Genomic DNA, 54,921 nt, shown 5'->3' on the forward strand with positions numbered 1-54,921 from the left:
AGCCAGGCGGCGACCACCACCGCGACGGCCTGCACCCCGGCCCCGAGGGTCGAGTCGACCTTCAGCGTGCCCTCGCCGCGGATCCGGTCCCGGATGAACCGGCCGAGGTACACCCCCGTGGCCTCGCCGAGCGCGACCAGGAGCACCACCGCGCCGATGCCGAGCAGCACCTTGGCCTGCTGGGACTCCACCTGCGCCGCCAGCAGCGGCGCGAGCCGCAGGCCCAGCACCGCGCCGGTCAGCACCCCGAGGAACGAGAGCAGCGCGACCGCCACCCCGTGCCGCCATCCGGACGCCGCCGCCAGCAGCGCCAGCACGACGACCACCACGTCGACCCAGCTGATGCTCACCGGCCCACCTCGTCATCACGGTCGACGGGGTCGGTCACGCGCACTCCTCGCAGGTCGTCGGGGCGCCGGTCGTGGTGTCCCGCCCGGGCGACGGCCCAGGCGTCGTCGAGATCCTCGATCCGGGAGCGGTCCCAGGGATGCTCCCAGCCGGACCGTTGCAGCAGCGCCGAGAGCAGGCCCGCGGTGAACCCCCAGACCAGCAGCCCGGACGTCCGGAACGCGGGCCCGGTGTGCCCGCTCGGGCCGCGGACGGTGAACCGGTTGGCCGGATCGGTCAGCACCGGCACGGGGACCCGCGCCACGCTCGCCACCTCGGCCGGGTCGACCGCGCGCACCGGGACCGGGGCGGCCCAGTGCGCGAGCACCGGTGTCACCAGGAAGCCGGTCGGCGGGATGAACAGCTCCGGCAGCACCGCGAGCGGGACGACGCCTGCCGGGTCGAGCCCGGTCTCCTCCTCGGCCTCGCGCAGCGCGGCGTCCACCGGGCCGGTGTCGCCGGGGTCCAGGCGGCCGCCGGGGAAGGCGACCTGACCGGCGTGCGACCGCAGGGTCGCGGCCCGCTCGGTGAGCAGGACGTCGGGTCCCCCGTCGTCGCCCGTGCCGAACAGCATCAGGACGGCGGCGCGGCGGCCCTCGGCGCGCCCCGCCGGGTCGCGGCGCGGGCCGAACCAGCCCGGGTCGAGCCCCAGCGCGCCCTCGACCAGCGGCTTCAGCGCGTCCGGTGCGGCACCGGGATCGGGCTCCGGCACGACGACGGCGGTCACCGCAGCCGCTCCACGGCGGCGGCGACGTCGTCCGCGTCGCGGAACGGGACCGGCGGATCGACCATCGCCGGCGTGCCGTCGGCCCGGACGACGTAGGTGAACGGCAGCACCGGCGGCGTGCCGAGCGCGGCACGCAGCTCGCCGCGCGGATCGGTGACCGCCGGCAGCGTGATGCCGAGCCGGGCGGCCAGGTCCAGGGCGGCGACGGGATCGTCCTGCACGTCGACGGTCAGGACGGGGACCGATCCCGGGCGCCCGGCGTACTCCTGGAGCGCCGGCAGCTCGTCGCGGCACGGCACGCACCACGACGCCCAGAAGTTGACCAGCGCCGGGCTCCCGGTGAGGGCGGCGCCGACGTCGACGGTGCCGTCCGCGCCGAGGCACGGGACGGAGACGCCCGCCAGCGGCCCGGCGGCGGGTGCACCGGACGGGACCGGGCAGGGCCGCAGCGCCGCGGAGGCACGCGCCGCGGCCAGTGCCGCCGGGTCGGCGGCCGCCGGATCGGAGTCCGGCCGGCCCGCGGCGGCCGGCGGCACGGCGGGGTCCGGCGTGCCGCCCTGCGACGGCCAGAGCGCCCACACCGCGAGCGCGACCAGCAGGGCGACGACCACCGTCGAGACGATCTCGGACCGGGTCGCGCCGGCCCGGCTCACGGACCGGCCCCGGAGATCCCCGCCAGAGCCAGCAGGTGCTCCCGCTCCACGCCCTTGACCAGCGCGGCGGCCTCGCCGGGATCGGTGGGGCCCAGGCCGTAGGACGGGCAGTCCGGCGCCAGGGTGCAGGCTCCGCAGGCGGGCTTGCGCGAATGGCACACGCGGCGGCCGTGGAAGATCACGTGGTGCGAGACGATCGTCCAGTCGCGGCGCGGGACGAGCTCGCCGACCGCGTGCTCGACCTTGACCGGGTCCTCCTCGGTCGTCCAGCCCCAGCGGCGCACCAGCCGTCCGAAGTGGGTGTCGACGGTGATGCCGGGGACGTCGAACGCGTTGCCGAGGATCACGTTCGCGGTCTTGCGGCCGATCCCGGGCAGCGCCACCAGCTCGTCGAGGGTGGCGGGCAGCTCTCCGCCGTGCTTCTCGACCACCGCCGCACCCAGCCCGGTCAGCGAGTTCGCCTTGTTCCGGTAGAAGCCGGTCGGCCGGATCAGCTCCTCCAGCTCGGTCCGGTCGGCGCCGGCGTAGCCCGCTGCCGTGGGGTAGCGGGCGAACAGCGCCGGGGTCACCTGGTTGACGCGCTCGTCGGTGCACTGGGCCGACAGGATCGTGGCCACCGCGAGGTCCAGCGGCGTCGAGAAGTCGAGCTCGCAGTGCGCGTGCGGGTAGGCCTCGGCCAGTGCGCGCAGGATCCGGTTCACCCGTCGCGCTCGTCCGATCGGGTTCTCCCCGGCTGCGACCCGCGCGGCGAGACCGGCCGCGGCGCGCCGGGTGGGCCGCCGGACGGAGGTGCTCACGTCACCGAGCGTACGGGTGCCCTCCGACAGCCGTGGCACCGTGTCGCGCGGCCGGCCGCCGCCGTGCCCGGGCCCGACGGCGGCGTGTGCACGGCGCCGAGCGGCCCGTTCCGGCCGCCGAACGTCCGATCACCGGTCGCGGAGATCACGAACGCATCACGAAGCACGCGCACCGGCTACCCCCGGCGGGCTGCGGTGCGAAGCAGTGAGAGAGGATCGGAGGTGCCATGACTGCCTGGTTGAGCGTCCTCGTCCCGCTGCTCGTGATGTTCTTCGCGCTCGGTATGGAGCGCGTCGAGTCCCGCCTGCGGGAGTCCACGGTGCGGCAGGACGAGCTGGACGAGATGCTCGAGCAGCCCCGGCCCGACGAGGTGCGGGCCCTGTTCCGGTCCGGTACCAGCCGGGCGCTGGAGCTGTTCCGGCTCCGCAACCGCCGGCGCAGGACCGGTCGCCGTAGCCAGGTTCCGTCGGCCTGACGGGAACTGACAAGATCGAAATCGGGGCTGCGGGAGCGGCCGAGGCAGGAAGCGGGCCCGATCGGACGAGAGCCGATCGGGTCACTGGTGCGCACGTGTGTGGCGAAGGCCTCTACACTGGCGCGCCGACGACCCGCCGTGACGATCGCGGCCGGTGAACGAGGAGTTGCAGTGGACGAGGTTCTGATCCGGGCCGGGATCTTCCAGGGTGTGGAGCCCCAGGCCGCCGAGGCGCTGGCCGAGGCGCTGGAGACCGTCGAGTTCTCCCGTGGGCAGGTCATCTTCTCCGAGGGCGAGCCCGGTGACCGCCTCTACATCGTGGCCGGCGGGAAGGTGAAGCTCGGCCGCAAGTCCCCCGACGGCCGGGAGAACCTGCTGATGGTGGCCGGCCCGTCCGACATGTTCGGCGAGCTGTCCATCTTCGACCCGGGCCCGCGCACGTCCTCGGCGACCGCGGTGACCGAGGTGCGGACCTACACGATGGACCGCACCGCGCTGCGGGAGTGGATCGGCAAGCGCCCCGAGATCGCGGAGCAGCTGCTGCGCGTGCTGGCGCGCCGCCTGCGCCGCACCAACAACATGCTCGCGGACCTGATCTTCACCGACGTGCCCGGCCGCGTCGCGAAGTCGCTGCTGCAGCTCGCCCGTCAGTTCGGGTCGCAGGAGTCCGGTCTGCTGCGGGTCACGCACGACCTCACGCAGGAGGAGATCGCCCAGCTGGTCGGTGCCTCCCGGGAGACCGTCAACAAGGCGCTCGCCGACTTCGCGCACCGCGGCTGGCTGCGGCTCGAGGGCAAGAGCGTGCTGATCCTGGAGCCGGAGCGCCTGGCCCGCCGGGCCCGCTGAGCGGCGTCCCACCCCCCGGAATACCGCTGGTACGTCCGTACCAGACCATGTGATCCTGGGCTGCGTGGCCGCCTCCCTCTCCGACTACCGGGCCGCGCTCGGTGCGCCCGGGGCCGCCGCGCCGGTCTGCGCGTCCGTGATCGGGCGGTTCCCGATCGCGATGCACAGCCTCGCGACGCTGCTCTACGTCCGCGAGGTCCAGGGGTCCTACGCCGTCGCGGGTGCGATCTCGGCGGCGCTGCTGGTCGGGACGGCCGCCGGGACCGTCGTCCAGGGCCGGGTGCTCGACCGGCTCGGCCCGACCCGGCCGATGCTCGTCCTGGTCGCGGTCTACGCCGTCGCCGTCACCGGTCTGGTGGTCTGCATCGAGGCCGCGTCGCCGGTCGTGGTGACCGCCGCGGTCGCGGTGCTCGCGGGCCTCGCGACCCCCGCGATCGAGGGCTCCTCGCGCGCCCTGTGGACCGACCTGGTGCCGTCCGGGCCGCGCCGCGAGGCGGCCTACACCTACGAGGCGATCAGCCTCGAGACGTTCTTCGTCCTCGGGCCCGCGCTCGCCGCGGTGCTGGTGGTGGCCACCCCGTGGCCGGGGACGGCACTCGTCGTCGCCGCGTCGGCCGAGCTGGTCGGGACGACCTGGTTCGCACTCACCCGATCGGTGCGCCGTCGTTCGGAGCGGATCCGCGCCGAGCGCGCGACCGGGGCGCTCGCCCGCGAGACCGGGCTGCTCGGTGTCTTCCGCCGGCCGGGACTGCGGACCGTGGCGCTCGCGTCGCTCGGGTTCGGCCTGGTGGCGGGCACCGCCGAGGTCGGGGTGTTCGCCGCGGCCGAGTTCGCCGGCTCCCCCGCGGCCGGCGGGATCCTGCTGTCCGCGTGGTCGGTGGTGTCGGTGCTGGCGGGCGTCGCCTACGGGATGCGGCCGTGGCCGCGCCCGCTGCACCTGCGGCTGCCGGTGCTGCTGGCCGGGTTCGCCCTGCTGGTGACGGTGATGGGACTGGTCTCCCCGCTCGGCTCGCTGGTGCTGCTCGCCGTCCCGATGATGGCGGCCGGAGCCCTGATCACCCCGCAGGTCACCGGGCACTCGCTCGGGGTGGAGCTGACCGCACCGGCGGAGTCGGCCACCGAGGCGTTCAACTGGATGGTGATGGCGGCGGTGCTGGGCGTCTCCGCCGGGCAGGCGCTGGCCGGGACGATGATCGACCTGCTCGGCCCCGCCGGGTACGCCACCGGCGGGGCGCTCGGGATGCTGGTCGCGCTGCTGCTGTGGCTGCGCCGCGGCTCGGTCGCGGCCGCGGGTGACCGGCGCGAGCCGGCCGGGAGCCCCGCGTGAGGGGCGCTGCGGACCTGCGACGGCTGCGGGACGCCGTCGCCGCGGACATGGTGGGCGCCGACGTCGCCCACGACCTGGGGCACCTCGACCGGGTCGCCGGGCTGGCGGCGCGGCTCGCGGTGCGGGAGGGGCACGACGGGTTCGTCGCCGCCGTCGCCGCCTACGTGCACGACCACCACCGGGCCGCGGAGGCCCGGCTGGGCCGGGTCGTCGCCCCCGCCGAGTGCCGGGACGAGGCCCGGGACGCGTTGTGCCGCGGCGGGATCCCCTCGGAGCTGTGGGAGCCGGTGCTCGACGCCGTCGAGGCGACCGGCCGCTACTCCTTCTCGGCGGGCGACCGGGGCCCCGCACCACCGGCCGCGGCCGCCGCGATCGCGGCCTGCCTGCACGACGCCGACATGCTCGACGCCATGGGCGCCACCGGGATCGCGCGTGCCTTCGCCTACGGCGGGGCGATCGGTGAGCCGCTGTGGGACCCGGCGGCGCCGCCGTCGTCGGACGGGTACCGCTCCGGGCCCACCGGCTCGGTGATCGCGCACTTCCACGAGAAGCTGCTCCGGCTGCGCGGGGAGCTCCGCACCGCGGCCGGGCGGGAGATGGGCGAGCGCAGGCACGCGGCGCTGGAGCAGTTCCTGCACCGCTTCCGCGAGGAGTGGATCGACGCGCACGACGATGCGGGGACGGCGCCGCCCGCGCCGTGACCGCCGACGGGCCGGGTCAGCCGCGCAGGTGGTCCAGCTGGGCGCGCACCGAGAGCTCGGCGGCGTCCCACAGCGAGGTGTCGACGTCGGCGTAGACGACCTCGACGACGTCCCGCGCCGTCGACTCCGGCCCCAGCTCCTCCAGGGCCGCGCGCACCTGGTCCAGCCGCTGCTCGCGGTGCGCGAGGTAGGCGTTCGCGATCTCCGCGGCGTCCGGGAGCTCCGGCCCGTGCCCGGGGAACAGCGGGGTCCCCGCCGGCAGCTCGGCGATGCGGCGCAACGACTCCAGGTAGGGGCCCAGCGCGCCGTCCGGGTGCGCGATCACGGTCGTCCCCCGCCCCAGGACGGTGTCGCCGGCCAGCAGCGCCGGCCCGTCCGATCCGGGCCCCTCGAGCAGCAGCGACACCGAGTCGGACGTGTGTCCCGGCGTCGTCATGACGGTCAGCTCCACGCCCGCCCCGGCGATCACCGTGCCGTCGGTGAGGGGGTCGGTGCCGACCGCGAGGGACGGGTCCGCGGCGTAGACCGGGGCGCCGGTCAGCTCGACGAAGCGACCGACCCCGCCGGCGTGGTCGTGGTGCCGGTGGGTGAGGACGACGGCGGCGACCGGGGCACCGTCGGCGAGCGCCTCCAGGTGGGTGCCGTCGTCCTCCCCGGGGTCGACGACGATCCGCTGCCCGGAGTCGGGCACCGCGACCACCCAGGTGTTGGTGCCGTCCAGCGTCATCGGGCCGGGGTTGTCCTGCAGCAGCACCGACGCGAGCGGGTGCACCGCGCGCAGGCTGCCGTAGAGCGGGTGGCTCACGTGCGTGCCTCCTCGTATCGCCAGTCCGGGTCGCCGGGCAGCGTGATCGTCACGACCTTGCCCTCCCGGCGCACCTCGGGGGTGATCGGCTCGATCTCGCGGTGGACGGCGGCGTCGAGCACCGCGGCGGCCGATCCGTGCCGGCCCAGGTCCTGCAGCGTGTGCAGGGTCGGGGGCATGAGCGCGACGTCGCCGGCCTCGTACCCGGCGAGTGCCGCGGCGGGGGTCCACCAGCGCGCCTCGACGGCCTCGGTCGTGGCGTCGTCGGCGACCTGGCCCTCGGGCAGCCGGGCGACCAGGAACGCGGTGTCGTAGCGCTTCGGGTTCCGCGGCGGGGTGATCCAGCGGGCCCACGGCACCAGCAGGTCGGCGCGCAGCTCCAGGTCGTGCTCGGCGAGCAGGGCGGGCAGCGTCGCGTGCCGTCCGACGAGGTCGTCGCGACGGTGGGCCGCGAGCCCGTCGGGGCCGGGCTCGGCCCCGGGTCGGGACGCCAGCAGCACCCCGCACTCCTCGAAGGTCTCCCGCACGGCGGCGGTGACCAGCGCGGCGGCCTGCGGTTCGGGGAGCCCGAACGCGGTGCCGAACCGGGCGGGCTCCGGGCCGCGCCAGCGGGCGGGGTCCGGGACGTCGTCGGGCGAGACACCGCCGCCGGGGAACACGGTCATGCCGCCGGCGAAGGCCATCCCGGCCACCCTGCGCTGGAGGAACACCTCCAGTCCGCCGTCCGGCGCGTCGCGGACGAGCAGGACCGTCGCGGCGGGTTTCGGCTCGACCGGCTGCGCCGTCGTCGGAGCTGCGGTGCTCATGACCGCCGACCCTAGGTCACGATCACGCCGGTCCGATGGTGAGAATGCCCGCATGCGCATCGGACTCGTCGGGGCCGGGCCGTGGGCCCGCACCGTGCACGCACCCGCGATCGCCGGGCACCGGCGGTGGACACCCGCCGGGGTGTGGGCCCGGCGCCCGGAGGCCGCGGCGGAGGTCGCGGCGATCACCGGCGGGCCGGTGCACGCGACGTTCGACGACCTGGTCGACGCGTGCGACGCCGTCGCGTTCGCCGTCCCGCCGCAGGCCCAGGGCGAGCTGGTGCCCGTCGCCGCGGCCGCGGGACGGCATCTCGTGCTGGAGAAACCCCTCGCCGCGGACCTGGCGGCCGCCGAGCGGGCCGCCACCGCGATCGCCGACGCCGGTGTCTGTTCCGCGACCGTGCTGACGCTGCGGTTCGACCCGGCGATCCGCGCCTGGCTCGATGCGGTCCCCGAGGGCCCGCACGGTCCGGGGACGGTCGGGACGGCGCGCTGGCTGTCCGGGGCGCTGCTCGGCGGGCCGTTCGCGTCGTCGCAGTGGCGGGCCGAGCACGGCGCGCTGCTCGACGTCGGGCCGCACGTGATCGACCTGCTCGACGCGGCACTCGGCCCGGTCACCGGCGTCGAGCAGGCCCGGCGGGACGAGCCGGACCTGTGGCGGATCGGGCTGCAGCACTCCGGTGGCGCCCGCAGTTCGCTCGTCCTGTCGCTGCGCACGCCGGTCGAGCCGACCGACTTCGAGATCGCGATCACCGGAGGTCTCGGCCCGGACGGCCGGGGCCGGACAGCGCTCGACTCCCGCCCGGCCGACGCTGTCGCCTGCTACGCGAGCCTGCTCGACGACCTCGCCGACGCGGTCGAGGCCGGGGACCCGCGGCTGCCCGTCGACGCCGCCCGCGCCCTGCACCTGCAGCGGATCGTCGACGAGATCGTGCGGGCCGCCGGCTGATCAGTTCCGGTCGGTCCGGGCGGTCCCGTTCCGCGGGGTCGGCTCGCCACCGCTCTCCCGTGCGGCGAGCTCCTCGTGGAGGCGTTGCAGCAGGTCCTGCTCGGTCGGACTGAGCCGCTCCGCGAGCGCACCGGCCGCGGCGGGCTCCGGCGCGGGACGCGGCTGGGGGCTCGGTCGCGGATCGTCGTCGGCGGGCGCCCCGCCGGCCGGGGCGTCGGGGCCCTCGGTCAGGAGCAGGTGCCGGGGGCGGTGCGATCCGTCCGTACCGCCGGTCGACGGCGGCACGGCGGGCGCCTGCACGATCGGCGTCCCGGGCGGCGGGGTCGGGGCGTCGATCTCGGCGCCCTCCGCGGCCGGGGCCGGCCGCGGGTCGGTGCCCGTCTCGGCGGGGGCCGTCTCTCCGACCCAGGCGCCGGAGGCCCAGTCCCGCATCCAGGCGTCCTCGTCGGCCGCGGGGACGGGTGCCGGCCGGCCGTTCGACCGGGGCCGCAGCGGCGCGACGGCGCCGTTCGACGGTGCCGGGCCCGGGGCCGCCCGGCCGATCGGTGGGGCCGGGGCGGCGACCGGCTCCTGCGCGACCGGCTCCTGCGGAGCCGGCGGATGCGGCGCCGGGGCCTGCGGGACTCCCGTCCGGAGGGCCGGCTCCGGCTGAGCCGGTGGCGGCGGCGCTGCGGGCGACTGCGGAAGGGGTGCCGGGGGGACCGGCGGCACGGGTGCCGGAGCGGGTGCCGGCGCCGGCCGGGCGGTCGGGCCGGCATCCGCCGGGTCGTCCGGGGTGGCGCCGTCCGGCGCGACCGTCCCGCCGGACGGGCCGGCGTCGGACCGGTCGCCGGTGCCGCCCGGTCCGGTGCCGGCCGGGCGTGCCGGGAGCGCCACGGGCGCACCGTTCACCCGAGATCCGTCCCGGTGTCCCGACGACTCCGGCTGCGGGGGTACGTCGTCCCGGTCGTCCGTGGTGGTCGCGGCCGCGAATGCGGTCACGGGACCGGTGGCAGGGGACCCGGAGACCGGCGTGGGCGTCCCGTCGTCGGGGACGTCGTCCGGTGCCGCGCGGTGTGCGGGTGGGTCCGCGGTGGTGTCCCCGGGCCCCGTGCCGTGGTCCGCACCGGACGGGGCGGCGGGCTCCTGGTGGTCGTCGGCGTCGGCGTCGGCGTCGTCGAACCAGTCGCCGGACGTCGCCTCCCGCAGCGCGCGGATCGGCGGCGACGGCCGCGGTGCCGGGTGCAGCGGCTCGTCGGCCGCCGCGGGCTCGGGCGGCGGGGAGGTGACCGGGCGGTGCTCCTCCGGGGGTGGAGGGGTGTGGCCGGTGTCGAAGGTGCCCGCGCCGGGTGGGGTCCCGGTGCCGGACGGGAGGTCGCCGGTGGTGTCGATCCGGCCGGCCGGGCCGGTGCGTCCGCCCGGGGCGGCGTCGTCGACCGGGACGGCCGGGGTGTCGGCCCGGCCGCGGGGGAACCCGCCCGTGCCCCGGCGGGGACCGGGACCGCCGTACCCGGAGCTCGCGTCGTGATCGGCACCGGCGAGATCGTCGGTGAACTCGGCGGCATGCCTGCCGGCCAGGTCGTCGGCCAGATCGTCGGCGGGATGGTCGGCCACGTCGTCGTCCGACCTGTTGTCGGCCGGGACGGCGGCGGGCGTGGCGAAGGGACCGTCCTCGGCGTCCTCGACGGACCGGCCGGGTCGTCGACGGACGAGCCCGTCCGTCATGGACGGAACCGGCGGAAGGGACGGAGTGGACGGAGCGACCGGTCCGGGGCGATCGGCCACGTCCTCGGACGCGGACGCGATCGCCGGGCCGGCCACCGACTCGGCCTCCGACCCGGCCACCGGCTCGGCCACCGCCTCGGACGCCGGCTCGGCCGTCGCCACGGTGGCGGCGCCGGATCCACCGGCCACCACCGGAGCGGGCCCGTCCGGGACCGGACCCGGCCCGGCGTGCACCGGCACGGCCACCTCACGGGCGGCCCGGTGGTAGGGCGTGTCCGGGTCGCCGTCGCCGCGCACCTCGACCGAGGCCGCGATCCCGGCCCCGGCCAGCGCCGACTGTGCCCGGTAGGTCAGCACCTCGGCGGACCCGTCGCCGTGGGTGCGGCCCAGCAGCACGGGATGCGGGAGCGGCCCGGGCGCCGACCCGGCCGGGGTGACCCGCCACGCCAGCATCCAGCCGTCGTCGGGGGCGGTGACCCCCGCGAGGGCCCGGGCGATCTCGTCGGTGGGGCCGTCGCCGGTGAACCGGTGCGGGGTGTCCGCTCCCGGTCCGCCGCGGGGCAGGAACCGGTCGGCGTCCGGCTGGATGCGCCGGGTGCCGGCCTCGGCGACCAGCTCGCGGCGCACCGCGGACGGCAGCACCACCCGCCCGGCGACCAGCTCGGCCACCAGCAGTTCCAGCGCGTGGCCCTCCTCGCCGACGGTGACGAGCTCCCGCCCGGTGGCCAGCAGGTCGTCGTCCACCCGGCCGGCCAGCTCGAGCAGCAGCCGGTACGTGGGGTCGGACATGGGGCCTCCTTCGCGGGCGGGCCGTGAGCGCGGACGGACCGCGGGCGGTCGGCTCAGCCGGTGGGCACCGGCGGCCGGTTCCACAGCGACGTGGCGGCCGCACACGCCGCCTCGTGGTACGGGCTCGGGGGCCGGTCGCCGGCCCACACCTCGACCTTCGGGACGCGCTCGCCGTGCACCCGCAGCAGCCGCTGCAGACCGGCGGTCAGCAGGTGCGGCCGTTCCGCACCACGGACCAGGACGACCCGGGCGCCGTCGCCGCGGACGGCGAGCAGCAGCTCGCGGGCGTCGTCGCGGAGCACCGACAGGGCCGACCATGCGGCCAGGTCCGGCTCACCCGGACCGAACGACGGCGGCACCGGCTCCGCCCCGGCCAGCACCGCACCGACCAGCCGGTGCGACGCCGAGCCGGACGGGACGACCGCGGACAGCAGCTCGCGCTCGTCGTCGGTCAGGCCGATCCGGTGCCGCAGCAGGGTCCGCGGGAGGACGGCGCCGATCGCCTCGTCGTCGCCGGCGGCGACCCAGTCACGCAGCCGCCACAGCAGCTCGTCGGGCACCCGGCCGGCGAGCCGCAGGAGCAGCTCGTGCGCGGCCGGCGCGGCGGCGACGGTGGTCATGGCCTCAGCCGACCTCGACGAGCAGTTCCACCTCGACCGGCACGTCCAGCGGCAGGACCGCCACGCCGACCGCGGACCGGGCGTGCGCGCCGGACTCGCCGAACACCTCGCCGAGCAGGTCGGAGGCGCCGTTGACCACACCGGGCTGCCCGGTGAAGGACGGGTCCGATGCGACGAACCCGACCACCTTCACGACGCCGGTGACGGAGTCCAGCCCGACCAGGGCGTCGACGGCGGCGAGCGCGTTCAGCGTGCAGATCCGGGCCAGGTCGTAGGCCTGCTCGGCCGACACCTCGGCGCCGACCTTGCCGGTCGCCGCGACCACGCCGTCCACGAACGGCACCTGGCCCGCGGTGAACACGAGGTTCCCGCTGCGCCGGGCCGGGATGTAGGCACCGGCCGGCGCCGCGACCGGGGGCAGGGCGTGCCCCAGGTCCTTCAGGCGGGCGAGTGCACTCACTGCTGCACCGGCCGCTTGAAGAACGCGACGAGCTGCTCGGCGTTGGCGCCCGCCGTCACCGTGACCAGCTCCCAACCGTCCTGGCCGAAGTTGTCCAGGATCGCCTTGGTGTTGTGGATCAGCAGGGGGGCGGTCAGGTATTCCCACTTCACGACCGGGGAGCTCATGCGCGGACTCTAACCCGTCCGGACCGCGCCGGGCCGCCCCGGACGGCGGATGGCCGTCCCGCTGCGACGGACGTCCGTGTGGCGGCCCAACGGGGCGCGCGTGTGGGGCCCGCCTCGCCACCGGGCCGCTCGCGCGCCCACTCCGTACGCTTGATCGCGTGACGTCGACCGTCCACCCCGAATCCACGGCCCGCCCCGCGCCCTGGCCCGACGAGCTGGCGCACGCGCGGCTGCACGTCGTCTCCGGCAAGGGCGGCACCGGCAAGACCACGGTGGCGGCTGCCCTGGCGCTCGCACTGGCCACCGGCGGGAAGCGGGTGCTGCTGGTCGAGGTCGAGGGCCGGCAGGGCATCGCCCAGGTCTTCGACACCGCCCCGCTGCCCTACGAGGAACGCCGCATCGCGGTCGCCGCGGGCGGTGGCGAGGTGCGTGCGCTGGCCGTCGACACCGAGGCCGCGCTGCTCGAGTACTTCGAGATGTTCTACCGGCTCGGGATGGCAGGCCGGACGCTGCGCCGGATGGGCGCCATCGAGTTCGCGACGACGCTGGCCCCCGGCCTGCGGGACGTCCTGCTCACCGGCAAGGCGAAGGAGTGCGTCACCCGCACCGAGGCCGACGGGCGGCCCGCCTACGACGCCGTCGTCCTCGACGCGCCGCCGACCGGTCGCCTGGTGACGTTCCTCGACGTCACCAAGGCGATGGCCGACCTCGCCAAGGTCGGCCCGATCCACGGTCAGGCCAAGGGCGTCGACCAGCTGATCCACTCCCCGCTCACCGCGGTGCACCTGGTCACGCTGCTGTCCGACCTGCCCGTCACCGAGACCCTCGACACCGTCGCCGAGCTGGACCGGGCCGGTATCCCGCTCGGCTCCGTCGTGGTGAACCGGATGCGGGAGCAGTGGCTGCCGGACCGGTCGGTCACCGCCGCCGCCGGGGGCCGGGTCGACGCCGGCCGGATCCGCAACGGCCTGCAGAGCGCCGGGATCGAGCTGGCGCCCGACGAGATCGACGGGCTGGTCGCCGAGACCGTCGAGCACGCCGTCGCCGTCGCGGGGGAGACCGCGGCACTGCGCCGGCTGGACACCGAACCCGACCCGCCGCTGCCCCGGCTGACGCTGCCCGCCCTGCTCGGCGGCGTCGACCTGGGGTCGCTCTACGAGCTGGCGGAGTCGATGACCGCACAGGGCGTGCACCTGGAGGCCCGGCGATGAGCGAGCTGGAGATCGACGCGCTGATCGACGACCCGGACACCCGTGTCGTCGTGTGCTGCGGGTCGGGCGGCGTGGGCAAGACGACGACGTCGGCGGCACTGGCGCTCCGCGCGGCCGAGCGGGGCCGTCAGGTCGTGGTCCTCACCATCGACCCCGCCCGCCGGCTGGCGCAGGCGCTCGGGCTCGACGAGCTCTCCAACGACCCGGCGCCCGTCCCGGTGGCGACCGGCGAGCTCGCGGCGATGATGCTGGACATGCGCCGCACCTTCGACGAGATGGTGCAGGGGCACGCGCCGCCCGAGAAGGCGCAGAAGATCATCGAGAACCCCTTCTACCAGGTCGTCTCCTCGTCGTTCTCCGGCACGCAGGAGTACATGGCGATGGAGAAGCTGGGCCAGCTCGTCGCCGCCGGGACGTGGGACCTGGTCGTCGTCGACACGCCGCCGTCGCGCTCGGCGCTCGACTTCCTCGACGCGCCGCAGCGCATGTCCCGGTTCCTGGACGGCCGGATGATCAAGCTGCTCGCGGCACCGGCGAAGGCCGGCGGGCGGGGTCTGCGCCGGATCGTCGAGGCCGGGTTCGGGCTGTTCGCCAAGGCTGTCGGGACGATCATCGGCGGGCAGATGCTGCAGGACGCGTCGGCGTTCGTGCAGGCCTTCGACACCCTGTTCGGGGGGTTCGCCGAGCGTGCCGACAAGACCTACGCGCTGCTGCGCTCGCCGGGGACGGCGTTCCTCGTCGTCGCCGCGCCGGAGCCGGACGCGCTGCGGGAGGCCGCGTATTTCACCGACCGGCTGTCGTCGGAGGGCATGCCGCTCGCCGGTCTGGTGCTGAACCGGACCCACCCGGTGCTCGCGCCGGTGTCGGCGGCGCGCTCCCGGGCCGCCGCCGAGCAGGTCGGCGGGCCCGGCTCGCAGATCGCGGCGGCCGTGCTGCGGCTGCACGCCGACCGGGCGGACCTGCACGAGCGGGAGGAGCACCTGCTCACCCGGTTCTCGGCCGCGCACCCGTCGGTGCCGGTCGTGCGGGTGCCGTCGCTGGCCGGGGACATCGCCGACCTGGACGGGTTGCGGCGGGTCGGTGGCCTGCTGGCCGGGGAGGCCCCGGCGGGGACCGCCGCGACCGGGAGCTGACCCGGGTCAGGGCATCTCGAAGAAGATCATCGGGTTCCGGGTCGTCCCCCGGGCCCCGGTGATCCCCACCTCCGCGCGCACCGCGTCGAGCTCCCGCAGGTTCTCCCGCGCCGCGGCCCGCGCGGCGGTGAACCAGCCGGTGTCGCGCTCGCGCAGCCAGTGCAGGACCTCGGCGCCCTCGGTGAAGGGACGGGCCCACCGCAGGTGGAAGACGTCGTGCACGCTCGCCGGGGTGCCCGGCGCGATCCGCGGGAACAGGTTCTCCAGGTACCAGCGGCCGAACCGGCGCCCGTGGTCGGCGTCGACGAACAGGTAGCCGGTGTCGTCCGGCAGCTCGCCGACGGTGTCCCGCAGGTCTCCCTGGTGGAACGTCCAGCGGTCGCCGGCCAGCGCGGGCGGCACGGTGCGGCGCACGTGGTCGACGAGGTCGAACGAGTGCAGGTGCCCGTGGTCGTTGTCCTGCAGCGCGGACAGGATCCAGGTGGTCGACCAGCCGAAGAACGTGCCGATCTCCACCACGTGCGACGGCCGGTGGTGCCGCAGCAGCAGGTAGGTCAGCTCGGCCTCGACGTCGTCGAGCTGCGGGGTCACCGACGGCGATTCCGCGAGGAACGCCCGCTGCCGGGTGATCACGGCCGACAGGTCGCCGGCGTGGGCCCGGTACAGATCGGACAGGAACCCGAGCCGTTCGGTGGTCTGCACGGGACGACCGTAGCGAGCAGCCGATCATGCCCCGCGTGTGCGTCCGGAGTAGTGGTCGCTGCGCGCCCGGCCGAGCAGCCCCGCCCAGTCGGCGACGTCCGGACGCCTGCGCAGCACCGCCCGCCGCTCCCGCTCGGTCATCCCGCCCCACACCCCGAACTCGACCTGCTGGTCGAGGGCGTGGGCCAGGCACTCGGTGCGGACCGGGCAGGAGTGACAGAACCCGCGGGCCTCGCGCTGGCGGGCGCCGGTGACGAAGAGGTCCTCGGCGTCCCCGGTCCGGCATCGCGCGGCGACCCGCCAGTTCCAGACCGGACCGGCCGGGCGCCGTCCCGCGGGGCGCAGCCGGGGCCTGCCGGCGCGGCGGGCGTCGATCGGGGTGACGTTCTGCTCGGTCATCGTCGGCACCTCGGCGGGTACGGGCGGGCGCCTGCGGGGCCCGCGGTGGACTCCCGTCGATTCTCGGAAACGGAGGGTGCACGGGGCAGCGCGCAAAACTACGCAACCCGGGGGACGCCGACCTGACGGATTCCTGACCTCCGGCGCCGTAGGGTTGGTCCTCGTGAGGTTCCCCCGCCGCCTGCTCCGCCCGCTCGGCGTCCTCGCGGGCCTGTGCGTCCTGCTCGGTGTGGTCACTGCGGGAATGGCGTTCCCGCTGGCCGGCGGCATCGGCGTGCTGTCCAACGCGGCCGGGGACAGCGTCACGTCCAGTTCGGTGGACCTGGTGAACAACCCGGCCCCGCTGACGACGACCGTCACCGACTCCGAGGGCCGCCCGCTCGCGTACCTCTTCGACCAGAACCGCACCGAGGTCGGGAACGAGCAGATCTCGCCGGCCATGAAGGCGGCGACGCTGGCGATCGAGGACCGCCGGTTCTACGACCACCAGGGCGTGGACTGGCAGGGCACGTTGCGCGCGGTCGTGGCGAACTCGACCTCGGGCGACGTCGTGCAGGGTGCCTCGACGCTGACCCAGCAGTACGTGAAGAACTACATGCTCTACGTGGACGCCCGGACCGAGGCGGAGCGGCTGAAGGCGACCGAGCAGACGGCGGCCCGGAAGCTGAAGGAGGCCCGGGTCGCGCTGCAGCTGGAGCGCCAGCTGTCCAAGGACGACATCCTCAACCGCTACCTCAACATCGTCTTCTACGGGAACGGCTCCTACGGGGTCGCGGCCGGCGCGCGGACGTACTTCAACACCACACCGGACAAGCTGACGGTCCCGCAGGCGGCGATGCTCGCCGGGATGGTCCAGTCGACCACCCGGTTCGACCCGGTCCGGAACCCGGACACCGCGCTCCAGCGGCGCAACCTGGTCATCGAGCAGATGCGCCAGCAGGGGATGATCGACGACGCCCAGGCGAAGCAGGCAACGGCCTCGCCGCTCGGCGTCGCGAACCCGCTGGTCCGGGTGCCGAACGGCTGCAACGGTGCCGGTGACATGGGCTTCTTCTGCAAGTACGTCGTCCAGTACCTCACCGAGGCCGGCTTCTCCGAGGAGCAGATCACCCGGGGCGGCTACACGATCAAGACCACCCTGGACCGGCGCGCCATGACGGAGGTCAAGCGCTCGCTGGACAAGGAGGTCGCCCCGGACACCCCGAACGTCGCCAACGTGATGTCGCTGGTGCAGCCCGGCCAGGACCAGCACCGCGTGCTGGCGATGGGATCGAGCCGGACGTTCGGGCTGGACGCCGACGCCGAGGAGACCAGCTACGGCCTGCCGTACCAGCCGGTCAACCTGGGTGCCGGATCGACGTACAAGATGTTCACGGCGGCCACGGCCCTGGAGAAGGGCCTCGGCATCAACTACTCGATGCAGGTGCCGCCGTCGGGCTACGCGTCGCCGATCTACGTCGACGGCAGCGGGCGCCCGATCCCGGTCGGCAACGCCAGCGAGGGACTGCCCCCGCGGATGAGCATGACCGACGCGCTGGCGCAGTCGCCGAACACCGCGTTCATCAAGCTGGAGGAGTTCACCGGCGTCCCGGACGTCGTGGACATGGCGGTCCGGCTGGGGATGAAGTCGCTGGCGACGACGCCGTTCGTCGACCCCGGCAGCGGCGAGCGCACCGACCGCTCGATCGCCGAGGTGATCAAGGAACAGAAGCTGGCGTCGTTCACGCTCGGCGTGACGCCGACGTCGGTGCTGGAGCTGGCGAACGTCGGCGCCACCCTGTTCTCGCAGGGCAAGTGGTGCCCGCCGACGCCGATCGACACGATCACCGACGCGAACGGCGAGAACGTGCCGATCACCGAGGAGCCGTGCCAGCAGGCCGTCGATCCCGCCCTGGCCAACACTTTGGTGACGGGGATGAGCAAGGACGACATCAGCGGCACCTCGGCCGCGGCCGCCCGCGCGGCGGGCTGGAACCGGCCGATGGCGGGCAAGACCGGGACGACCCAGCAGCACAAGTCGGCGGCGTTCATGGGCGCGGTGCCGGAGATGGCCGGCGCGGTCATCACCTTCGACAACTCGAACTCGCCGCGACCGCTGTGCGACGGCGGCGGCGCCCCGTTCGCCTGCGGCAACGGCAACATCTTCGGTGGCAAGACGCCCGCCCGGACCTGGTACGGCGCCGTGACGCCGCTCCTGGCGGGGACACCGCCGACGCCGTTGCCCCCGACCGACCCGCGCTACCTCGACGGCGGGGCCGAGTCGCGGATCCCGGACGTCGTCGGGCGGTCGATCGACGGGGCCCGGGGCGAGCTGGAGGGCCAGGGCTGGCAGGTCACGAGCCGCACCGTGGACAACCGGGCTCCGGAGGGGACCGTCGTCGGGCAGGAGCCGCGGGGCGCGGCGTTGCCGGGCGAACAGGTCACCCTGCAGGTCAGCAGCGGCAGCGTGCCGGCGCCGCCTCCGCCGCCGGGCCGGCCGAGCGGGCCGCCGCCCCCGAACGAGGGGCAGCCGCCGAACGGCGACCCGAACGGCGGCGACGGTGGCGGTGAGGGCGGCCCGCCGCCCGACGGCGGCTGACCCCGGATCCGGGCGGTCCGGTCCGTCACCCGGCCGGGGTGTGCCGGGCCGTGTCCGGTGTCGTACCGAGACGAATGCGCTGGTCCGGGCCTAGCATGCGGGCATGGCCGTGCGGTGGAGGAGCAGGCGTACCGCGCCCGGCCCCGCCGACGACGGGCGCTGGGGCGTGGCGCGGCTCGTCGCGGAACGGGAGGCGTCCCGGCTCGCCCGGGAGCGCGCCGGGACGGCGGTGCCGGAGGCCGTGGCCCCCGAGGGGGGAGCGGATGCGGCAGAGCCCGGAACCGCCGGAGAGCCGGCGGAGACCGCGGAACCGGAGGAGACCGGGACGGGCACCGCGGGGTCCGGGGCGACCGCCCGGGACCCCGTCCCCGGCCCGCGTCGCCCGGCGGGCCCGCCCGATCCCCCGCCGTCCCGGACACCGTCCCCGCCCGCACCCCGCCGCGCCCCGGCCGGCCCGGTCCCGGGACTCCCCGCCCCGCGGCGCCCGCGCCCGTCCACGAGCAGGATCGACGGCCCGGTGTACCGGCCGCCCGCGGTCTCCGCGCGTCCCCCGGTGGACCTGGACCCCGGCCTGATCGGCTTCTCCCGGCTCACCCGTGGCCGCACCGGCGCGCGGGTGTTCACGCTGTTCTTCGTGGCCGTCTTCCTGGTGATCCTCGTCCAGACGCTGTCGACGATCGTCTGAGGCCGTCGCTCCCGTCCGAGGGATGTCGGACCGCCCGACTACCCTGGGACCCGGACGGGCCGTCCGGTGCACGCCGTCCGGCCGGGCACGTCAGGAGGTGAGCCGCGATCGCGTCCCCCGAGTCGCCGCAGCCGGCCCCCACCGCACACCGCGTGTCGTCGGTGCTGGCGATCCCCGCGTTCCGCCGCCTCTGGTCGGTCACGATCCTGACCTCGACCGGCGAGTGGATGTCGCTGCTCGCGCTCACGTCGCTCGCGACCCACCTCACCGCGCAGGCCGGGTACACGGCGCAGAGCTTCGCGCTCGGCGGCGTCGTCGCGACGAAGCTGGTCCCGTCGCTGCTGTTCGGGCCGCTCGCCGGCGTGCTCGCCGACCGCTTCGACCGGCGCAAGGTGATGGTCACCTGTGACCTGCTGAAGTTCGCGCTGCTGGCGTCGATCCCGTTCGTCGGGTCGCTGTGGTGGCTGCTGCTGGTCACCCTGCTCATCGAGCTGTGCACGATGTTCTGGATCCCCGCGAAGGACGCCGCGGTCCCGAACCTCCTGCGCCGCCCCGACCAGATGGAGGCGGCCGCGCAGCTGGGGCTGATCGTGACCTACGGGGTCGCGGTCGTCGGCGGTGCCGGGCTGTTCGCGCTGGTCAGCAAGGTCGCCCCGCTGATCGACGCGGACCCGGTGGCGGCCGTCCACGTCGCGCTGTTCGTCAACTCGTTCGCCTTCCTGATCTCGGCGCTGGTCGTGTTCTTCCGGGTCCGGGAGATCTCCGGGCGGCCGTCCGCCGCGGACCGCCGCGCTGCGCCGCCGTCGATGCTGTTCCTGCTGCGCGACGGGTTCCGCTTCGTCGTCGACACCCCGCTGGTCCGCGGGCTGGTGATCGGCATCGTCGGCGCCTTCACCGCGGGCGGCGCCGTGATCGCGACCGCGAAGCTCTACGCGGCCAGCCTCGGCGGTGGCGACGCCGCGTACTCGGTGCTGTTCGTCGCCGTCTTCGGCGGGCTCGCGATCGGCATGGGGATCGGGCCGCGGCTGGCCCGTCGCCTGCCGCACAACCGGCTGTTCGGCACCGCGATCGTCGCGGCCGGGGCGTCGCTGGTCGTCGTCGCCGTCGCGGTGCACCTGTTCATGGCGATCGCCGCGGTGATGCTCGTCGGGGGGTTCGCCGGGATCGCCTTCCTCACCGGCCTCACGATCATCGGCACCCAGGTCGCCGACGCGGTCCGCGGCCGGATCAACGCCTTCGTCCAGTCCCTGGTGCGGCTGGTGCTGCTCGGGTCGATGTCGCTCGTACCGATCGTGGTCGGGGTCGTCGCGACCCGGACGGTCGAGATCGGTGGCGCCGCGTTCGTCGTCGACGGCACGCGGTTCGTGCTGGCGGGCGGCGGGATCGTCGCCGCGGTCGTCGGCACCGTCGCCTACCGGCAGATGGACGACCGCGGGTTCGAGCCGCTGGTCCGGGACCTGGTCGCGGCCCTGCGGTCCGGCGACCGGCGGACCGGGACGGGGCTGCTCGTCGCCGTCGAGGGTGCGACGCCCGAGGAGACGGTCACCCAGGCCCGCCGGCTCGCCGCCGCGTTGCGCGAGCGCGGGCACCGGGTCGTCGATCCCGGCCCCGGCGAGCACGACGCGACGCGCTGGGCCGCCGCGACCCGCGAGGCCGATCTCGAGGGACTGCGCGCCCGGGCGCTCGCGGCCGCGGCCGTCCGGGCGGACCTGGTGGAGCGCGTCGTCCGGCCGGCGCTCGACGGGGGCGCCGTCGTCGTCGTGGACCGGTTCATGGCCAGCCCGCTGGCCCGGTTCGGCGTCGCGGCCGAGCAGATCGGCACCGGCCCGGACGACGGCGAGCTCGAGGACCTGGCGCGCTGGGCCACCGGTGGGCTGCGCCCGGACGTCTCGGTGCTGCTGGACCGCGCGCCCGAGACCGGGCCGGAGCCCGGTGTGGCGGGTGCCGAGCACGCCCGCGTGCAGCGCCTGCTCGCGAGGACGGTGACCGCGCACGGACCGCAGCGCTCGGTCGTCGTCGACGCCGCGGGCACCGAGGACGACGTGGCCGCCCGCGTCCTCGACGGGGTGCTGCCGTTGCTGCCGGAGGCGGGGATCACGGAGGGGGCGCCGTGAGCGTCTGGGCCGACGTCGTGGGCCAGCCCGCCGCCGTCGCCGAGCTGGGTGCGGCGGCCGCCGACCCGTCGGCGATGACGCACGCCTGGCTGTTCACCGGCCCGCCCGGGTCCGGCCGGTCGAACGCGGCGCGGGCGTTCGCGGCCGCCCTGCAGTGCCCCTACGACGGCTGCGGCGAGTGCGCGGCCTGCCGGACGACGCTGGCCGGGACCCACTCCGACGTGCGGGAGATCAACCCCGAGGGCCTGTCGATCAAGGTCGACGAGATGCGGGCCCTGGTCCAGCTCGCGGCCCGCCGCCCGGCCACCGGCACCTGGCAGATCGTGATCATCGCCGACGCCGACCGGCTCACCGAGGGCGCGTCGAACGCGCTGCTCAAGGCGGTCGAGGAACCGGCTCCCGAGACGGTGTGGCTGCTCTGCGCGCCGTCCGACCACCCCGAGGACGTGCCGGTCACGATCCGCTCCCGCTGCCGCCCGGTGCAGCTGCGCAGCCCGTCCGCCGAGGCGGTCGCGGGCGTCCTGCGGGACCGCGACGGGATCGAGCCCGAGCAGGCGCAGTGGGCGGCGTCGGTGTGCGGCGGTCACGTCGGCCGGGCCCGCCGCCTCGCCCGCGACCCCCAGGCCAGGTCCCGGCGGGAGGAGATCCTCGCCGTGCCGACCCGGCTGCGGCGGCTGGGCGACGCGTTCTTCCACGCCGACGTGCTGATCCGGTCGGCCGAGGGCGAGGCCGAGGAGCTGCGGGCCTCGCGCGACGAGGCCGAGCGGGAGGAGCTCGCCGTCGCGATGGGCGCCGGCGGCACCGGGAAGGGCGCCGCGTCGGCCGCCCGGTCGGCGAAGGCCGCGGAGCGCGACCTGGAGAAGCGGCAGAAGAGCCGGGCCACCCGGACGCAGCGCGACGCCCTCGACCGGGCGCTGGTGGACCTCGCCGGGTTCTACCGGGACGCGATCGTGGCCGCGTCCGGCGCGCAGGTCCCGCTGGCGAACCCCGACCGCGACCGCGAGATCCGTGTCGCGGCCGCCGAGTGGGGGCCGGAGTCGTCGCTGCGCAGGCTGGAGGCGGTGCTGGCCTGCCGGGACGCGCTCGAGCAGAACGTGAAACCGCGGATCGCGGTCGAGGCGATGATGACGGCCCTGCACCGTGGCTGACCGCGACGACCGGCCGCTCGTCCTGACCGCCCTGCTCGACGAGCCCAGCCGGCGTCACCTCGACGACCTGCGGGCCCGGCACTTCCCGCCGGAGCGCAACCACCTCGCCGCGCACCTGACGCTGTTCCACGCGCTGCCCGCCGACACGGCCACCGCCGTGACCGACGACGTCGCCGCCGCCGCGCAGCGGGAGCCCGTCACCGCCCGGGTGTCCGGTCTGCGCCTGCTCGGCCGCGGTGTCGCGTACACGGTGGACAGTCCGGAGCTGCTCGCCCTGCGGCGCGACCTGGCGTCGCGCTGGGCGGAGCGGCTGACCCGGCAGGACGCCGGGAAGTCCGATCTCCACGTGACCGTCCAGAACAAGGTCGATCCGGCCGTCGCCCGCGCGCTGCACGACGACCTCGCCGCCGGGTTCGTCCCGTGGGAGGCGACGGTCACCGGGCTCGCGCTGTGGCGCTACGACGGGGGCCCCTGGGAGCCGGGACCGCGGTTCGCGTTCGGCCGGTGACCGTCCGCGGGCGCCGGTGGGTGCTGCACGAGGGGCTCGGGGCGATCGCTACACTGGGTCCGCACCACGCCGCCTTAGCTCAGACGGCCAGAGCGACGCACTCGTAATGCGTAGGTCGCGGGTTCGATTCCCGCAGGCGGCTCCACGAAGCCCCTGGTAGCCCAGCTACCGGGGGCTCTTTGCTGTTCGGGGTCGAGTCGCTACGTACCCCTGACGTACCCCTCGCCCGTCGAGAGGGGAGGGCGGGCGCCGCTGGATGGCGGTTACAGAGCGTGACGATTGGCGTAACTTTCCGTGCATGATCAACTGCTGCCGGAGGCTCCGAGCCCTGTTTCGCCGGGGCCGTCACCGCAGCCGTAGGCGCCGGGGCGGGCACGGGCGCGCCTGGCCTTGGTGACCCACCTACTTGTCTGGCGAGACCTTCTTCGCGATCTTCCGGCGCAGTCCGGCGAGTTTGGGCTCCGCTGCGGAGGCAGGCTCAACCGCCTCGGGGTTTGCGGCGAGCCACTTCCGCTCAGCCTCCTCGTAGTCGTGCAGGTCCTCTGCATAGATCTCGTTGAGGAGTTCATAGTGCTTGTTGAGCGCAACGCAGGCCTGTCGAAAGCGGTCGGGTCTCGCCGGCACCTCGGTCTCTCGAATGACAGCGACGCTCACCTCGGCGATGTGCTCTTCAACGGCAGTGCGGATCGCGCTGACGCTTGCGTAGAAGTGGCCGTTGACAACCAGATCGCTGGCGTTCATCAGCAGCTCACGAGCGGTTGCGACGCGCTTCCGCGCCTCGTCCGGTAGGTGCAACTCCTCGACGCGCAACTCTTTGTCGAGTTGAAGGCATTCGTTCTGCCTGGCTGCGAACTGGTCTTCGTGTTCGCCCTTGCGGTCTCGTTCTAGGACCGTCAGGTCAGCGAATCTTCCGATCTTGACTCGACACGCCTCGGCGGCGGCGCACTCGCGAGTACGCTCGTTCTTCCGGGACTCGGCTCGGATGCTCCTGATGTGTTGCGCCCTTGCCGTCAGGGTGGTGGCGAGGGCACCGACGATCGCGCCGACGAGGGCGGCGCCCGCTGAGATCAGCGCCGTCAGCAGCTGGGGATCCACTTCGTCTCCCTCGATCGAGTTCCGAGGGAGGCTATCGCGACCTCCTAGCCGTCCCGTACACGACAGAACCCCGCCGACCTCGGAAGTACCCGAGGGGCGGGGTTCTGCGTTCGGTAGGGGCCGAACTAGTCGGTGGCGCGGTCGTCGACCCAGTTGGGGACCGTCTTGCCCTGGGCCACCAAGAGCCGGGCGAGCTGGCGGTACATGGCGGGGTGGTACCGCTGGGAGTCCGGGTTGTTGTTGACGTAGGTGTGGAGGAGCCCGCGCGCGTCGGGGTCGTCGCTCGTGATGTGGATGTTGCCGTCGTCGGCCGCCCACAGCGAAACGCCGCTGAGCTTGATCGACTTGTTCCCGGGCTTGGTTGTGGCCATTCATACCTCCGGTGGAACGGTGCGAAGAGGTTAGCTCACGTTGCGACGCCGCGAGGCCAGGTCGACGACGTTCGAGGCCTCCCGAGGGGCCGGGGCCGGGGCGTCCGGCAGCTGCATCGAGTTGGTGGCCTCGCCGGGGAGCCAGTGGGCGTAGGTGCGCAGGGTCGTCGTGTAGTCGGCGTGGCCCAGCCACTCACTGACCTCGCGGTAGTCGTGCCCGGCGTCGAGCGCGAGCGTGGCGAAGGTGTGCCGCAGGTCGTGCAGGCGGACGCCCTTCACGCCCGGAGCCGACGCGGGCAGCCCCGCCGCCCGCAGCGCGGGCTTCAGCACGTTCTTGTAGAACAGGCTCGGCTCAACCGGCTGAGTCCAGTCCGGGGTGCCGGTCGGCCGGGTGCGGTCGGTCTGGCGCCCGTGCGTGTGGCCGCCACGTAGGCGCCCCGGCCAGAGCGGAGCGTCGAGCTCACCGGCCCGGGGGTGCGTCACCGTCAGGTACGTCCGCAGCCGCCCGGCCAACTCCGCCGGCAGGGGCACCCGGCGCGTCGACTTGGCGGACTTGGGGGTGTCCTCGTGCCAGGCTCCGCCGACCCGCTGACGGGTGCGCTGGACTCGGACGTAGGCGCCTCCGGGCGCCGGGTCAGTAGGCGAGGAGGAGGGCGGGGGCAGCTCCAGGTCCCCCACGTTCAGCCCGGCGAACTCCGCCGCCCGCACGCCCGAGTACGCCAGGAACAACACCATCAGCGCGTCCAGCTCGGTGCGGGTGGCGTTGGTGACCGCGCTGAGCTGCTCGCGGGACAGCGGGCGGTGTTCGAACCCGGCCGCGTACCGGGTGGAGCGAGTACCGGCCTTGCGCCGTAGCTCGGCGGGGTTGGTGCTCAGGGTGCCGTTGTCTACGGCGATCTCCAACACCCGCCGGAAGGTGTCGTAGGCGGCCTTGACCGTGGCGGGGGCGAGGCCTCGTGCGATCAGCTCCGAGCGGAACTCCGCGGCCTCGGGCTTGGTGATACCGCCGACCGGCCGCCCGGCGAAGGTGGGCAACACGTACCGCCGCAGCACGGCTGCGCGGTCGTCTGCGGTGCGCTGCTTGAGGTCGCCCAGGGCTACCGCGTCCCGCGCCTCCCGTACCCACATCGCCGCGAACGTGCCGAACGGCTCCTGTCGAGCCTCCCGGCCAACTACGGCGCCCGTGGCGGCGCGCTGGTTCTCGATCTCGCGTCGGCGCTCCTTGGCAGCCTCGTACGTGGGGTACGTCTCCGACCGGCTGCGCTGCTGTCCGATGGGCTGCCCGGTAGTGGGGTCGAGTACGCGCTCCTTGTAGCGGATCTTGTAGGTGGTGACGGGGCGTCCGTCGCGGCGGGCCTTGTGCTCAACCTTCTGGATGTTCACTGCTGCTCCTGCAGAGAGGGGAGGGGCGGGGCCTCGGTGCTCTGGTAGATGCGCCGGACGGTGGACTCCTGCCAGGTCAGCCGCCCCGTAGGCGACAACACCTCGTCGGCCTCCAGCGCCCGGGCAATAGCGCGGAAGGACTCGCCCGCCTCCCGCATCTGCACGATCCGGCGACGCGTGCCCGTCTCCACCAGGGGCGGGCGACCCAAGCGCGTACCGCGCTTGCGGGCGGAGGCCAACGCCTCCTTGGTGCGGATGCCGATCATCTCGCGCTCCAGCTCCGCGAACACCGCCATCGTCTGGGCCAGGGCGCGGCCTTGCGGGGTGGAGAGGTCCATCCCCATGTCCAGCACGATCAGGTTCCAGCCCTGTCGGCGGGCGAGCTCCATAATGTCGGCGGCGTGCAGGACCGACCGCGCCAACCGGTCCAGCTTGGACACGACGAGCGCGTCGGCCTGGCCGGTGGCGAGGAGGTCCAGCGCGCGCTGGAGCTGGGGGTTGATGCGCTTGCCGGAGGCGCCCTCGTCAACGGCCCACTCCAGCTCCCAGCCCTTGCGCTCGGCTTCGGTCGCGATGGCGTCGCGCTGGGCTCCGAGCCCGTGGCCCGACCGGGTCTGCTCCTCGGTACTGACCCGGACGTAGCCGACCACGTGCAGGGTCCTCGCTGTGCCGCTCGTGGGCTGCTTCGCCTTCCCGGTCGCCCGGCGAGGGGTCGCCTTGCGCGCAGCGTTAGCGCGGCTCACGACTGCACCCCGGCGAGCTGCTCGCACTCCCGGCAGCCCGCTTCCGGGTGACCGCAGTTGGCGCAGCAACCCGCGCGGCTGGCGTCGCAGGTTGCTGCGGTAGCTCCGCAGTCGCAGGAGCCGTAGGTGATGTCCTCGTGGTCGAGGTGGCTCGGGCTGGCGTCGTCCACCCGGCGCTTGAAGGTCGAGCCCGGCAGGTAGCGGCGGGCGGGCGAGCCCTCGAACTCCACCCGCACCGCCGTACCCGGGAACCCGCTCACGCGGACGACCTCCACGAGCATCACCACGAACCAGCCCAGGCCCAGCCGCTCGATGAGGTCGCCGGGGGCGAGGTCCTCGACTCGGGCGATCTCGGTGGCGAAGTCGTTCATGTGTCCTCCTGGGTAGGTCGCGGCGTAAACGGACAATTCCGCTTTACGCCGCGAACCGTACGCCAGACCGTCCACTTTGGATACTCCACTCCCAAACCCCTGAGCTGCACCGATACCGCTACACCCGCCGCTTCCTGGGGCGGGGGCGCCGGTAGTCCCGCGCGGCGAGGCGGGCGCCCTCCTCGGCGGTGACGTAGCCGTGCTCACCGGCGCCGGGGGCGTCGCCCGGGTCCCTAGCTGTGCGCGTACGGGCCTGCCGCGCCTCGTCCGGCGACGGGTACCCCCGGCCGGGCAGCGGCCCGCTACGGGCCTCCTCGCCGGAGTACCTCGGCCCGGACTCCGGGACAGGTCCGCTCGACTCGCGGGTCTCGTCAGAGGGGGCGCCGCTAGACGCCGGGGCGGAGTCCAGGCCCGCGTCGCGGCAGTCTCGGCAGAACTCGGGGTAGGCGTCCAGGTGAGGCGGTAGCTCGGCCGGGAACTGCGCTCCACACCCCGCGCAAGCCGGGGCGGCGGAGCTTTCATCGACGATCTCGGCGTCGATGATCTCGGGCTCGGCCTCACGGCCGGGGCGAGGCCCCCGTTCGAGCCGCTGGAGGGTCTGCTCGTAGGGCTTCAGCTCGTGGGTCACGTCGAAAGCCTGTCGAGGAGACAGGCCCGCCCGGTCCAGCGCGTCCTTCAGCGCGCCGAGCTTCACCGCCGGGGGCAGCTCATCGTCAGCGGCCATGCCCAGTAGCTGTTGGGCCAACCGGTCGGCGGCCTTCTCGATACGCGCCTTGGCCGCTGCCTTCACCTGAGGGGCATTGCCCCCGTGCTCGCGGCAGATGTTCGTGCCCAGGAGAGCGGGCTTCTGGCACCGGCGAGTTCCGTCCGTCAGCATAGCAGCACACCGTCGATGGTCCGGCATATTTCGGTGATTACGGTTGTGGATAGGTCCTGATGTGGATAGGTTCTTACCGTTCATCTTGTCTTCTCCATTCCACTCTCTACTTCTATTTGTTGCTCGGCCCTCGGGTCGGTCACGTTCGGCCCCCTATAGGAGGCCGGGCCGAACGCTGACCTGCGGGGGGCTGGACGCAGGCCGAACGGGTCGAACACCTTTCCGCAGGTAGATCGTTCGGCCTGCGATCTTGAAAAGTCGGGGCCGAACGACCCGGGGCCGAACGTCCACCCCATCTACCTGGGCATTCATGAAATCGGACCAAGATCGCGGGCCGAACGCGGGCCGAACGGCTCACGTCAGGCCCCCGGAGGCGTTGACGGCCGCTTCTGCTTCGGGCTGCGAGGTGGACATAGGAAACCAGCGCTTGGCGCCACCGTTCCGCCGCACGACCTTTCGCCAGAGATGGCCGGCTTGAGCGTCGAGAAGAGACCGCAACTCGGCGGCTCCGCCGTCCTTGCTCTTCCCGAGCTTCATGGCCTCGATCAGCTCGGTGGTGTTGCACCCCGGCGCCTTGGCGATGGCGGCTTGAGCGTCGGAAGTGAGGGTGGCGTTACGGGACGCCTTCCGGTTGCCGTCAGCGGCGAACAGGCGCCGCGTCGCCGGGTCCATCTGCACCTGGAACTCGGGCACGTCAGGTAGGCGCCCCTCGGCGTAAAGGAACCGGTCCCCGGTGGCGACCTTGGTCAGGAGCCAGCGCTGGTCTGCCCAGTCGTCGAGGGCCGTGGCGCCGCGCGCGTGCTCCGTGCCTTGCTCGTGCTGCTCGCGGCCCATGTGGACGTACAGGAATAGGTCCCGAACCCCGGCGGCGGTCTTGACCTCATCCAGCGTCTCGGTGAAGCGGTTGACGTCGTCATTGTCGTTCTCCTTGCCGAAGCCCGAGAACGCGCGCCGGTGGGGGTCGAGATCGAGCACCTCAACTTCCATCTCGCGGCACCATTTGACGAGTTCGTCAACGTTGCGCGGGCTCGCAAGGCTGAAGCGGCGACCCCGCAGGTTCAGCGGAGCGACACGATCCGTCTTGGCGATCCCGACGTACGACAACCAATCGAAGAAGTCGGCCTCGTCGAGCTCATAGTTAAGAACTCCGATTCGACCGTCGGGCGGCAAAATATCGAATCGATCCAGGAACGGAACATTGTCGGCCAAGGCTCGGAGTTTGTTGGCGTTGATGTGGGTCTTTCCGGTCTTGTAGCGGCCTGAGACGGTCGAGTTGTAGCCGACCTTGTGCAGCCCCTCGATACGGTGAGGGGTCTTATCGCGGGGTCGCTCGAAAGCCTGAGCGAGGGTCTCGCGCGGCAGCGCGTAGAAGTGCAGGGCAGCGAGCTCGGCCTGGAACTCCTCCTTGGCCCGATGCCGGATAAGAAGGCGGTGCTTCTCCTTGTCGATATCGGCGCGTTCGTCGTCTGGCTTGTCCCGGTCAACTTTGGCGCGGGTCTCCGCCGGGTCAGCCTGCTGCGCCGCCGCCGCGCAGTACTTGGCCATGTCGAGGAACTCATTGTCATCTGGCCGGCGGCCCTCCTGGTCCTCGAACGCCGACACCCACAGCGCTCGGAGCTCGTCGTGGGCCTGCCGAGCGGGGAAGCGGCCGATGATGGCTTCGCGGAACGCCATGCACAGCGCATCCACCATCGACGGGTGACGCTGGAGTTTGTCCCGGTTCTCAAACACCGCCTTGGCCCCCTTGAGCCCGTACGGCTCGGCATTGCCCTTATGGGAGTCGAGGAAGGCGTCGAGTTCGGCGTCGCTTTCGAGCGCTGTCACCTCAGCCGACGCATCGTTGAGCATCGAGGCGACGGATTCCGGTAGCGGAAACAGCGGGGCGATCGCGCCCCATCTGTACAGACCGGGATCGTCCGGGTCCTTGGCCTTGTCCGGTGCAATCTCGTCTGGGTGCACACTGGGGTATACGGCGATAACGCCATTCTTGCCGCGGACCTCGCCCCAGTGTTGGTTGCGCAAGGCGCCCATGCCGTTGCCGAGCGTCCGGCCCTTGGGCATCAGGAACAGCACGTGACGGCGGTTCCGCTCGCGGGAGGTCCAGTGATACGACGCGCCCTCGAACTCCTCGGACAGCCACTCGGGCAGGTGCTCCGGGCGGTCGATGTCGATTGCGAAGGCACCGGACTTGCCGACGTGCAGCGCGATTCCGCGATCGGTGCCCTGCGGCCACCATTTTTTGATATCGTCGCGGTCACGGGTAGAAAGCTCCGGCCAGTCGTCTCCGAGGATCGATCCTGGGTGCTTGGTTCCCCGCCGCAGCGGGATTACATACCACCCCGCCTTGGCGTAGGCGAGAGCCGCTCCGCGTGGAGTGCAGTTTTCCTTGAGGCGGGGGATTCGTAGTTCTGTAGCGGATTCAGGCATGGGGGCAGTACGCTTTCTGATGAGGCATGGCTGGCCTTTCGTAGGGAGCGGAGGCCCGCCCTGGGGTGGCATAACCCGGGGCGGGACCTCGCGGTGAAGGACCTATTGACTTTAAGATGTCAGCATGCGTGCGCGCTTATTTTCTGGAGTCCTGGCGGATTGCGGTGCGCCAGAACTTCTTGAGGTCCACCGGGCGCACGCCCTTGGGGTAGAGCTGCACGCTGACGGTGTCGCGAGTCCAATGCAGAGCCTGCTCCTCGGAGATCACGTAGGACCAGCCGAACTCCGCCAGAGAATCGAGTTCCTCGTGCAGGGTGTCGGCTCTCTGCCACGCGGCGTGCGGTTCCGCTACGCACACGTGCCCGGTAGGTAGCCGCAGCCGGTACGTGTTCCGGAGCCACCCGCCCGCGAGCTCGTCGGCCGTCAGCGGCCCGCGTAGCCGCGTCAGCGCCAACACGGGGTTGCCCTCCGGCCGGGTGGACCTGCTCCATCCGTTGTGCGCTATCTCCGGCGCGAGATACGGCTGGCAGCACGGACACCGCGCCGTCTCCACTTCACGCATCAGCCCGGACCCCCGTCCCGGCCTCCCACGCCGAACCCGTCCACCCGGCCCACGCGCCGTAGCCGCCCGAGGACCCCTCCGCGCGCCCACCCGTTGTGCGCCTGCCGAGCTGCCGCAGCGAGATCGGCCCGGCGCACGGGTACGAGGTCGCGCAGCGCGACGCGGCTACTCACTCGGAGCCGACCTTGATCGAGGTCAGCCAGCGGTCGAGCTCGGCCGGGTCGAAGTACAGGCGGCCCCGCTCGAACCCGCCGGGGCGTTCGGCACTGAGGTCCTGGCGCTTGATGGCGTCCCGCATGACGCGTTCCTTGTAGCCGGTGTACTCGGCGGCTTCCTCGATGGTGAGCTTGCGGCTCATGTTGTGGCCCTCCCGGTTTGGTCATCGGGAGGAAGGCATAGAAAAACCCAGGTCACCTCCCGACGACACACGTCATCGGTAGATGCCTGGGTGGTTGATTTGCTTGGGTCTACCGTCGCCAATTGCAGCGGTAAAGCTCCCCAAGCCCGGGAGGATGCCAGGCCCTCAAACCGGAACGGTTGTTAACGGCCACCGTCGGCCTATTCGGTTACCGGCGTAACTATACGCCACGGGCGTTCACCGGCGCTACCGGGGTGAATGCGTGAGATATTCCGGGGGAGCTGTTCTTGACTGGAATTGTGCCCGTTTGATAATGGGCTACTTTCCGGCCGGGCGCGGGCACATACGCCGCACCGACGACCACATCACCGTGACCTCACCGCTCGCCCGCGCGACGTCGAGGACCGGGCTGGACAGGCTGCGTTGGTGTGCGCTGCCGGTGAGGCGTAGGGCGAACCCCGCGCGGCCGTAGCCGGTCACGACGCCCGTCAGGGGCATCGCGTCGTGGTGCTTCCAGTGCACGCGGACGGGCGTGCGCGAAGAAATCAGCTCGGCCAGCTCGGAGGCGCTGGCCCGGGTAGCGTTACTCATGATCGTTCTCCTTGGGCGGTCTGGCCCGGTCGGTACCCCTCCAAGTTCCGGCCGGGCCGCTTACGTTGTTAGGCAGTCCTCACGAACGGATTCGGCGCCAGGCACGGGTCGCAGGCGAATCCGCGGAACACCACAGCGCCGGAGTTGAAGGCGCACATGTTCAGCTCGGAGGCGCGGACCCCGCACAGGTCACAGTCAGCGCCGTCCACGGCTGAGGCGAACCCGGCCGCCAGCTCGTCGGTCTTGACCTGAAGGCAGGCCCCGCACAGCAGTACGTTGGGCTCCCGCCCGATCACGAACGCCGGGGCGCTGAGGCTGGTGATGTGCCCGCAGCGGGCGAGCGTCTCGTCGCGGAACGACGCCGCGTGGTCGCGCATCCACGCGATCACGGCCCCGGGCGCGGGCTGCATGTCGGGCAGGTAGGCGGCCCAGCCCGCCGCACGGTGCCGCTCGACGATGCGCCGGGCGTGCGCTACGGCGGCGAGGTACTGGTCATGGTTGGGGTTCACGGCTCGGGTCCTCTCGGTTGGCGGGGAGCCCCGCCTCCCTCTCCGAGTGGGCTTCGGGGAGGGAGGCGGGGTCTCGGGGGCAGGGCATCGGCGCAGGTCTGGCAGCACGCAGAAAGGGGCGGCGCGCCTGATGGCCAGCCTTGGTCGCGACAAGTAGCGACTTTGACGCCTGGGCCCTGTAGTTGTGGTGGAGCTACCGGGTGATGAGCTCGGCCTTCAGCCCGGCCTGAGCGGTGAGCTGGACCCGCCCGCCCGCTACCGGGAGCCGCTTCTCGGCGGACACCTCCACCGACCGCAACCCCAGGTGCACCTTGCCGGAGGCCGGTGGGCCGGGCAGGACCTTGCGGGGGTTGGTGCGGCGGATGGTGGCGACGGGCACGGCGGTCGACCTCGGCTTCCGCTGTGGGCCGCTACGCCGCGCGGACGAACTCGCCGTCCGCGCGAACCGCCCCCGGCTGTCGCGGCGGTAGCGGCGCACCCCCGTCACAGCACCGGCGCCTGGTACGGGCCGGGCGTCTCGGACGAGTCGCGGATCTCCATGACCGCAGCCGCGCCCCGGTGCCGAACGCCCACGCCGAACCCGCGCGTGTAGAACGAGTCGATCAGCGGGTAGGCCTGCTGCGCACCGGCGATCAGCCGCAGCCCGCGCGCGGCGACGTTGCTGTGCTCGCGGAAGCCGACGGGGTTGCGCGTGGAGCCCGGCCCGCCCGTCGCCACCAGCACCAGGTACCCCGGCGGCATGAAGCCCGTCGGCGCTACCCACGTGTTCCCGTACGACCCGGCGATCTCCAGGCCGTTGTAGTTGGCCGGGGCGATGGAGCCGATGATCTCCTGGTCGGCCAGGTACGGCGCCGACCCCTCGCTGGGGATGAAGTCGTAGGCGGGCGCCGAGGCGTCGGTGACGCGGATACGGGCGATGTGTTCGACATCGGCCGGGTTGGCCAGCAGGATCGCCCGGGTCCCCGGCACGTCCAGGTAGCCGTGCTCGGCGACGTTGCGGTACAGGTCGTCGAGGTCCTTGCCGTCGACGGTGGCCGCGCCGCTGACCATGTAGTGGTTGTGGCCCGGCTGGAACTCCGTGAACAGGTGGCGCGGCGGAGCGATGCTGTCGCCGTTCCACAGGCCGTAGACCGTGCGGCCGTCGTCGTTGAGCCCCGGCGTCGGGTTGAGCACGCGCTTCAGGATGGCGGTGGTGGTGAGCTTGTTGTCGGCGTAGAGCGCCTGCGCGTGCACCGACTCCACCTGCTCCCGGGTGGCGTCCCGGAGGAAACGCCACGTGAACCGGGTTGCCTTGTCCCAGTCCTGGTACGGGTACCCCATCATCAGCGTCTCGGAGGTGTTGCGCAGGCTCGTCGGCTCGCCGAACTCCGACGCGAGCTCGAAGTCGTCCTCGCCGATGGTCTGGGCGACGGCCTCCGCCGAGGCAGTAGTACCGAACGCCAGCAGCGCCGTCACCGCGTCGCGGCTCTCGTTCAGCACGCCTAGCGTCTGCTGGAACTCGCCCCAGATGGAGTTGAGCGGCTGGCCGTCGATGGTCTGGGTGACGATGTCACCGGCGGTGTTGTAGCCCTGTTCCGCGCCCCGCAGCGTCCAAAAGGGCTCGCCGGTGACGGTGTAGCCGAGCGGCTTGTGAATGGTGTGCATCTGCATTCTCCTTCAGCTGCCGGCCGTGACCGGCGCGTTCGCGTTCCGCATGGACTCCACCCAGACGTCCAGGTCAGCCTTGGTGAAGAACCACGGCCCGAACTCACTGGTCTTGTAGCCGACCAGCCGGGGCGGGTTACACCGCGCGGCGTAGGCAATCTGCCCTGTCGGGAGTCCGGTGTATTCCGACGCCTGTCGAATGTTGAGCTTGCGCTCCATTCGCTTCTCCGTTCTTAGGTACGGTTCCAGCGAATAGAACGCTACGCGCGGAGAATGCGCAGACGCTAGTTCAACGAATTACTTCGGATACCTGCACCGGCTTGGATTTCCAGGTCGGGCCACGTACCCCTCACGTACCCCTGCCACGGGGGTACGCGGGCGTCTACGGGGCTACACGCGGTGTACGCCCGTGCCGGCAGAATCGGCCTCTGACCTGCGTGAACTCCAGTCGCAGGGGCCCGTTATCGCAGGTAGCCGGGGCGTGGGCGCGGACCTCGGAAAAGCACTCGTAATGCGTAGGTCGCGGGTTCGATTCCCGCAGGCGGCTCCACGAAGCCCCTGGTAGCGCCGCTACCGGGGGCTTTCGCATGCCGGGTGCACGCCCGCCGGGATCAGAGGGCGGTGAGGACGTCGTAGTCGGTGCCGTCGGTCGTCGCCAGGTAGATGCGTTGCCGGGCGCGCGACCGCTCGACCGCCACGGTTCCCCGCGGGCCGTGGTAAGTGAAGGCCTCCGCGGTCGCGCAGAGTGCGCCGACGTCGCAGGTGCCGGTCTCCTCGACCAGCGCGGCCAGCATCCGCACGCCCTCGTAGCAGGACTCGCCGGGCGCACCCGGGGCCGGCGCCTCCGGGCCGAAGCGGCCGACGTAGCGCGCGCCGAACCGGAGGCTCTCGGCGGTGGGGAGGGCCTCGAAGTAGCCGGCGGAGACGAAGACGTCCCGGGTGGCGGCCGGGCCGATCGCCCGGAGCATCGACTCGTCCATGAGCGTGGAGAAGCGGGCGCACTGGTCCTCGAGGCCACGTGCGGCGAACTGCCGGTGGAAGTGGACGGCGTCGTCCCCGACCAGGAAGAGCAGCACCCCGTCGCAGCCGCTGCTCTCGATCTCCCGCAGGACCTCCTCGTAGTCCGAGGTCCCCAGCGCGACGAACCGCTCACCGTCGACGCCGAGGTCGCGGCGATGTTCGAGGAACCGCCGGACGAGGGCGGTCGACCGGCGGGGCCACACGTAGTCGTCGCCGACGACGAACCAGCGGCGGACGTCGATCTCGCCGGCCATCCAGTCGAGGGCGGGCAGGAGCTGGATCGCGGGTGTCTCACCGATGGCGAACACCCCGGGCGTCGTCTCGCCGCCCTCGTAGAGGGCGGTGTAGACGTAGGGCACGCGCCCCTCCGTCGCCCGGGTGAGGTGCTGCCGGACCACCGAGAGGTGCCAGCCGACCACCGCGTCCACCTCGCCTGCCACGACGAGGCGGTCGATCTCGGCCGCCACGTGCCGCGGCGGGCCGCCGCCGTCGACGATGCGGAGCTCCACCTGCCGGCCGAGCACGCCGCGTCCGGCGTTCAGCTCCTCGGCGGCCAGCCGGGCACACAGGACGCACGACGGTCCGTAGATCGCCGACGGTCCCCGCAGCGGGACCACGACGGCCACTCGGAGGCTGTCGCGGTTCACGGTGCGTCCCGGACCGCGTGTCGGTTCGACGTGCGCACGGTCACATCAACCCGCTCCTGCCGGCGGGCATTCCCGCCCGCACGGTCACCGCCGGGCCGGTCCCCCACGGCGGGACCCCGGCTCCGGGGAGCAGCAGGGGTCGGCCGGGCCGGGCCCCGGCGCGACCGTGACGTGGTGCGGGCCGTCGACACGCGGCGTCACGGTGAGACCGGGCAGCGCGGTCGTCCGGGCGGCCCGGACGGCGTTGAGGATCACCAGGACCTCGGCGGCCTCGTGCACGACGACGACGGCGGCCAGGCCGAGCACGCCGACGGCCGCGAGCGGCACGAGCACGCCGATGATCAGCAACGAGAGGCCGACGTTCTGCAGCATGATCCGGCGGGCACGCCGGGCGTGCGCGAGGTTCTGCGGGAGGTGGCGCAGGTCCTCCCCCATGAGCGCGACGTCGGCGGTCTCGATCGCGACGTCGGTCCCCATCGCGCCCATCGCGATGCCGACGTCCGCGGTGGCGAGTGCCGGGGCGTCGTTGACGCCGTCGCCGACCATCGCGATGCGCCGCCCGTCCGCGAGCACCGGCAGGAGGGCCGCCTTGTCCTCCGGCCGCAGCTCGGCGTGCACGGTGCCGATACCGGCCCGCCGGGCGAGGGCGTCCGCGGTGCGCCGGTTGTCCCCGGTGAGCATCGCGACCTCGATGCCGAGGTCACGGAGCCGGCGGACGGCCTCGGGCGCCTCGTCGCGGAGCTCGTCGCGGACCGCGACGGCGCCGAGCAGCGTCCCGCCGCGTTCCACCAGCACGACGGTGGCGCCCTCGCCCTCCAGGCGGTCGACGTCGTCGGCCAGCGGGCCCGGTCCGATCCAGCCGGGCCTGCCGAGCCGCAGCGCGATCCCGTCCCGGGTGCCGGTGAGCCCGTGACCGGCGACGGCGGTGACGTCGTCGGCGGGGCGCACGGTGACCGGCCGGTCCGGTCCGCCCGCGGCGCCGAGGATCGCGCGGGCCAGCGGGTGCTCGCTGCGGGACTCCAGCGCGGCGGCGCAGGCGAGCACGTCGGCGCGGTACCCGCCGGGCACGGCGAGGACGTCGACGACCTCGGGCTCGTTCCGGGTCAGCGTGCCGGTCTTGTCGAGGGCGATCGCGCGGATCCGGCCGAGCTCCTCCAGCGCGGCGCCGCCCTTGACCAGTGCGCCCTGCCTGCCGGCGGCGCCGATCGCGGCGACGACGGTCATCGGCACCGAGATCGCCAGCGCGCACGGCGACGCGGCGACGAGCACCACCAGCGCCCGCTCGATCCACAGCGCCGGGTCCCCCAGCAGTGCACCGGCCGCAGCGACCAGGGCGGCGAGCACCATGACGCCCGGCACGAGGGGCCGGGCGATCCGGTCGGCGAGGCGCTGGCCGGAGCCGCGGCGCTCCTGTGCCTCCTCGACGACGTGCACGATCCGGGCCAGCGAGCTGTCCGACGCCGGCGCGGTCACGTCGACCTCGACCGCGCCGCCGCCGTTGATCGTCCCGGCGTGCAGGACGTCGCCGGGCCCGGCCTCGACCGGCACGGACTCGCCGGTGACGGCCGAGGTGTCGAGGCTGGTGCGCCCGGCCCGGACGACGCCGTCGGTCGCGGCCCGCTCGCCAGGGCGCAGGACCAGGACGTCGCCGACGACGAGGTCGCCGGGCGCGACGGTGACCTCGCGCCCGTCCCGCAGCACGGACGCGGTCGGTGGGACGAGTGCGAGCAGCGCGCGCAGCCCGCGCCGGGTCTTCGCCACGGCGTGGTGCTCGAGGCCCTCGGCGATCGAGAACAGGACCCCGAGCAGCGCGGCCTCGGTGATCCGGCCGAGGAGGACGGCGCCGACCGCCGCGATCGTCATCAGGGTGCCGACGCCGATCCGGCCGTGGCGCAGGGCGCGCAGCGCGCCGGGGACGAACGTCGACGCCGCGACCACGGCGGCGAGGAGCTCGATGCCGGTGACCAGGGGCGCCGGGCCGTCGAGGACCGGGCCCACGAGCAGCGCGACGACGAGCAGCGCCGCCGCCACCGCGGCCGGTCGCAGCTCCCGGACGTCCCGGAGGTGGGCGGGCGCCTCGTCGTCCGGCCCGGGGTCGCAGCACGCGTCAGCCACGGCCCGCTCCGGACGGCAGCCCGGTGCCCGTGTCGGTGTCGGTGTCGGCGTCGAACAGGACCGACAGCAGGGCCCGGCCGCGGCCGGTGAGCCGGTACATGACCATCCGGCCGTCCTTGCGGGAGGTGACGATCCCGGCCGTGCGGAGCCGACGCAGGTGGTGCGAGACCAGGGCCTGCGAGGACCCGACGATCCACGCGGTGTCGCACACACAGAGCTCGTCGCCGGCCAGCAGGGCCCGCGCCACACGGAGCCGGGTCGGGTCACCGAGCCCGCGGGCCAGCCCGGCGACGGGTTCGAGCGCGGCGAGCCCGGGCAGCGCGGTCCGGATCCGCTCGGCGTGCGGCAGGTCCAGGCACAGGAGCTCGCAGGTGTCGTCCTCGGTCACGCGGACATACTAATACTCGTACGGATGTTTCTACAGGCATGCCGCGGTGGTGGAGCGGCGGTCGCCAGGGTCGGCCCGCACAGGACGCGACCGCGGGAGGGTGACGGGCACCGTGCGGCGACCCACGTACCGCCCCGGACCGGCCCTCGTCGTCGTCCTGCCGGCCCTGTTCGCCCACGTCGTGCTCGGCCCGCTCGTGGCCTGTCACGGGACCGGTGCGGTCCCGGTGGCGGTCGTGGAGCAACACCCGGCCGGGCACGCCGGGTGCACGGAGGACCATCCCTGCCAGCACGGCCCGACCGGTGACCACGGCACCGACGACTCCACGGTCCGGGCCCTCGACACCCCGCGGGCGCCGGCGGCCGTGCTGCCGCTGTGCCCCGCCCCCGCGCGTGCGGAACCCCCCGTGGTGCCCGTCCGGCCGTCCGGGCCGGTCGAGCTCCTCGCGGTGCGCGAACCCGTGACGGTGCTCTGCGTCGATCGGAACTGACCGGACCGAGCGTCCCGTCCGTGTCGTCCGATCGTCCGCGGCCCGCGCGCCGCCGAGCCCCGAAAGGGCATTCCGTGTCTCCGATCATCCGCACCCGATCCACCCCTGCCGCGCCGAGGCCCGGCGGGCCGTCCAACCTGAGGTTCTCCCTGGTCCTCGTCGCCGTCTTCGTCGTCGCGGTCGGCGTCCTGCTCGCCGTGACCCGCGGCAGCTCGGCCGGCACCGAGGCCGAGGCCGAGGCCGAGGCGGCCGCCGTCGCCACCCGGGAGGACAGCCTCCGGCTGTCGACCGCGCCCGGCTCCACCGTCGATCTCGTCGAGTTCCTCGACTTCGAGTGCGAGGCCTGCCGCGCCGCGTACCCGGCGGTCGAGCAGCTGCGCGCCGAGTACGGCGACCGGGTCGACGTCGTCCTCCGGTACTTCCCGGTGCCGAGTCACGCCAACGCCGAGCGCGCCGCCCGGGCCGCGGAGGCCGCGGCCCGACAGGGCAGGCACGAGGCGATGTACGCGCTCATGTTCGAGACGCAGACCGAGTGGGGCGAGCAGCAGGTGCCGATGGACGACCGGTTCCGCGGCTACGCCGAGCGGATCGGCCTGGACATGGGCCGCTACGACGCCGACTACACCGACCCGGCCACCGCGGAGCGGGTCGAGGCCGACCGCCGGGACGGGCTCGCCCTCGGCGTCCGCGGCACGCCGACGTTCTTCGTGAACGGCCGGATTCTCGAACCGCGGTCGCTCGACGACCTCCGGGCGGCGCTCGACGAGGCACTGGCCGGCTGACGGTGCGGGCCCGGCCGCGTCGCTGCCGCGGCCGGGCCCGGCCGGCTCAGCCCGGCGTGATCACGACCTTGAGCGCCTGGTGGGCGGCCGCGTTCGCGAACACGTCGTACGCCTCGTCCATCCGGTCGAACGTGAACGAGTGCGTCCCCATCTTCTCGGCCGGGATCCGGCCGCTCGCCACCATCGTCAGGAGCGTCGGGATCGACACGGTGTCGACCAGGCCCATGGTGAGGGTGACGTTCGAGATCCACATGTCCTGCATCGGCAGCTCGACCGGGGCGCCGTGCACGCCGATGTTGGCGATCGTCCCGCCGGGACGGACGAGCGACGCCGCGGTCAGCAGGGTCTCCGGGTAGCCGACGGCCTCGATCGCGACGTCGACGCCGAGCCCGTCGGTCAGCGCGGTGACGTCGCCGACGGTCCCCGGGCCGACGTCGACGGCGTCGGTCGCGCCGAACTCGAGCGCCTTCTCCAGCCGGAACTTGTCCGAGTCGACGGCGATGACCTTCGACGCGCCCCACAGGCCGGTGGTCAGGACCGCCGACAGCCCCACCGCGCCGGCGCCGACGACCGCGACGGTGTGCCCGGGCCGGACCCGGCCCGCGAGCACGCCGACCTCGTAGCCGGTCGGGAGCGAGTCGGCGAGGAAGATCGCCTGCTCGTCGGTGACACCCTCCGGCACGGCGTGCAGGGAGGTGTCGGCGAAGGGGACGCGGACGTACTCGGCCTGGGTGCCGTCGATGAGATGGCCGAAGATCCAGCCGATGCCGCCGACGGTCCGGCAGTGCGAGGGCATGCTGCGCCGGCAGTACTCGCAGCGTCCGCACTGGGTGATCGCGGGGACGAGGACGCGGTCGCCGACCGCGAAGCCGGAGACCGCGTCGCCGACCGCGGTGACGGTCCCGACGGCCTCGTGGCCGAGGACGCGACCGTCGGTGACGGCCGGGACGTCGCCCTGCAGGATGTGCAGGTCGGTCCCGCAGATCGTGGTGGTGTCGACCTTCACGACGACGTCGGTGGGGTCCTGGACGGTCGGGTCCGGGACGTCCTCCCAGGACTTCTTGCCGGGACCGTGGTAGACGAGTGCCTTCATCTGCTCACTCCGTTGTTCGCAGGCTCGCGTGACGGCCGACCGCGTCGGCCCACCCGAGGGTCCCGGGACGCGACGGTCACCGGTACCGCTCCGCGGGCCCGGCCCGGCGACCCGTCGATCGGCGGATCGGACCCGGCCGGCACGTCCGCCTGTGGGTACCGCCCCGGCGTTTCCGTGTCGCGGCGGTGGGGAACCCGGGTTCCGAGGTCGTCGGAGGGGGTGCGGGGATGACCCGGAGCGTGGAACAGCGGCTGCGCCGGAGGGTGTGCGTGCCGTCCGAGGAGAGCACCTGCCGGGTGCGCCGCGAGCTGCGCGGGGCGCTGTCCCGATGGGACCTCGGCCCCGACGTCGTCGACGACGCGCTGGTCGTCGTCGAGGAGCTCGTCGCGAACGTCGTCGACCACGCCCGTACGCGCTGTGACCTGGTCGTGGAACTGATCGGGCACGTCCTGTCCGTCGCCGTCCGGGACCGGTCCGCCGGGGCCCCGGTGATCCGCGCGGTGGACACCACCGCACCTCGCGGACGGGGACTGCAGCTGGTCGACGGCCTGTCGGAGAGCTGGGGCTGTGCGTCGCACCCCGACGGCAAGACGGTCTGGGCCCGCCTCGCCGCCTGAGCGCCGTCCGCGGTGACGGCGCTCAGAGTTCGGCCCAGACGGTCTTCCCCGTCCGGGTCCGGACGACGCCCCAGGAGGCGACGGCGTCGATGATGGCGAGGCCCTTGCCGCGGTAACCGCCCAGCCGGGAGTGCCCGACGGTGAGCATCGCCGACGGGTCGCCGTCGTCGACCTCGATGTGGACACCGTCCTGTTCGGACACGGTGATGCGCAGACCGCTGGCGCCGCCGCCGTGGTCGGCCGCGTTCGCGACCAGCTCGGTGACGACGAGCTCGGCGTCGGTCGCACGCCCGCGGTCCGGGAGCCGCCGGCGCAGCCAGCGCCGGACGGCGGGCAGCTCGGTGACCTCGCACCCCTGCCTGCGGAGCGAGGCCGCCGAGGCGCCCGGTTCGGCCACGTCGCTCCTCTTCCGTCGGCTCGGGCGCAGGACGATGCCGCCCGTCCGTTCGTCGTGCGCCGACGGGACCAGTCTCCCCGCCCCGTCACCGATCGGCAGCGCGGAGCGGGGAGGACCGGTCCTCGTGGTGAAGGGCTTGACCGTGCCGCGACGGCACGGTCTTTCCTGGAACGTGACCGACCCTGCGAGCCGCACCCGGGAGGCGCGATGACCGCGTTCGAGCCGTACGACCGTCCGCCGCACCCGGCCGGCGAGGGCTGGGGCACCGGCCCCGCGCGCGGGGAGGGACTGCGTCCGGTCCGTCGGCGCGACGTGCTGCACCGGATGCTGTACGAGATCGCCCGGCCCGGCCCGTACGGCGGCACGGTCCGGTACACCGTCGAGGTCGACGCCGGCGAGGGCGACGGGTCCCCGGTGCTCTATGTGGACGGCCGGCGCGCGGCGGAGGCCGAGTCGCCGGCGTCGTTCCCCGTCCACGGCGGGGTCGTCGAGGTCGAGGTCTCGCTCTACGGGATGGGACGCGTCCACTTCGTCGGCCACGACGGGACGGAACAGCGGCTCGCGCCGGTGCCCGGCACCCTCGAGCACCTGCGCGGCCACCTGCACCACCGCAACCCGCGGCTCAGCCGGGGTATCGGGCGGGTGGCGATCGCCGTCCTCGTCGTCAACCTCGTCCTCGCCGTTCCCCAGGCGCTGGAGCTGGTGACCGGCATCGACCGGGTCGCCGAACTCGTGGGGACCTTCACCTCGCCGGTGCACCTCCCGTACTGGCTCAACACCGGGCTCCTCCTCGCGGGTGCGCTCGCCGCGGTGGAGCGGACGCTCACCCTGCGCCGGAACCGGGTGCTCGATGTCGAGACCCTGTGGACGAACTTCTGATGACGGCTCCGCGACGGCTGCCGCCCGTCGCGCGCAGGTGCCGGGTTCGGCGATCCGCACCGAAAAGGTGAGTAACCATACGGAAAGTAATGTGCACCCTCGATGGTGTTGCACGGTTTGAACAGCACGTTTCCGACGGTTACGTTCTTTGCAGCCGGTACGGGCTCCCCCATTTGTCAGCGTGCCGGCAGGAGCCTGGGGTCGAACGGCCCTGCAATCATCAGGAGAAGAACTGTGCTGAAGAAGAAGGCTGGCATCCTCGCCGCGTCCTCCGTCGCGGGCCTGCTCGCGCTGTCCCCGCTGGCCTTCGCCGGCGGCGAGATCGACAAGGACGCCAAGGGCCTCGTCTCGGGCGCCAACGGCAACAACGGCAACGTGCCGGTCGAGGCCTGCAACAACAACGTGCCGGTCAACGTGCTGGGCGTCCAGGTCCCGGTCGAGGACGCGGCCGGCGGCAACGGCCTCACCGGCGGCGCCGGCATCGCGGGCGAGGGCGAGGCCAAGTCGGGCGACTCGGCCACCGACCAGTCCGACACCTGCGGGCAGGAGTCGGGCGCCGGCGACGCCATCGGCGGCTGATCCTCCCGGATCTCTCGTACGCCCCCGGGACCTCGGTCCCGGGGGCGTACGTGTGCCGGGGGTCACTCCGGCCCTGTGACCCTGTGTAGTTCCCGGGTGAGCCCGGGGTGTTTCGTCCGGAGCAGGACGACCCGATCGTCGCAGTAACCGGACGGAAAGTAATAGTGCTCGCACGATGGTGGCAGACAAATTGTGCTGATCATTGGCGGTAGCTAGATTCACTCGTAGCCGGTACGGGCTCCCCCCTTTTGTCAGCGTGCCGGCAGGTAGCCGGGGCCGTCTTCGCACGGACTCCGAGACTCATCAGGAGAAGAACTGTGCTGAAGAAGGCCGGAATCATCGTCGCGGCGTCCGCCGCCTCCCTGCTCGCCGTCTCCCCGCTGGCCTTCGCCGGCGACTACGCCGGTGACAGCAGCAAGGACGCCAAGCACCAGGGCCACGACGGCGGTGTGATCGACAAGGACTCGAAGGGCGGCCTCGTCTCGGGTCTGAGCGGCAACAACGTCAACGTGCCGATCCAGATCTGCAACAACAACATCCCGGTCAACGTCCTGGGCGCGCAGGTGCCGGTCGAGGACGGCGCGCTGCTGAACGGCCTGACCGGTGCCCTGGGCATCGCGGGCGACGCCAAGACCAAGTCCGGCGACTCGGCGACCGACCAGTCCGACAGCTGCGGCCAGGCCTCCGGCTCGGGCGACTCGATCGGCTGATCACGCCCCGGCGAGCTTCGCCGACGTGCCCCCGGGACAGTGCGGTCCCGGGGGCACTCGCATGTCCGGGGCCGGTCGCCCGGGTGGTCACGCCGCTGCGCGCGCCCGGAACGCCTTGCGTACCTCGATCCAGGACACCGCGACGACCGGCACCAGCACCGCGGCCGTCCACTGCGGGCCGGTGAGGGGAACCAGCCGGAGCGTGTCGCGCAGCAGGGGCACCGTCATGATCACGACGGCGGCGACGGCCGTGACCACCGTCCACACCGGGAGGAACCGGTTGGACAGCAGCCCGGCCCGCAGCAGCGGGGTGCGTTCGGTCCGCATCACCCAGGCCAGTGCGAGGTAGCCGGAGAGCCAGCCGACGAAGGCCAGGGTCTGCGCGGTCGCCGTCGCCGCCCCGGCGAACGAGGCCACCAGGTACAGCCCGCCGACGGCGACGAACAGCGAGGCCCCGCCGGTCAGGAGGTCGGTGACCAGCGGCCGGTCGAGGAAGCGTGCGGCCGGGTCGCGCGGCTCCCGGTCCATCGAGTCGCGTTCCGCGGGTTCCGCGGCGAACGTGGCGCTGCCCGCGATGTCCATGAACATCTCGAGCACCACGATCTGGATCGGGGCGAAGGGGACCGCGAACCCCGCAGCCACCCCCGCGGCCGCCGTCGCCACCAGGCCGGCCTTGCAGGCCAGGTAGTACCGCACGCCCTTGCGCAGGTTGTCGTGCAGCGTGCGGCCCTCGCGCAGCGCCCGGGTGAGGGTGGCCGCGTCGTCGTCGGCCAGGACGAGGTCCGCGGCGTCGCGGGCGACGTCGGTACCGGAGGCGCCCATCGCGACCCCGACGTCCGCGCGGGCCAGCGCCGGGGCGTCGTTGACGCCGTCGCCGGTCACGGCGACGACCTGGTCACGGGCCTGCAGCGCCTCGACCAGACGCAGCTTGTGGGAGGGCGTCACCCTGGCGTAGATCGAGGTCCGGGCGGCGGCGTCGGCGAGGGCCTCGTCGTCGAGCCGGTCGAGGTCGCGACCGGTCAGCAGCGTCGCGGTGTCGATGCCGACCTCGGCGGCGACGGCGCGGGCGCACGCCGGATGGTCGCCGGTCACCATCACGACCCGGATCCCGGCGCGCCGGGCGGCGGCGACGGAGCCGGCGGCCCCGGCCCGCGGCGGGTCGGCCAGCCCGACGAGCCCGGCCGGGACGAGATCGCGTTCCGCCTCCTCGGCGTCGTCCGGGAGCGTCGACGCCCGCCGGGTCGCCACCGCGATCACCCGGAGGCCGCCGGCGGCCATCCGCTCCGCCCGGTCGAGCAGCGCCGAGTACTCCGGGAGGCACCGGGCGAGCACCGACTCCGGTGACCCGGTGGTGACCACCAGGCCGTCCGGCAGCACGACCGTCATCGACTCCCGGGCCGCGTCGAACGCGAACCGCCGGACCGGGTCACCGGGCAGTTCGAGGCCGCGGGCCTCGGCGGCGACCAGGAACGCGACGTCGGTCGGGTCGCCGGACCAGCCGCCGCCCCGCTCGGGCACGGCATCGGTGCAGACGGCGCCGAGGGCGACGAGCTCGTCGGAGGAGACGTCGACCGGCACGGTCCGCGCGACCGTCATCCGGTTCTCGGTCAGCGTCCCCGTCTTGTCGGTCGCGATCACCGTGACCGTGCCCAGCGCCTCGGCCGCCCGCAGCCGCCGGACGAGCCCGCGCCGGCGGGACAGGCGGTAGGCGCCGAGACCCAGGACCAGGCTGATGATGATCGGCAGTTCCTCGGGGACGGTCGCGAACGCGAGCGTCAGCCCGGTGAGCACCATCTCCCGCCAGGGCTGCCCGGTGAGCACCCCGACGAGCGGGACGAGGACGCTGAACCCGATCGCGAGCGTGGCGAGGGCCTTCGACAGCTCCCGCATGGCCTGCTGCAGCGCGGTGCGGGGTGGTTTCGCGGCGACCACGAGGCCGGTGATCCGGCCCAGCTCGGTCCCGGTCCCGGTGGCGACGACGACGCCACGGCCACGGCCGGCGGCGACGGTCGTCCCGGCGAAGGCGAGGTTCGCCCGGTCGCCGAGATCGGCGTCGCCGTCGACGATCCGGGTCGCGTCCTTCGTCGTGGTGACGGACTCGCCGGTCAGCGCGGACTCGTCGATCCGCAGGCCCCAGGTCTCGGTGAGCCGCAGGTCGGCGGGCACCCGGGCGCCGGTGGTCAGCGGGACGACGTCGCCGGGCACGACCTCCTCGGTGGGGACCGACACCGTCCGCCCGTCCCGCAGGACCGGCGTGGTCGGCGCGGTCAGCGTGCCCAGCGCGGCGATCACCGACTTCGCGCGGAACTCGGCGAACACCTCGACCAGCACGACCGCCGAGATGATCACGACGATCGCGACCGTGTCCTCGACCCGGCCCCAGACGCCGTAGAGCACGGCGACCGCGGCCAGGAGCAGCATCATCGGCTCGGTGATCTCGTCCGCGAGGACGTTCAGGAACGTCACCCGGCGCGGGGCGACCCGCCGGTTCGGGCCGTGCCGGACGAGCCGGGCGGCGGCCTCCGCCTCGGTCAGGCCGGAGGCGGGGTCGGTGCCGAGGTCGCCCGCGACCGTCGCCCCGGTCGCGGTGTGCGGGTTCATTCCGGCCGCGGCGGCAGGTCGGGCGCGACGCCCTCGGCCCGGTAGACGCCCGCGGTGAAGGCGTCGAGCGCCCGGCGGCAGCGGTCGAGGAGGGACTCGGCCTCCTTGAGGTGCTCGTCCGGGAAGAAGTCGCGGGCGCCGATCTTGGCGATCCACCCGGTGAGCCGGTCGAGGTCCTGCTCGTTCTCCTCCAGCTCGGCGAAGGAGAAGTTGTCCTTGCGGGTCTCCTTCTCGAGCTCGGCCAGCAGCGCGTTCCCGCGCTCGGCGAACTCGGCGAACTCCTTGGCGCGCTCGGCCCGGAACCGGGCGACGATGCCGTCGTCCTCGTGGGCCGCGGCGTGCAGGGTGTAGGCCGTGCCCCCGTGCTCGCGCACGTAACCGGCGAGCCGCTCCACGAACTCGCGGTGCTCGTCGGTGGCGGGCAGCACCCACGCGCCGTTCTGCAGGCCGACGGCACCCGCGGCCCGGGCCCGGCGCCAGAGCGTCACCCGTGGGCTCGACGGGGACGCTGGCAACTGGGCGAGCAGGAGGACCCAGCCCTCGGTCGGCATGTCCGATACGCTACGGACCACGTCAAGATCAATGCAACAGGTGTTTCGTCCGGGCCGGCTCCCGTGTGCGCGCCCGGACGCGCGGGCGGGCACGCTGTCCCCATGTCCCGACCCGTGTCCCGGCTCGGCCTGGGCCTCGCCGCGATCGCCCGCCCCGCCTACATCACGTCCGGCCGCGCGTCCGGTCTCGGCGACGACCGCGACGTCGCCACCCTGCGCGCCCGCACCCACGAGCTGCTCGACGCGGGGTACGCCGCGGGAATCCGCTACCTCGACGTCGCCCGCTCCTACGGCCTCGGTGAGGAGTTCCTGGCCGGCTGGCTCGCCGGCCACCCGGAGATCGACGACGTCGAGATCGGGTCGAAGTGGGGGTACCGCTATGTCGGCGGCTGGCGGATGGACGCGGAGAAGCACGAGATCAAGGACCACTCGCTCGACGCGTTCACCGAGCAGTACGCGCAGACCCACGAGCTGCTCGGCGACCGGCTCGGCGTCTACCACGTGCACTCGGCGACGCTGGACACCGGCGTCCTCGACGACACCCGCGTGCACCGTGCGCTCGCGCACCTGCGCGACGCGGGCGTCCGGGTCGGGATCTCCACCTCCGGACCGGCGCAGGGCGAGGCGGTCCGGCGGGCCCTCGACGTCCGGGTCGACGGGGAGCCGCTGTTCACGTCGTTCCAGTCGACCTGGAACCCGCTCGAGCCCTCGGCCGGGCCCGCGCTCGCCGAGGCCGCCGACGCCGGCGCGGTCGTGCTGCTCAAGGAGGTCTTCGCGAACGGACGCCTGGCCCCCGGCGGGGACGACGGCACTCCGGGGGCGCGGGCGGCCGCGGCGCTCGCCGACCGGGCCGGCGTCCCGCTGGACCGGCTCGCCGTGGCCGCGGCGCTGGCGAACCCGTGGGCGACCCGGGTGCTGCTCGGGCCGGTCGGGACGGCCCAGCTGGAGTCCAACGTGGCCGGTGCACTCGCGACGCTGCCGCCCGGCGCGGAGGAGGAGCTGGCCGCGCTCGCCGAGGAGCCGGAGCGCTACTGGGCGACCCGCTCCGCGCGCCCCTGGTCCTGATCGGACGGTGCCTGACCGGGCGGTGCCTGCCGCCGCCGGGTCGCCCGGAACCGTGACGGGGAGAGCCCGTACCGGTCGGTGAAGGCGGTCCGCAGGGTCTCGGCCGACCCGAGCCCCGAGCGGCGGGCGACCTGTGACAGCGGCAGGTCGGTGGTCGCGAGCAGCTGGGCCGCCGCCTCGACCCGGATCCGGCGCACGACCCGGGCCGGGGAGTCGCCGAGCCCGGCGGCGAACAGCCGGTTCAGCTGGCGGGTGCTCACCCCGGCGCGATCGGCGAGCGCTCCGGCGCCGAGGTCGTCGGCGGGGTGTGCGGTGGCGTGCTCCAGGAGGCCGCGGACCAGCGCGTCGTCGGTCCGCGGGGCCGAGGTGAACATGCTCGCCTGGGCCTGGTCGCCGGGGCGTTGCAGGTAGGTGACCAGCTCGCGGGACACCCGCCGAGCCAGCTCGGACCCGTGGTCCTCCTCGACGAACGACAGCGTCAGGTCCAGCGCCGACGTCACCCCGCCGGAGGTGGCGACGTCGCCGTCGCGCAGGAAGATCGGATCGGGGTCCACGGTGACCCGCGGGAACCGCGCGGCGAGCTCGGCGGCGAACCGCCAGTGGGTCGTGGCCGTCCGGTCGTCCAGCAGTCCCGCCGCGGCCAGCAGTGTCGCGCCGGTGCAGACGCTGGCCGTCCGCCGCGCGGTCCCGGCGACCCGGCGCAGGTGGTGCAGGGCCGCCCGGTCCCCGGCGGCGACGGTGTGTCCCGTGCCGCCCGAGACGACGACCGTGTCCACCGGCCCGTCCCAGTCCGCCAGCCGGGTCCGCGCGACGAGCTCGATCCCGCCGTCGCACGGCACGACCGGACCGTCGAGCGCGACGACCGTGATCCGGTACGGCGGTCGCGCCCGGTGCCGGTTCGCCATGGTCAGGGTGCTCGTCACCGAGGTGACGTCGAGCGGCTCGACGCCGTCGTAGACGACGACCAGCACGGCACGCTCCTCCACGGTGCGCAGAGTAGGTCGTTCCGGACCGGAACCCCAGGGGAACGGACGGGATCGCCCGGGCCGCCGCCGCCAGCTCGCCGGCCGCGCTACCCCTGGGGGGTATCCGATCCGAGGAGGTCCCCATGAGTGCCACGACCACGTCCACCGGCCGCTCCGTCGCGCGGCGGTTCCTGAATCGCTGGCCCGCGGTGGCGGGGATCGTCGTCGCCGTCCTGAGCGCGGCCGCCGCCGACGGTGCGGCCCCGGTCCTCGTCGCGGCCGGGTTCGTCTACCTCGGCGCGGCGGCGCTCGGCCGGCCCGGCGCGGCCTGGCCGATGTTCTGGCTCGCGTTCGTCGTGATCGCGGTGTCCCGGTTCGTCCCGGGCGTCGAACCGGTGCCGGCGATGCTCGTGGTGGCGGGGGTCCTCCTCGTCGCCGGGCTCGTGCGGGGTGCGTTCCGGCCCGCCGGCGGGATGCCGCTGCAGGCCGGGGTGCTGGTGGCGGTCGGCGGGCTCGCGTTCGCCGCGTCGACGGCGTCGCCGCAGGTCGCGGGCCTGATCGTCGCGGCGGGACTGCTCGGGCACGCCGGGTGGGACCTGTGGCACCACCGCACCGGCCGGGTGGTCTCACGCTCCCTGGCGGAGTTCTGCGGGGTGCTCGACGCGGTCCTCGCCGCACTGGTCCTCTGGGCGACCTTCGGCTGACCCGTGGCACGCGCCGAGCGGCCCGGCCGTTTCCGACGGGGTGTTCGATCGTTTACCTTCCAGCCACCTGGCGGTCGGTCTCCCGACGACCACCCGTAGCCTTCTGCTTCTCGTCGGGGCCGACCAGGACCGCCGGGGCATCCGTCCGGATCGGGGGTCCGGCCGCGCAGAGGAGGGGACATGACCGCCCAGCACCACCTGGACCGTCAGCAGTCACGCAATGCCGACGACGACCCGGCCACCGAGGTGATCCCGCGGGTCGGACGGTCCGGCCCGGCGTCCGCGGCGGCACCCGCACCGGTCGAGCCGTCACCCGCACCCGAGGCGCCGGCCGCGGCACCGCACCTGGCGCTGCTGCGCCCGTCGAGCGTCGTGAAGGTCGCCGGTGGGCTCACCGCCGTGCTGGTGTTCGCGCACTTCGCGGCCGCGGTCTACGGGATCGGCCGGCCCGGCTTCGAGATCCCGGCGGCGATCCGGCTGGGCAACGAGCTGAACATCTCGACCTGGCTCAGCTCGGCGATGCACCTGGTGAACGCGGGCATCCTCGCGCTGATCGCCGCGAACTCGGTGCGCCGCGAGCGGTGGAAGTGGATCCTGCTCAGCGTGTGCTGCGCGGTGGTCGCGATGGACGAGACCGCCGCGAACCACGAGCAGGTCGGCTGGATCATCCACACCACCTTCGGCACCAGCGGTTTCCTGACCTACGCCTGGATCATCCCGGCCGTGGTGGCCGTCGCGGTCGTCGCGGCGCTGTGCCTGCCGATGATCCTGCGGCGCCCCGGTGCCTGGATCGTGATCGCGGGAGCGGCGCTGTTCCTGTTCGGTTCGGTCGGCCTCGAGTCGGCCGGTGGCGCGCTGTTCGAGCAGACCGGTGACGTCCAGGCCTTCGGCTACTCCGTGCTCGCCGGGGCCGAGGAGAGCTGCGAGATGTTCGGTCTGGTGATCGCGATGGCCGGGCTGATGCGGATGGCGGGGGGCAGCGGCCTGCGCATCGCGGGCACCGCGTTCGTCGACCGCTCCCGCTGAGCGACCCCACACGACGGGCCCGGCCCCGGAGCGGCACATCGCCTGCCTCCGGGGCCGGGCCCGTCGTCGTGCGGGGTCAGCGCCCCCGGTCGGAGCCGCGGCCGGTGAGGCCGGAGCGCTCGACGAGTCCGGCGAGGTCCCGCTCACCGTCGAGCCAGCGCCCGGTGAGCAGCCCGGCCGCCCCGAGCAGCAGCGCGACGACGAACCCCTCGAACCCGCCGGCGATCCCGGCGATGGCGAGCAGCAGGCCCGCGAACAGGCCGATCCGGGCGTTGGCGCCGAGTGTCACCGGTCCGCTCACGACACCCGGGCGGGGTTCTCGATCTTCTTGGGCGGCTGGGTCTCCTCGGCCGGCTCGTCGGTCGGCAGGTGGACGTCGTCGACCGAGATGTTGACCTCGACGACCTCCAGGCCGGTCATCCGCTCCAGGGCGGTGATGACGTTGCGGCGGATGGCCTTCGCCAGGTCGGCGATCGAGACGCCGTACTCGACGACGATGTTGATGTCGACGGCCGCCTGCTTCTCGCCGACCTCGACGGCCACGCCCTGCGAGGCGTTGGTCGTACCGCCCGGGATGCGCTCACGCAGCGCGCCGAACGCGCGTGCGGCGCCGCCGCCGAGGGCGTGGACGCCGTTGACCTCGCGCGCGGCCAGCCCGGCGATCTTCGAGACGACGGTCTCGGCGATCCGGGTGCTGCCGTGCTCGGACTGCAGCGCCGACGGGGTGCCGGTGGTGCCGGTCGTGGCGGGAGCCTTCGTGTCGGTGCCGGTGCTCATGGGGTGCGCCTCCGCATTTCGTGGGCCCGGGATCCGCCGGGCCGGTGTGGACTGACGGAGCGGGGCCGGGGTCGCGCCGTCCTGCCCCGCCGATCCGTTCGACACCTGTGGGAGGCACCGGGGGGCGGGATCCTCACGCGGAAAGCAGCGTGACGGTCGTCACACCTTCTACTCCGGGGGGAGGCCGATGGTCCAGCCGGTGACGTCGCGCATCGCGATCTGCCAGCAGGCGGGCTCGGTGTAGTTCGGTGCGGCCGCCGACGTCGGCACGATCAGCGCGTCGGTGAAGTAGATCCACCGGATGTCCTTGACCGGGATGGGGGCGCCGGGCCGGTCGCCGTCCCGGCCCTCGGCCATGTCGAGGAACATCTGCACCATCGCCTCGGCGGACTCGTTGCGCGCGTGGCCCTGGGTGAGGTGACGCAACTGCTCGCCGAGCCGTCGCAGCCAGCTGGCGGGGTGCACGGCGTTGCCGAAGACGAGGCCGGCCGAGGTGGCGACCGTCAGCGGCACGCTGTTGCGCTCGTCCTGGTAGGCGACCGACAGCACGGCCTGCAGGTAGCTCGGCGCGCTGAGCTCGGGGATCGTCACCACCCGTTGCGCGTCCGACATGTCGGCGGGACCGTCGGCGTTGACCGTCATGCCCGCTGACGCTAACGGGGGACGGGCTGCTCCGGACAGGTCCGCGTCGCCCTGACGAGAACCCCCGCCCGGCGGAGTGCACGCTCCGGCGGACGGGGTAACCCGATGCTCAGGAAAGTGGCGTGCCGGTCGGGGCGTCGGTCTCGGCGCGGCGCGGGGCGGGCACGTTCCGCAGGGCGTCGTCCGCCACCGGGACCGGCGCGGTGATCACGTCGAACCGCACGCCGGCTCCGCCGGGGCCGACGCCGGAACGGTGCTCGTGCACCGGCACGTCGAAGCCGCGCTGCAGGGCCGCCGTCCGCAGGGCGTCGTGCACCCGGTCGGCGGTGCCGGCCTGCCCGAAGTCGCCGCGGTAGTGGTACGCCAGCAGCGTGCCGCCCGGGCGCAGCCGGTCGAGCAGCGCGGTCGTGCCGACCCGCAGGGTCACCGGCTCCCAGTAGTAGAGGACGTCGGTGCAGACGATGAGATCGAAGGTGCCCTCGGGCATCTCCCGCGGCATCGTCCGCCGGGCGAACTCGGCGGAGGGCACCCGGACGGCGGCGCGTTCGACGGCGGCGTCGCAGATGTCCACGCCGAGCAGCGCGTCGGCGTGCGAGGCGAGCCGCACCGACAGGTCGCCCTCGCCGCAGCCGACCTCGAGCACCCGCCCGAACCGGCGCCCGCTCAGGGTGTCCATCACCGTGCCGTACTTCTGCTGCTCGTACGGGTTGACGCCGATCGCGTACGGGTCGGGACGGCTGTAGAGCCGGTCGTGCGTGCGCCGGCCCCAGCCGGGCTGCCAGATCCAGGTCAGGTCCGCCCAGCGGGGGTCGGTCTCCGGGCGGCCGGCCCGGGCGATCCGGCGCACCGGCGCGGCGGCGGCGCGGGCGCACCCGCTGAGCGTCATGCGGACGACGCGGCGGGCGAGATCGACCGGCGACGGGCGGGTGGACTGGCTGTCTGCCATCGGGCACTCCGGGGTCTGGGGAGCGGTGACGCCCGGTGTGTCGCCGGTGACCGGTCCGTTCGTTACTCCACTCGCCGGAGCAACCCCCGATGCGGTGATCGGGTGACCGCGGTCAGGGAGTGCCCTTGCGGGCCGCCGTCTCCTCCGAGGCCTTCACGACCTGCACCTGGTCGCCGATCTGCAGGTAGTCGAAGTACGCCTTCGCGTCGGCGTCCGGGAGGTGGATGCAGCCGGCCGAGGAGCGATCGGGGTCGCCGCTGTGGAAGGCGATGCCGCCGTCGTTGAAGAAGACCGACCACGGCATCGGCGCCGGGCGCCCGTCGGCCGTGCGGGACTCCTGGCTCTTGTGCTCGGCCTCCTTGCGGTAGACGCGCAGCGAGTGCCCCACCGGGGTCTCCTGCCCGTTCCCGCCGGAGGAGATGCCGATCGGCCCGCGGATCACCTTGCCGTCCTGGATCAGCCACGACTTCTGGGACTCGAGGTCCACGCAGGCCTTCGCCGCGACGGAGCACGGGGTCCCGGGGACGAGGGGCTGCGCGCGGGCGTCGTCGGCGGCCGGGGAGCCCGCTGCGGCGCTGCCCGCCAGTGCGACGCCGGCGACGGTGGCGACGCCGAGCGCCAGCGCGGCGAGACGGCGCGGTCGCTGCCGGTCGGTGTCCATGGGTGGTGCTCCTGTTCGTCCGCGTCGCCCGGGGGTGGCGACGCCGCGTGGTCGATCCGTCACAGGAGGAGACGCGTGGGCCGCCCCGGGGTTGCGTGACGTAAAGATCGGCGTGCGTGCCCAGTCTGCCGGTCCGCGGACGGCGTCCCGGCGGCGGTGCGCTCCCGTCCCGATCATCCGGATCGCCCGGTGGGCCGGTCCTGTCCGGTCCTGTTCGGTCCCGTCCGGTGCCCGCCGTCCGGAGCAGTCCGGGATGCACACCCGGCGCACAGCCGGTGCACACCGGATCCGCGGGATGTGCCCGGAACCTGGATCACGAGCGGCCGGGACACCCGGCCCGGATCCACGGAGGACACGATGAGCCCGACCACCCGCGACGACCAGGCCACGCCGGCCACGGAGGAGACCGCCGTCCTGCGGCGGCCGGACCGGTCCGCGCCCGCCGGTGGGCAGCCCGGGCCGGGGGAGGCGGCGGAGCCCGGCCCCGGCTCACCGCAGGACGGCGGCACGGCCCCGGCCGCGGCCGGGTCGGCGAAGGCCGGCCGGGCGCGGCGCACCGTCGGCGTCCGGATCACGGTGCTGATCGCGGGCATCGCGCTGGTGGCCGGCGTGGCGCTCGGCGCACTGGCCGGGTCGCTGTTCGGCGGACCCGGCGGCCCGGGCGGTGGCCCCGGTGGGCCGGGTGGCGCGGCCGGCGGCCCGCCCGGGACGTCCGCCCCGCAGGACGGCGGCTCGGGCTCCCGGGGCTCCGGCACGGGCTCGGGCGCGGACTCCGGCGCGGACTCCGGCACGGGCGGTTCGGGCACGGGTGGTTCGGGCACCGGCGGCTCCGGCGCCGGTGGCGCGGGCGCGGCGACGGACTCCGGGACCACCTCGGGCACCTGACCCGCACACGACGACGCCGGCCGTCCCGCGGTGGGGACGACCGGCGTCGTCGTGTGCGTGCGGCCGGGTCTAGTGCGGGGTGACCTCACCCATCTCGACCCACGCGTCCTTGCCGTCCTCGCTCTGGAAGTTGATCAGCGGCTTCTCGGGGACGACGGTCCCCATGAAGTCGAAGAACTTCTGCGCGTGGTCGGTCTTGACGTGCTCGTCCCCCGCCTTGCTGTCGCGGAAGACCTCCACGATGACGAACTCGTTCTCCTTCTCGAAGTTCTCGTGGTAGTCGAAGGAGATGTTGCCCGGTTCCGAGTTCACGTTCTTCTTGTACTCGGAGATCCCGGACAGCCATTCGGCGCGCTTGTCCGGCCGGATCTGCGCCTTGAGGACGATGAGGATCACTGTGGCCTCCGGCTCACGGTCGTCGGGAACGTCGCCGGAATCCTTCCACGGACCGGCCGCGTGCGGGCGTCTCAATCGTGGACGCCCGGCCCTTGATCAGGAGAAGGTCTTCGTGTCGATCACGAAGCGGTACCGGACGTCGCCCTTCACGACCCGCTCCCAGGCGTCGTCCACGTCGTCGCAGGAGATCGTCTCGATCTCGGCGCCGAGGCCGTGCTCCGCGCAGAAGTCCAGCATCTCCTGGGTCTCGCGGATACCGCCGATCTTCGAGCCGGACAGGCTCTTGCGGCCCGCGACCAGCGAGAAGCCGTGGTACTCGAGCTTCCCCTCCGGGACGCCGACGTTGACCATCGAGCCGTCGA

Annotated in this window: 63 protein-coding genes and 1 tRNA gene (2 of these 64 cut by a window edge); 23 read left to right on the forward strand and 41 right to left on the reverse strand. The window is 73.7% G+C overall.

Going from position 1 to position 54,921, the window contains the following annotated elements:
* The 4 genes in view from PP1_RS17615 to nth are tightly spaced (at most 2 nt apart) and all read right to left on the reverse strand, a layout consistent with a single transcriptional unit that may run on beyond the window.
* A protein-coding gene (locus tag PP1_RS17615) for a MarP family serine protease (RefSeq protein WP_029239525.1) crosses the window boundary here: on the reverse strand, positions 1-344 show its 5' portion. Its footprint begins 856 nt before the window's first position; only the first 344 of its 1,200 coding nucleotides appear in the window; it begins with the start codon at positions 342-344; its stop codon lies beyond the left edge, outside the window.
* 2 nt (positions 345-346) lie between these two features.
* Positions 347-1,114 (reverse strand): NUDIX hydrolase, encoded by a 768-nt coding sequence (locus PP1_RS17620; protein WP_060574516.1) that lies wholly within the window; start codon positions 1,112-1,114, stop codon positions 347-349.
* Positions 1,111-1,767 carry a TlpA family protein disulfide reductase gene (locus tag PP1_RS17625; RefSeq protein WP_083697271.1) on the reverse strand — a complete coding sequence of 219 codons (657 nt, stop codon included), beginning with the start codon at positions 1,765-1,767 and terminating at the stop codon, positions 1,111-1,113. Before PP1_RS17625 ends, PP1_RS17620 begins: the two co-directional genes overlap by 4 nt.
* Positions 1,764-2,564 (reverse strand): endonuclease III, encoded by an 801-nt coding sequence (gene nth / locus PP1_RS17630; RefSeq protein WP_010236844.1) that lies wholly within the window; start codon positions 2,562-2,564, stop codon positions 1,764-1,766. Before nth ends, PP1_RS17625 begins: the two co-directional genes overlap by 4 nt.
* Positions 2,565-2,791: 227 nt before the next feature.
* Between nth and PP1_RS17635 the strand changes: the two genes are divergently transcribed.
* From PP1_RS17635 to PP1_RS17650, 4 genes are all read left to right on the forward strand, one after another.
* A complete protein-coding gene (locus PP1_RS17635) occupies positions 2,792-3,040 on the forward strand; it encodes a hypothetical protein (RefSeq protein WP_010236842.1) in 249 nt (82 codons plus the stop codon).
* 171 nt (positions 3,041-3,211) lie between these two features.
* Entirely contained in the window at positions 3,212-3,886 is a 675-nt protein-coding gene (locus tag PP1_RS17640) for a Crp/Fnr family transcriptional regulator (RefSeq protein WP_010236840.1), read from the forward strand.
* Between the two features lie 64 nt (positions 3,887-3,950).
* Positions 3,951-5,213: an MFS transporter gene (locus PP1_RS17645; RefSeq protein WP_075315277.1), complete on the forward strand. Its 1,263-nt coding sequence runs from the start codon at positions 3,951-3,953 to the stop codon at positions 5,211-5,213.
* Entirely contained in the window at positions 5,210-5,914 is a 705-nt protein-coding gene (locus PP1_RS17650; protein WP_075314840.1) for an HD domain-containing protein, read from the forward strand. The genes PP1_RS17645 and PP1_RS17650 overlap by 4 nt, the downstream gene beginning before the upstream one ends.
* A gap of 16 nt (positions 5,915-5,930) precedes the next feature.
* Here PP1_RS17650 and PP1_RS17655 read toward each other — a convergent pair whose 3' ends face one another.
* Together PP1_RS17655 and PP1_RS17660 are read right to left on the reverse strand one after the other, a co-directional pair.
* Positions 5,931-6,719: an MBL fold metallo-hydrolase gene (locus PP1_RS17655; RefSeq protein ID WP_010227948.1), complete on the reverse strand. Its 789-nt coding sequence runs from the start codon at positions 6,717-6,719 to the stop codon at positions 5,931-5,933.
* Positions 6,716-7,525: an NUDIX hydrolase gene (locus PP1_RS17660; protein WP_010227950.1), complete on the reverse strand. Its 810-nt coding sequence runs from the start codon at positions 7,523-7,525 to the stop codon at positions 6,716-6,718. Before PP1_RS17660 ends, PP1_RS17655 begins: the two co-directional genes overlap by 4 nt.
* A 52-nt stretch (positions 7,526-7,577) precedes the next feature.
* Here PP1_RS17660 and PP1_RS17665 point away from each other — a divergent pair, with 52 nt between their 5' ends.
* Positions 7,578-8,474, forward strand: a complete 897-nt coding sequence (locus PP1_RS17665; RefSeq protein WP_010227952.1) for a Gfo/Idh/MocA family protein — start codon at positions 7,578-7,580, stop codon at positions 8,472-8,474.
* Here the strand turns inward: PP1_RS17665 and PP1_RS17670 are convergent, their stop codons facing one another.
* The 4 genes from PP1_RS17670 to PP1_RS17685 are packed head-to-tail and all read right to left on the reverse strand — an operon-like array spanning position 8,475 to position 12,214.
* Complete coding sequence (locus tag PP1_RS17670; protein ID WP_075314838.1) at positions 8,475-10,967, reverse strand: hypothetical protein; 2,493 nt, start codon at positions 10,965-10,967, stop codon at positions 8,475-8,477.
* A gap of 53 nt (positions 10,968-11,020) precedes the next feature.
* Positions 11,021-11,587 (reverse strand): hypothetical protein, encoded by a 567-nt coding sequence (locus PP1_RS17675; RefSeq protein WP_010241687.1) that lies wholly within the window; start codon positions 11,585-11,587, stop codon positions 11,021-11,023.
* A 4-nt stretch (positions 11,588-11,591) separates the two neighbouring features.
* Complete coding sequence (locus PP1_RS17680; RefSeq protein WP_010241688.1) at positions 11,592-12,047, reverse strand: RidA family protein; 456 nt, start codon at positions 12,045-12,047, stop codon at positions 11,592-11,594.
* Positions 12,044-12,214 carry a DUF4177 domain-containing protein gene (locus PP1_RS17685; RefSeq protein ID WP_010241690.1) on the reverse strand — a complete coding sequence of 57 codons (171 nt, stop codon included), beginning with the start codon at positions 12,212-12,214 and terminating at the stop codon, positions 12,044-12,046. The genes PP1_RS17680 and PP1_RS17685 overlap by 4 nt, the downstream gene beginning before the upstream one ends.
* A 158-nt stretch (positions 12,215-12,372) precedes the next feature.
* Between PP1_RS17685 and PP1_RS17690 the strand changes: the two genes are divergently transcribed.
* The gene (locus PP1_RS17690; RefSeq protein WP_010241691.1) at positions 12,373-13,425 is read left to right on the forward strand and encodes an ArsA-related P-loop ATPase; all 1,053 of its coding nucleotides are present in this window, start codon (positions 12,373-12,375) and stop codon (positions 13,423-13,425) included.
* Positions 13,422-14,558, forward strand: a complete 1,137-nt coding sequence (locus PP1_RS17695; RefSeq protein WP_010241693.1) for an ArsA family ATPase — start codon at positions 13,422-13,424, stop codon at positions 14,556-14,558. The genes PP1_RS17690 and PP1_RS17695 overlap by 4 nt, the downstream gene beginning before the upstream one ends.
* Before the next feature lie 6 nt (positions 14,559-14,564).
* On the opposite strand, the gene PP1_RS17700 is transcribed toward PP1_RS17695, so the two are convergent.
* Positions 14,565-15,260, reverse strand: coding sequence for a class I SAM-dependent methyltransferase (locus tag PP1_RS17700; protein ID WP_010241695.1), 696 nt, complete (start codon positions 15,258-15,260; stop codon positions 14,565-14,567).
* Between the two features lie 24 nt (positions 15,261-15,284).
* Entirely contained in the window at positions 15,285-15,659 is a 375-nt protein-coding gene (locus PP1_RS17705) for a WhiB family transcriptional regulator (protein ID WP_010241696.1), read from the reverse strand.
* Between the two features lie 163 nt (positions 15,660-15,822).
* Here PP1_RS17705 and PP1_RS17710 point away from each other — a divergent pair, with 163 nt between their 5' ends.
* The 6 genes from PP1_RS17710 to PP1_RS17735 all read left to right on the forward strand — a co-directional run bounded on the left by PP1_RS17710 (position 15,823) and on the right by PP1_RS17735 (position 22,837).
* Positions 15,823-18,237, forward strand: coding sequence for a penicillin-binding protein (locus tag PP1_RS17710; RefSeq protein ID WP_060574527.1), 2,415 nt, complete (start codon positions 15,823-15,825; stop codon positions 18,235-18,237).
* Positions 18,238-18,340: 103 nt separating this feature from the next.
* The gene (locus PP1_RS17715; RefSeq protein ID WP_139316931.1) at positions 18,341-18,922 is read left to right on the forward strand and encodes a hypothetical protein; all 582 of its coding nucleotides are present in this window, start codon (positions 18,341-18,343) and stop codon (positions 18,920-18,922) included.
* A 152-nt stretch (positions 18,923-19,074) separates the two neighbouring features.
* Positions 19,075-21,036 (forward strand): bifunctional MFS transporter/dTMP kinase, encoded by a 1,962-nt coding sequence (locus PP1_RS17720; RefSeq protein WP_075314837.1) that lies wholly within the window; start codon positions 19,075-19,077, stop codon positions 21,034-21,036.
* Entirely contained in the window at positions 21,033-22,184 is a 1,152-nt protein-coding gene (locus tag PP1_RS17725) for a DNA polymerase III subunit delta' (RefSeq protein WP_010225396.1), read from the forward strand. Before PP1_RS17720 ends, PP1_RS17725 begins: the two co-directional genes overlap by 4 nt.
* A complete protein-coding gene (locus PP1_RS17730; RefSeq protein WP_010225394.1) occupies positions 22,177-22,692 on the forward strand; it encodes a 2'-5' RNA ligase family protein in 516 nt (171 codons plus the stop codon). Before PP1_RS17725 ends, PP1_RS17730 begins: the two co-directional genes overlap by 8 nt.
* Before the next feature lie 68 nt (positions 22,693-22,760).
* Positions 22,761-22,837 (forward strand) — tRNA-Thr (locus PP1_RS17735).
* Between the two features lie 257 nt (positions 22,838-23,094).
* Here the strand turns inward: PP1_RS17735 and PP1_RS17740 are convergent.
* The 17 genes from PP1_RS17740 to PP1_RS17820 form a co-directional block, all read right to left on the reverse strand.
* On the reverse strand, positions 23,095-23,787 hold the full coding sequence (locus PP1_RS17740) for a hypothetical protein (RefSeq protein ID WP_010225391.1): 693 nt from the start codon (positions 23,785-23,787) through the stop codon (positions 23,095-23,097).
* Positions 23,788-23,912: 125 nt separating this feature from the next.
* Entirely contained in the window at positions 23,913-24,158 is a 246-nt protein-coding gene (locus PP1_RS17745; RefSeq protein ID WP_010225388.1) for a hypothetical protein, read from the reverse strand.
* 30 nt (positions 24,159-24,188) lie between these two features.
* The gene (locus tag PP1_RS17750) at positions 24,189-25,541 is read right to left on the reverse strand and encodes a tyrosine-type recombinase/integrase (protein WP_010225386.1); all 1,353 of its coding nucleotides are present in this window, start codon (positions 25,539-25,541) and stop codon (positions 24,189-24,191) included.
* Entirely contained in the window at positions 25,538-26,191 is a 654-nt protein-coding gene (locus PP1_RS17755) for a recombinase family protein (RefSeq protein WP_010225384.1), read from the reverse strand. Before PP1_RS17755 ends, PP1_RS17750 begins: the two co-directional genes overlap by 4 nt.
* 89 nt (positions 26,192-26,280) lie before the next feature.
* Positions 26,281-26,655, reverse strand: a complete 375-nt coding sequence (locus PP1_RS17760) for a hypothetical protein (RefSeq protein ID WP_010225382.1) — start codon at positions 26,653-26,655, stop codon at positions 26,281-26,283.
* A gap of 118 nt (positions 26,656-26,773) precedes the next feature.
* Positions 26,774-27,379 (reverse strand): hypothetical protein, encoded by a 606-nt coding sequence (locus PP1_RS17765; RefSeq protein ID WP_139323994.1) that lies wholly within the window; start codon positions 27,377-27,379, stop codon positions 26,774-26,776.
* Between the two features lie 507 nt (positions 27,380-27,886).
* Complete coding sequence (locus tag PP1_RS17770; protein ID WP_075314836.1) at positions 27,887-29,959, reverse strand: bifunctional DNA primase/polymerase; 2,073 nt, start codon at positions 29,957-29,959, stop codon at positions 27,887-27,889.
* A 136-nt stretch (positions 29,960-30,095) separates the two neighbouring features.
* Entirely contained in the window at positions 30,096-30,416 is a 321-nt protein-coding gene (locus tag PP1_RS17775) for a hypothetical protein (RefSeq protein ID WP_010225376.1), read from the reverse strand.
* Positions 30,417-30,690: 274 nt separating this feature from the next.
* Complete coding sequence (locus PP1_RS17780; protein ID WP_010225374.1) at positions 30,691-30,879, reverse strand: helix-turn-helix domain-containing protein; 189 nt, start codon at positions 30,877-30,879, stop codon at positions 30,691-30,693.
* Positions 30,880-31,197: 318 nt separating this feature from the next.
* Positions 31,198-31,470, reverse strand: coding sequence for a hypothetical protein (locus PP1_RS17785; RefSeq protein WP_010225372.1), 273 nt, complete (start codon positions 31,468-31,470; stop codon positions 31,198-31,200).
* Between the two features lie 68 nt (positions 31,471-31,538).
* Complete coding sequence (locus PP1_RS17790) at positions 31,539-31,979, reverse strand: hypothetical protein (RefSeq protein ID WP_010225370.1); 441 nt, start codon at positions 31,977-31,979, stop codon at positions 31,539-31,541.
* A gap of 193 nt (positions 31,980-32,172) precedes the next feature.
* The gene (locus PP1_RS17795; RefSeq protein ID WP_010225368.1) at positions 32,173-32,358 is read right to left on the reverse strand and encodes a hypothetical protein; all 186 of its coding nucleotides are present in this window, start codon (positions 32,356-32,358) and stop codon (positions 32,173-32,175) included.
* Between the two features lie 104 nt (positions 32,359-32,462).
* Entirely contained in the window at positions 32,463-33,623 is a 1,161-nt protein-coding gene (locus PP1_RS17800; protein ID WP_010225365.1) for a hypothetical protein, read from the reverse strand.
* A gap of 12 nt (positions 33,624-33,635) precedes the next feature.
* Positions 33,636-33,842 carry a hypothetical protein gene (locus PP1_RS17805; RefSeq protein WP_010225363.1) on the reverse strand — a complete coding sequence of 69 codons (207 nt, stop codon included), beginning with the start codon at positions 33,840-33,842 and terminating at the stop codon, positions 33,636-33,638.
* A gap of 392 nt (positions 33,843-34,234) precedes the next feature.
* Complete coding sequence (locus PP1_RS17810) at positions 34,235-35,290, reverse strand: substrate-binding domain-containing protein (protein WP_050802215.1); 1,056 nt, start codon at positions 35,288-35,290, stop codon at positions 34,235-34,237.
* An 84-nt stretch (positions 35,291-35,374) separates the two neighbouring features.
* Positions 35,375-37,405 carry a heavy metal translocating P-type ATPase gene (locus PP1_RS17815; RefSeq protein ID WP_010225359.1) on the reverse strand — a complete coding sequence of 677 codons (2,031 nt, stop codon included), beginning with the start codon at positions 37,403-37,405 and terminating at the stop codon, positions 35,375-35,377.
* A complete protein-coding gene (locus PP1_RS17820) occupies positions 37,398-37,793 on the reverse strand; it encodes an ArsR/SmtB family transcription factor (RefSeq protein WP_010225357.1) in 396 nt (131 codons plus the stop codon). Before PP1_RS17820 ends, PP1_RS17815 begins: the two co-directional genes overlap by 8 nt.
* 112 nt (positions 37,794-37,905) lie before the next feature.
* Between PP1_RS17820 and PP1_RS17825 the strand changes: the two genes are divergently transcribed.
* Together PP1_RS17825 and PP1_RS17830 are read left to right on the forward strand one after the other, a co-directional pair.
* Positions 37,906-38,283, forward strand: coding sequence for a hypothetical protein (locus tag PP1_RS17825; RefSeq protein ID WP_139323993.1), 378 nt, complete (start codon positions 37,906-37,908; stop codon positions 38,281-38,283).
* A 74-nt stretch (positions 38,284-38,357) separates the two neighbouring features.
* A complete protein-coding gene (locus PP1_RS17830) occupies positions 38,358-39,065 on the forward strand; it encodes a DsbA family protein (protein ID WP_010225353.1) in 708 nt (235 codons plus the stop codon).
* A gap of 46 nt (positions 39,066-39,111) precedes the next feature.
* Here the strand turns inward: PP1_RS17830 and PP1_RS17835 are convergent, their stop codons facing one another.
* On the reverse strand, positions 39,112-40,158 hold the full coding sequence (locus PP1_RS17835) for an alcohol dehydrogenase catalytic domain-containing protein (RefSeq protein ID WP_010225351.1): 1,047 nt from the start codon (positions 40,156-40,158) through the stop codon (positions 39,112-39,114).
* A 227-nt stretch (positions 40,159-40,385) separates the two neighbouring features.
* Here PP1_RS17835 and PP1_RS17840 point away from each other — a divergent pair, with 227 nt between their 5' ends.
* Complete coding sequence (locus tag PP1_RS17840) at positions 40,386-40,775, forward strand: ATP-binding protein (protein WP_010225349.1); 390 nt, start codon at positions 40,386-40,388, stop codon at positions 40,773-40,775.
* Positions 40,776-40,797: 22 nt separating this feature from the next.
* Here PP1_RS17840 and PP1_RS17845 read toward each other — a convergent pair whose 3' ends face one another.
* On the reverse strand, positions 40,798-41,172 hold the full coding sequence (locus tag PP1_RS17845) for an ATP-binding protein (RefSeq protein WP_010225347.1): 375 nt from the start codon (positions 41,170-41,172) through the stop codon (positions 40,798-40,800).
* A 207-nt stretch (positions 41,173-41,379) separates the two neighbouring features.
* Between PP1_RS17845 and PP1_RS17850 the strand changes: the two genes are divergently transcribed.
* From PP1_RS17850 to PP1_RS17860, 3 genes are all read left to right on the forward strand, one after another.
* On the forward strand, positions 41,380-42,051 hold the full coding sequence (locus PP1_RS17850; protein ID WP_010225346.1) for a hypothetical protein: 672 nt from the start codon (positions 41,380-41,382) through the stop codon (positions 42,049-42,051).
* A gap of 234 nt (positions 42,052-42,285) precedes the next feature.
* Positions 42,286-42,630 carry a hypothetical protein gene (locus tag PP1_RS17855; RefSeq protein WP_010225344.1) on the forward strand — a complete coding sequence of 115 codons (345 nt, stop codon included), beginning with the start codon at positions 42,286-42,288 and terminating at the stop codon, positions 42,628-42,630.
* A gap of 317 nt (positions 42,631-42,947) precedes the next feature.
* A complete protein-coding gene (locus tag PP1_RS17860) occupies positions 42,948-43,340 on the forward strand; it encodes a hypothetical protein (RefSeq protein WP_010225342.1) in 393 nt (130 codons plus the stop codon).
* Between the two features lie 87 nt (positions 43,341-43,427).
* Here PP1_RS17860 and PP1_RS17865 read toward each other — a convergent pair whose 3' ends face one another.
* On the reverse strand, positions 43,428-45,941 hold the full coding sequence (locus PP1_RS17865; protein WP_075314834.1) for a cation-translocating P-type ATPase: 2,514 nt from the start codon (positions 45,939-45,941) through the stop codon (positions 43,428-43,430).
* Positions 45,938-46,492: a Chromate resistance protein ChrB gene (locus tag PP1_RS17870; RefSeq protein ID WP_010223908.1), complete on the reverse strand. Its 555-nt coding sequence runs from the start codon at positions 46,490-46,492 to the stop codon at positions 45,938-45,940. The genes PP1_RS17865 and PP1_RS17870 overlap by 4 nt, the downstream gene beginning before the upstream one ends.
* Before the next feature lie 102 nt (positions 46,493-46,594).
* Between PP1_RS17870 and PP1_RS17875 the strand changes: the two genes are divergently transcribed.
* Positions 46,595-47,557, forward strand: coding sequence for an aldo/keto reductase (locus tag PP1_RS17875; RefSeq protein ID WP_029239125.1), 963 nt, complete (start codon positions 46,595-46,597; stop codon positions 47,555-47,557).
* Here PP1_RS17875 and PP1_RS17880 read toward each other — a convergent pair.
* Positions 47,521-48,543, reverse strand: coding sequence for a GlxA family transcriptional regulator (locus tag PP1_RS17880; protein ID WP_010223905.1), 1,023 nt, complete (start codon positions 48,541-48,543; stop codon positions 47,521-47,523). The two genes, PP1_RS17875 and PP1_RS17880, sit on opposite strands and share 37 nt — an antisense overlap.
* 122 nt (positions 48,544-48,665) lie before the next feature.
* Here PP1_RS17880 and PP1_RS17885 point away from each other — a divergent pair, with 122 nt between their 5' ends.
* A complete protein-coding gene (locus PP1_RS17885) occupies positions 48,666-49,226 on the forward strand; it encodes a hypothetical protein (protein ID WP_010223903.1) in 561 nt (186 codons plus the stop codon).
* Positions 49,227-49,406: 180 nt separating this feature from the next.
* Positions 49,407-50,252 (forward strand): hypothetical protein, encoded by an 846-nt coding sequence (locus PP1_RS17890; protein ID WP_010223901.1) that lies wholly within the window; start codon positions 49,407-49,409, stop codon positions 50,250-50,252.
* A 76-nt stretch (positions 50,253-50,328) separates the two neighbouring features.
* Here the strand turns inward: PP1_RS17890 and PP1_RS17895 are convergent, their stop codons facing one another.
* From PP1_RS17895 to PP1_RS17915, 5 genes are all read right to left on the reverse strand, one after another.
* A complete protein-coding gene (locus PP1_RS17895) occupies positions 50,329-50,553 on the reverse strand; it encodes a hypothetical protein (RefSeq protein ID WP_227012749.1) in 225 nt (74 codons plus the stop codon).
* Positions 50,550-51,029 carry an Asp23/Gls24 family envelope stress response protein gene (locus PP1_RS17900; protein ID WP_010223897.1) on the reverse strand — a complete coding sequence of 160 codons (480 nt, stop codon included), beginning with the start codon at positions 51,027-51,029 and terminating at the stop codon, positions 50,550-50,552. The genes PP1_RS17895 and PP1_RS17900 overlap by 4 nt, the downstream gene beginning before the upstream one ends.
* Positions 51,030-51,197: 168 nt before the next feature.
* A complete protein-coding gene (locus PP1_RS17905) occupies positions 51,198-51,671 on the reverse strand; it encodes a hypothetical protein (RefSeq protein WP_010223895.1) in 474 nt (157 codons plus the stop codon).
* Positions 51,672-51,780: 109 nt separating this feature from the next.
* On the reverse strand, positions 51,781-52,617 hold the full coding sequence (locus PP1_RS17910; protein ID WP_010223893.1) for a class I SAM-dependent DNA methyltransferase: 837 nt from the start codon (positions 52,615-52,617) through the stop codon (positions 51,781-51,783).
* Positions 52,618-52,729: 112 nt separating this feature from the next.
* The gene (locus tag PP1_RS17915; protein ID WP_010223891.1) at positions 52,730-53,278 is read right to left on the reverse strand and encodes a L,D-transpeptidase; all 549 of its coding nucleotides are present in this window, start codon (positions 53,276-53,278) and stop codon (positions 52,730-52,732) included.
* A gap of 357 nt (positions 53,279-53,635) precedes the next feature.
* Here PP1_RS17915 and PP1_RS17920 point away from each other — a divergent pair, with 357 nt between their 5' ends.
* On the forward strand, positions 53,636-54,163 hold the full coding sequence (locus PP1_RS17920; RefSeq protein WP_170918917.1) for a hypothetical protein: 528 nt from the start codon (positions 53,636-53,638) through the stop codon (positions 54,161-54,163).
* A 69-nt stretch (positions 54,164-54,232) separates the two neighbouring features.
* On the opposite strand, the gene PP1_RS17925 is transcribed toward PP1_RS17920, so the two are convergent.
* Positions 54,233-54,559: a putative quinol monooxygenase gene (locus PP1_RS17925; protein ID WP_010241481.1), complete on the reverse strand. Its 327-nt coding sequence runs from the start codon at positions 54,557-54,559 to the stop codon at positions 54,233-54,235.
* Positions 54,560-54,655: 96 nt separating this feature from the next.
* A protein-coding gene (locus PP1_RS17930) for an NAD(P)-dependent alcohol dehydrogenase (RefSeq protein WP_033200538.1) crosses the window boundary here: on the reverse strand, positions 54,656-54,921 show its 3' portion. Its footprint extends 760 nt past the window's final position; 266 of the gene's 1,026 nt are visible here — the last part of the coding sequence; the start codon falls outside the window, past its right edge; its stop codon occupies positions 54,656-54,658.

The organism is Pseudonocardia sp. P1 (assembly GCF_000178675.2).
In the GTDB taxonomy this organism is placed as follows: domain Bacteria; phylum Actinomycetota; class Actinomycetes; order Mycobacteriales; family Pseudonocardiaceae; genus Pseudonocardia.

Excerpts from the sequence above, each read along its gene's own strand:
- PP1_RS17635 (WP_010236842.1), top strand. The coding sequence starts at position 2,792 with ATGACTGCCTGGTTGAGCGTCCTCGTCCCGCTGCTCGTGATGTTCTTC.
- PP1_RS17660 (WP_010227950.1), bottom strand. The coding sequence starts at position 7,525 with ATGAGCACCGCAGCTCCGACGACGGCGCAGCCGGTCGAGCCGAAACCC.
- PP1_RS17665 (WP_010227952.1), top strand. The coding sequence starts at position 7,578 with ATGCGCATCGGACTCGTCGGGGCCGGGCCGTGGGCCCGCACCGTGCAC.
- PP1_RS17670 (WP_075314838.1), bottom strand. The coding sequence starts at position 10,967 with ATGTCCGACCCCACGTACCGGCTGCTGCTCGAGCTGGCCGGCCGGGTG.
- PP1_RS17675 (WP_010241687.1), bottom strand. The coding sequence starts at position 11,587 with ATGACCACCGTCGCCGCCGCGCCGGCCGCGCACGAGCTGCTCCTGCGG.
- PP1_RS17685 (WP_010241690.1), bottom strand. The coding sequence starts at position 12,214 with ATGAGCTCCCCGGTCGTGAAGTGGGAATACCTGACCGCCCCCCTGCTG.
- PP1_RS17695 (WP_010241693.1), top strand. The coding sequence starts at position 13,422 with ATGAGCGAGCTGGAGATCGACGCGCTGATCGACGACCCGGACACCCGT.
- PP1_RS17705 (WP_010241696.1), bottom strand. The coding sequence starts at position 15,659 with ATGACCGAGCAGAACGTCACCCCGATCGACGCCCGCCGCGCCGGCAGG.
- PP1_RS17715 (WP_139316931.1), top strand. The coding sequence starts at position 18,341 with ATGGCCGTGCGGTGGAGGAGCAGGCGTACCGCGCCCGGCCCCGCCGAC.
- PP1_RS17745 (WP_010225388.1), bottom strand. The coding sequence starts at position 24,158 with ATGGCCACAACCAAGCCCGGGAACAAGTCGATCAAGCTCAGCGGCGTT.
- PP1_RS17760 (WP_010225382.1), bottom strand. The coding sequence starts at position 26,655 with ATGAACGACTTCGCCACCGAGATCGCCCGAGTCGAGGACCTCGCCCCC.
- PP1_RS17765 (WP_139323994.1), bottom strand. The coding sequence starts at position 27,379 with ATGGCCGCTGACGATGAGCTGCCCCCGGCGGTGAAGCTCGGCGCGCTG.
- PP1_RS17770 (WP_075314836.1), bottom strand. The coding sequence starts at position 29,959 with ATGCCTGAATCCGCTACAGAACTACGAATCCCCCGCCTCAAGGAAAAC.
- PP1_RS17780 (WP_010225374.1), bottom strand. The coding sequence starts at position 30,879 with ATGAGCCGCAAGCTCACCATCGAGGAAGCCGCCGAGTACACCGGCTAC.
- PP1_RS17785 (WP_010225372.1), bottom strand. The coding sequence starts at position 31,470 with ATGAGTAACGCTACCCGGGCCAGCGCCTCCGAGCTGGCCGAGCTGATT.
- PP1_RS17800 (WP_010225365.1), bottom strand. The coding sequence starts at position 33,623 with ATGCACACCATTCACAAGCCGCTCGGCTACACCGTCACCGGCGAGCCC.
- PP1_RS17805 (WP_010225363.1), bottom strand. The coding sequence starts at position 33,842 with ATGGAGCGCAAGCTCAACATTCGACAGGCGTCGGAATACACCGGACTC.
- PP1_RS17835 (WP_010225351.1), bottom strand. The coding sequence starts at position 40,158 with ATGAAGGCACTCGTCTACCACGGTCCCGGCAAGAAGTCCTGGGAGGAC.
- PP1_RS17840 (WP_010225349.1), top strand. The coding sequence starts at position 40,386 with ATGACCCGGAGCGTGGAACAGCGGCTGCGCCGGAGGGTGTGCGTGCCG.
- PP1_RS17850 (WP_010225346.1), top strand. The coding sequence starts at position 41,380 with ATGACCGCGTTCGAGCCGTACGACCGTCCGCCGCACCCGGCCGGCGAG.
- PP1_RS17865 (WP_075314834.1), bottom strand. The coding sequence starts at position 45,941 with ATGAACCCGCACACCGCGACCGGGGCGACGGTCGCGGGCGACCTCGGC.
- PP1_RS17870 (WP_010223908.1), bottom strand. The coding sequence starts at position 46,492 with ATGCCGACCGAGGGCTGGGTCCTCCTGCTCGCCCAGTTGCCAGCGTCC.
- PP1_RS17875 (WP_029239125.1), top strand. The coding sequence starts at position 46,595 with ATGTCCCGACCCGTGTCCCGGCTCGGCCTGGGCCTCGCCGCGATCGCC.
- PP1_RS17885 (WP_010223903.1), top strand. The coding sequence starts at position 48,666 with ATGAGTGCCACGACCACGTCCACCGGCCGCTCCGTCGCGCGGCGGTTC.
- PP1_RS17890 (WP_010223901.1), top strand. The coding sequence starts at position 49,407 with ATGACCGCCCAGCACCACCTGGACCGTCAGCAGTCACGCAATGCCGAC.
- PP1_RS17900 (WP_010223897.1), bottom strand. The coding sequence starts at position 51,029 with ATGAGCACCGGCACCGACACGAAGGCTCCCGCCACGACCGGCACCACC.
- PP1_RS17905 (WP_010223895.1), bottom strand. The coding sequence starts at position 51,671 with ATGACGGTCAACGCCGACGGTCCCGCCGACATGTCGGACGCGCAACGG.
- PP1_RS17910 (WP_010223893.1), bottom strand. The coding sequence starts at position 52,617 with ATGGCAGACAGCCAGTCCACCCGCCCGTCGCCGGTCGATCTCGCCCGC.
- PP1_RS17915 (WP_010223891.1), bottom strand. The coding sequence starts at position 53,278 with ATGGACACCGACCGGCAGCGACCGCGCCGTCTCGCCGCGCTGGCGCTC.
- PP1_RS17920 (WP_170918917.1), top strand. The coding sequence starts at position 53,636 with ATGAGCCCGACCACCCGCGACGACCAGGCCACGCCGGCCACGGAGGAG.